The sequence below is a fragment of the Collinsella sp. OM06-18AC genome (assembly GCF_003438785.1).
Taxonomy (GTDB): domain Bacteria; phylum Actinomycetota; class Coriobacteriia; order Coriobacteriales; family Coriobacteriaceae; genus Collinsella.
The window spans coordinates 272,115-329,785 of sequence record NZ_QSTX01000001.1 but is presented as its reverse complement, the minus strand read 5'-3'; the positions used below and the strand labels follow the sequence as shown (position 1 = coordinate 329,785).

41 protein-coding genes and 1 tRNA gene (2 of these 42 cut by a window edge) are annotated in these 57,671 nt (G+C 61.1%); 7 read left to right on the top strand and 35 right to left on the bottom strand.

The genetic code is table 11. The features are described 5' to 3' along the window. The 4 genes from DXB86_RS01430 to DXB86_RS01415 all read right to left on the bottom strand — a co-directional run. Positions 1-934, bottom strand: partial view of an L-fucose/L-arabinose isomerase family protein gene (locus DXB86_RS01430; protein ID WP_117735887.1) — the 5' portion only. The gene continues 467 nt to the left of window position 1, outside the view; the window shows 934 of its 1,401 coding nt (coding positions 1-934); its start codon is at positions 932-934; the stop codon falls past the left edge of the window. A gap of 257 nt (positions 935-1,191) precedes the next feature. After that, the gene (locus DXB86_RS01425) at positions 1,192-2,202 is read right to left on the bottom strand and encodes a LacI family DNA-binding transcriptional regulator (protein WP_117646435.1); all 1,011 of its coding nucleotides are present in this window, start codon (positions 2,200-2,202) and stop codon (positions 1,192-1,194) included. Between the two features lie 203 nt (positions 2,203-2,405). Beyond that, positions 2,406-3,380, bottom strand: a complete 975-nt coding sequence (locus DXB86_RS01420) for a nucleoside hydrolase (RefSeq protein ID WP_117646436.1) — start codon at positions 3,378-3,380, stop codon at positions 2,406-2,408. Between the two features lie 4 nt (positions 3,381-3,384). Beyond that, the gene (locus DXB86_RS01415; protein WP_117735886.1) at positions 3,385-4,380 is read right to left on the bottom strand and encodes a ribokinase; all 996 of its coding nucleotides are present in this window, start codon (positions 4,378-4,380) and stop codon (positions 3,385-3,387) included. Positions 4,381-4,567: 187 nt separating this feature from the next. Between DXB86_RS01415 and DXB86_RS01410 the strand changes: the two genes are divergently transcribed. Continuing rightward, positions 4,568-6,784 carry an acyltransferase family protein gene (locus DXB86_RS01410; RefSeq protein WP_117735885.1) on the top strand — a complete coding sequence of 739 codons (2,217 nt, stop codon included), beginning with the start codon at positions 4,568-4,570 and terminating at the stop codon, positions 6,782-6,784. Positions 6,785-7,331: 547 nt separating this feature from the next. Here the strand turns inward: DXB86_RS01410 and DXB86_RS01405 are convergent. The 8 genes from DXB86_RS01405 to DXB86_RS01370 all read right to left on the bottom strand — a co-directional run bounded on the left by DXB86_RS01405 (position 7,332) and on the right by DXB86_RS01370 (position 16,565). Continuing rightward, positions 7,332-8,528, bottom strand: coding sequence for an Nramp family divalent metal transporter (locus tag DXB86_RS01405; protein WP_117637211.1), 1,197 nt, complete (start codon positions 8,526-8,528; stop codon positions 7,332-7,334). 74 nt (positions 8,529-8,602) lie between these two features. After that, the gene (locus DXB86_RS01400) at positions 8,603-10,447 is read right to left on the bottom strand and encodes a magnesium transporter (protein WP_117735884.1); all 1,845 of its coding nucleotides are present in this window, start codon (positions 10,445-10,447) and stop codon (positions 8,603-8,605) included. Positions 10,448-10,775: 328 nt separating this feature from the next. Beyond that, positions 10,776-12,182: a polysaccharide deacetylase family protein gene (locus tag DXB86_RS01395; RefSeq protein WP_233504107.1), complete on the bottom strand. Its 1,407-nt coding sequence runs from the start codon at positions 12,180-12,182 to the stop codon at positions 10,776-10,778. A gap of 72 nt (positions 12,183-12,254) precedes the next feature. Continuing rightward, positions 12,255-13,010: a PRC-barrel domain containing protein gene (locus tag DXB86_RS01390; protein ID WP_117735883.1), complete on the bottom strand. Its 756-nt coding sequence runs from the start codon at positions 13,008-13,010 to the stop codon at positions 12,255-12,257. Beyond that, the gene (locus DXB86_RS01385) at positions 13,010-13,399 is read right to left on the bottom strand and encodes a YtxH domain-containing protein (protein ID WP_099432470.1); all 390 of its coding nucleotides are present in this window, start codon (positions 13,397-13,399) and stop codon (positions 13,010-13,012) included. The genes DXB86_RS01390 and DXB86_RS01385 overlap by 1 nt, the downstream gene beginning before the upstream one ends. 136 nt (positions 13,400-13,535) lie before the next feature. Next, the gene (locus DXB86_RS10075) at positions 13,536-14,369 is read right to left on the bottom strand and encodes a hypothetical protein (RefSeq protein ID WP_233504106.1); all 834 of its coding nucleotides are present in this window, start codon (positions 14,367-14,369) and stop codon (positions 13,536-13,538) included. A gap of 24 nt (positions 14,370-14,393) precedes the next feature. After that, positions 14,394-15,767 carry a hemolysin family protein gene (locus DXB86_RS01375; RefSeq protein WP_117735882.1) on the bottom strand — a complete coding sequence of 458 codons (1,374 nt, stop codon included), beginning with the start codon at positions 15,765-15,767 and terminating at the stop codon, positions 14,394-14,396. A gap of 114 nt (positions 15,768-15,881) precedes the next feature. After that, entirely contained in the window at positions 15,882-16,565 is a 684-nt protein-coding gene (locus DXB86_RS01370) for a hemolysin III family protein (RefSeq protein WP_199409686.1), read from the bottom strand. Positions 16,566-16,751: 186 nt separating this feature from the next. Between DXB86_RS01370 and DXB86_RS01365 the strand changes: the two genes are divergently transcribed. Next, positions 16,752-17,717 carry an alpha/beta hydrolase gene (locus DXB86_RS01365; protein ID WP_117735881.1) on the top strand — a complete coding sequence of 322 codons (966 nt, stop codon included), beginning with the start codon at positions 16,752-16,754 and terminating at the stop codon, positions 17,715-17,717. Between the two features lie 131 nt (positions 17,718-17,848). Here DXB86_RS01365 and DXB86_RS01360 read toward each other — a convergent pair whose 3' ends face one another. From DXB86_RS01360 to DXB86_RS01335, 6 genes are all read right to left on the bottom strand, one after another. Further along, complete coding sequence (locus tag DXB86_RS01360; RefSeq protein WP_117735880.1) at positions 17,849-19,054, bottom strand: DUF362 domain-containing protein; 1,206 nt, start codon at positions 19,052-19,054, stop codon at positions 17,849-17,851. A 218-nt stretch (positions 19,055-19,272) separates the two neighbouring features. Continuing rightward, on the bottom strand, positions 19,273-21,939 hold the full coding sequence (locus tag DXB86_RS01355) for an ABC transporter permease (protein WP_117735879.1): 2,667 nt from the start codon (positions 21,937-21,939) through the stop codon (positions 19,273-19,275). Positions 21,940-21,947: 8 nt separating this feature from the next. Continuing rightward, on the bottom strand, positions 21,948-22,661 hold the full coding sequence (locus tag DXB86_RS01350; protein WP_117735878.1) for an ABC transporter ATP-binding protein: 714 nt from the start codon (positions 22,659-22,661) through the stop codon (positions 21,948-21,950). Between the two features lie 339 nt (positions 22,662-23,000). Next, positions 23,001-24,206, bottom strand: a complete 1,206-nt coding sequence (locus tag DXB86_RS01345) for an ABC transporter permease (RefSeq protein WP_117735877.1) — start codon at positions 24,204-24,206, stop codon at positions 23,001-23,003. Then, positions 24,193-25,380, bottom strand: coding sequence for an ABC transporter permease (locus tag DXB86_RS01340; protein ID WP_117735876.1), 1,188 nt, complete (start codon positions 25,378-25,380; stop codon positions 24,193-24,195). Before DXB86_RS01340 ends, DXB86_RS01345 begins: the two co-directional genes overlap by 14 nt. A 9-nt stretch (positions 25,381-25,389) precedes the next feature. Continuing rightward, entirely contained in the window at positions 25,390-26,328 is a 939-nt protein-coding gene (locus DXB86_RS01335) for an ABC transporter ATP-binding protein (protein WP_117735875.1), read from the bottom strand. Between the two features lie 198 nt (positions 26,329-26,526). Here DXB86_RS01335 and DXB86_RS01330 point away from each other — a divergent pair, with 198 nt between their 5' ends. Continuing rightward, positions 26,527-27,672 (top strand): sensor histidine kinase, encoded by a 1,146-nt coding sequence (locus DXB86_RS01330; RefSeq protein WP_147330807.1) that lies wholly within the window; start codon positions 26,527-26,529, stop codon positions 27,670-27,672. Further along, positions 27,669-28,298, top strand: a complete 630-nt coding sequence (locus DXB86_RS01325; protein ID WP_117564064.1) for a response regulator transcription factor — start codon at positions 27,669-27,671, stop codon at positions 28,296-28,298. The genes DXB86_RS01330 and DXB86_RS01325 overlap by 4 nt, the downstream gene beginning before the upstream one ends. Positions 28,299-28,905: 607 nt before the next feature. Here DXB86_RS01325 and DXB86_RS01320 read toward each other — a convergent pair. The 9 genes from DXB86_RS01320 to DXB86_RS01280 form a co-directional block, all read right to left on the bottom strand. Next, positions 28,906-35,475, bottom strand: coding sequence for a Spy0128 family protein (locus DXB86_RS01320; protein WP_117735873.1), 6,570 nt, complete (start codon positions 35,473-35,475; stop codon positions 28,906-28,908). Between the two features lie 465 nt (positions 35,476-35,940). After that, positions 35,941-36,282 (bottom strand): 4Fe-4S dicluster domain-containing protein, encoded by a 342-nt coding sequence (locus DXB86_RS01315; RefSeq protein ID WP_117735872.1) that lies wholly within the window; start codon positions 36,280-36,282, stop codon positions 35,941-35,943. Between the two features lie 7 nt (positions 36,283-36,289). Continuing rightward, a complete protein-coding gene (locus DXB86_RS01310) occupies positions 36,290-37,378 on the bottom strand; it encodes a nickel-dependent hydrogenase large subunit (protein WP_117735871.1) in 1,089 nt (362 codons plus the stop codon). A gap of 5 nt (positions 37,379-37,383) precedes the next feature. Beyond that, positions 37,384-38,103, bottom strand: a complete 720-nt coding sequence (locus DXB86_RS09945) for an NADH-quinone oxidoreductase subunit C (RefSeq protein ID WP_158555251.1) — start codon at positions 38,101-38,103, stop codon at positions 37,384-37,386. Then, entirely contained in the window at positions 38,103-38,720 is a 618-nt protein-coding gene (locus tag DXB86_RS01300; protein ID WP_117630032.1) for an NADH-quinone oxidoreductase subunit B family protein, read from the bottom strand. The genes DXB86_RS09945 and DXB86_RS01300 overlap by 1 nt, the downstream gene beginning before the upstream one ends. 12 nt (positions 38,721-38,732) lie before the next feature. Continuing rightward, on the bottom strand, positions 38,733-41,615 hold the full coding sequence (locus DXB86_RS01295; RefSeq protein WP_117735870.1) for a proton-conducting transporter membrane subunit: 2,883 nt from the start codon (positions 41,613-41,615) through the stop codon (positions 38,733-38,735). 287 nt (positions 41,616-41,902) lie between these two features. Then, a complete protein-coding gene (locus DXB86_RS01290; protein WP_089573462.1) occupies positions 41,903-42,298 on the bottom strand; it encodes a helix-turn-helix domain-containing protein in 396 nt (131 codons plus the stop codon). Between the two features lie 449 nt (positions 42,299-42,747). Then, the gene (gene bilR, locus DXB86_RS01285; protein WP_233504105.1) at positions 42,748-44,778 is read right to left on the bottom strand and encodes a bilirubin reductase, long form; all 2,031 of its coding nucleotides are present in this window, start codon (positions 44,776-44,778) and stop codon (positions 42,748-42,750) included. A 446-nt stretch (positions 44,779-45,224) separates the two neighbouring features. Beyond that, a tRNA-Met gene (locus DXB86_RS01280) sits at positions 45,225-45,301 on the bottom strand. A gap of 196 nt (positions 45,302-45,497) precedes the next feature. Between DXB86_RS01280 and DXB86_RS01275 the strand changes: the two genes are divergently transcribed. Beyond that, positions 45,498-46,271, top strand: coding sequence for a type III pantothenate kinase (locus DXB86_RS01275; protein ID WP_158555250.1), 774 nt, complete (start codon positions 45,498-45,500; stop codon positions 46,269-46,271). 283 nt (positions 46,272-46,554) lie between these two features. Here DXB86_RS01275 and DXB86_RS01270 read toward each other — a convergent pair whose 3' ends face one another. From DXB86_RS01270 to DXB86_RS01260, 3 genes are all read right to left on the bottom strand, one after another. Further along, on the bottom strand, positions 46,555-47,256 hold the full coding sequence (locus DXB86_RS01270; protein ID WP_117735867.1) for a hypothetical protein: 702 nt from the start codon (positions 47,254-47,256) through the stop codon (positions 46,555-46,557). Then, on the bottom strand, positions 47,257-48,987 hold the full coding sequence (gene folP, locus DXB86_RS01265) for a dihydropteroate synthase (protein WP_117735866.1): 1,731 nt from the start codon (positions 48,985-48,987) through the stop codon (positions 47,257-47,259). A 94-nt stretch (positions 48,988-49,081) separates the two neighbouring features. Next, a complete protein-coding gene (locus tag DXB86_RS01260; protein WP_117735865.1) occupies positions 49,082-49,834 on the bottom strand; it encodes an NAD-dependent protein deacylase in 753 nt (250 codons plus the stop codon). Positions 49,835-49,947: 113 nt separating this feature from the next. On the opposite strand from DXB86_RS01260, the gene DXB86_RS01255 reads away from it, so the two are divergent. Further along, the gene (locus tag DXB86_RS01255; RefSeq protein ID WP_055251527.1) at positions 49,948-50,766 is read left to right on the top strand and encodes an exodeoxyribonuclease III; all 819 of its coding nucleotides are present in this window, start codon (positions 49,948-49,950) and stop codon (positions 50,764-50,766) included. Between the two features lie 535 nt (positions 50,767-51,301). Here DXB86_RS01255 and DXB86_RS01250 read toward each other — a convergent pair. The 5 genes from DXB86_RS01250 to DXB86_RS01230 form a co-directional block, all read right to left on the bottom strand. Continuing rightward, a complete protein-coding gene (locus DXB86_RS01250) occupies positions 51,302-52,000 on the bottom strand; it encodes a DUF6580 family putative transport protein (protein ID WP_233504104.1) in 699 nt (232 codons plus the stop codon). A 121-nt stretch (positions 52,001-52,121) separates the two neighbouring features. Beyond that, positions 52,122-52,559, bottom strand: a complete 438-nt coding sequence (locus DXB86_RS01245) for a hypothetical protein (protein WP_117735863.1) — start codon at positions 52,557-52,559, stop codon at positions 52,122-52,124. Between the two features lie 78 nt (positions 52,560-52,637). Continuing rightward, positions 52,638-53,828 (bottom strand): MFS transporter, encoded by a 1,191-nt coding sequence (locus DXB86_RS01240; RefSeq protein ID WP_158555249.1) that lies wholly within the window; start codon positions 53,826-53,828, stop codon positions 52,638-52,640. Between the two features lie 14 nt (positions 53,829-53,842). Continuing rightward, entirely contained in the window at positions 53,843-55,489 is a 1,647-nt protein-coding gene (locus DXB86_RS01235; RefSeq protein ID WP_117735861.1) for an amidohydrolase, read from the bottom strand. Positions 55,490-55,491: 2 nt separating this feature from the next. Beyond that, positions 55,492-56,703, bottom strand: coding sequence for a nitrate/nitrite transporter (locus DXB86_RS01230; protein ID WP_055251535.1), 1,212 nt, complete (start codon positions 56,701-56,703; stop codon positions 55,492-55,494). Between the two features lie 201 nt (positions 56,704-56,904). Here DXB86_RS01230 and DXB86_RS01225 point away from each other — a divergent pair, with 201 nt between their 5' ends. Continuing rightward, positions 56,905-57,671: the 5' portion of a helix-turn-helix transcriptional regulator gene (locus DXB86_RS01225; RefSeq protein WP_117735860.1), read on the top strand. Its footprint extends 16 nt past the window's final position; 767 of the gene's 783 nt are visible here — the first part of the coding sequence; the start codon lies at positions 56,905-56,907; its stop codon lies off the right edge, out of view.

The following is a 57,671-nucleotide window of genomic DNA, read 5'->3' as shown; positions in this document are numbered from 1 at the left end:
CCAGGTCGGCGGCCTCGACCATCAGCGCAGTGATGGCGCCGTGGATATCGGTCTCGCATACGATGGGGATACCCATCTCGTTGAGGATGGCGTTGGCGGCGCAGGGCATAATGCCCAGCTCGTCCTGCAGGGCGTTCCAGCACTGGATGGCACCGGCGTTGCAGCCGTACTTCTCGACCAAGCGCTTCATGGCAATGGCAAGACCGGCCACAGCGGGGACCTTATCCTCGGGGATGCAGATCTCAAAGCTGTCGGCAATGTGGGCGAGCATGGCTGCCATGGCCTGCTCGTCGGCCTGGGCGTCGCGCACAGCCTGGACAAGCTCGGTCATGGGGATGGGCGAAAGCTGGATGTTGAACTTCTCGAGCAGCTCGCCCTCGTTGCACATGGTGGACCAGAAGTCGAACGGGCGAGTGGCCATCTGCAGGATGCGGGTGTGCTTGAAAGTCTTGACCACGTTGCACACGGCCAAAAAGTCCCAGACACCGCGCTCGAACTCGGGATCGGTCAGACGGCAGTTGGTCATGTAGGTGAAGGGAACCTGGAAGCGACGCAGGACCTTGCCGGTGGCGAACAGGCCGCACTGGCTATCGCGCAGACGGGTGCCATCGGGCTCGGGGCGCTCGTCGCGCGGACCCCACAGCAGCACGGGCAGGCCGAGCTCGCGGGCAAGGCGGGCACAAACGTACTCGGTACCAAAATTGGCGTGGCACAGCATGATGCCGTCGACGCCCTCGGCGCGGAACTTCTCGACGATAGGCGCGATATGGCTGTCGTCGAACAGCAGGCCCTCGTCGTTGATGTCGTCGATATCCACAATCTCGACGCCGATCTCGCGCAGGCGATCAGCCGTCAGACCGCGATACTTGATCGCGTCCGGCGCGCTAAAGATACTGCGGCGCGTGGGCACAAAGCCGAGCTTGATCTTGTCCATGTACGTCCTCCCCTAGTCACATGTTCAGTAAACAGACGCATGTTTCGTTTTGTTCTGTTTACTAAATGTTTTACTCTTTTATTTAAAAGTTTAGCGCGAAAGTCTCGTAAACGGTAGAGAAATCAGCCTAAACGGTATGTAAACAATCTGAACATACAAGGGCAACAAAAAGAGGGCCCCGAAGGACCCTCTTTTGAATAGCGCTATGTTTACTGCCCTAGCGAGCTTTGGCACGCTGCAGGCGATGCCGTCTCTGCCTAGATTTCGCGCACGCTCTGGCGCTCGACAAAATAGGTCGACACGGCCGTTTTGCAGGTGTAGCTCTTGGGATTGCGGATGTTGCCCACCAGGCGGCGCACCGCGATCTCGCCCACCTCGTGCTTGGGAACGTGAACCGTGGTGAGCGGCGGGTTGGAGAAAGCGCCCAACGATAGGTCGTCAAAGCCGATGATCGAGACATCCTCGGGCACGCGAATGCCGTGCTCGTTGAGCGCGCGCATGGCACCCACGGCGAGCACGTCGTTCTCGGCAAAGAAAGCCGTCGGCAGGTCGTCGCGTGAGACGCTGTCGAGCCATGCACCCATATCGCGATAGGCACCTTCGAGCGTGGTGCCCAGCGTGACGCGCCATGCCGGGTTTGCCTCGAGGTCCGCATCCTCAAGCGCCTGGCGATAGCCGCGCTCGCGATCCTTAAAGTTGCGGATGCGAAGGTCGCCTGCCAGATAGCCGATTTGCTTGTGGCCTTTCTCGATAAGGTAGTCCACGGCACGCAGCACCGAATCGGTGTTGGCAATGACCACGGCATCAAAGTATTGACGATCGCTCCAGCCATCGAGCACAATCAGGTGGGCGGCAGCGTTGGCGAACAGGGCGTAATCTTCCTCACCCAGCTCGGTGCCCATCAGCACGATGGCGGCAGACGGGTCGGCGATCAGGCCCTCGACCTGCGGACGCACGGCGTCTAGGTCGCTAAAGTCGAGCGAGACAAAGCTCGTGCTCATGCCGTGGCGACGCGCCTGGCGCTCCACGCCCTCGATGACCGCGGGGTGGAAGGTGCTCTCGTCCAGGATGGCGCCCGTCTTGCGCGCGAGCACAAACTGGATGCTCTCGAGCTGCGTCGACTGCTGATAGCCGAGCGACTGCGCGCACTCCAGGATGACTTTGGCGGTCTCCTCGCTCACGCTGCGCTTGCGGTTGAGCGCGTTGGACACGGTCGCAGGCGAAAAACCGGTGATGCGGCTGATCTCGCGAACACTTGCTTTGGCCATTGTTCCCCCTAGCAACGGCCGCTGTCGAGCATCGTGGCCTGACCGCCCCGTGACTCGACAACTAAACGACCGCAAATTCAATCTAAACAGAATAGTAAATGTTTAATAGATAGTTTAGCCTGTTGTCAAGCGAAGCGACGCGACTATTCCCCCAACGGGCGTATTTACTCGGTAGCTAATCTGGAACGGGGCACAGAAACCGTTTAGCCAAGGATGCGAGCCATGCGTGCCTTAAACTCCACGAGGAAACGTGGGGCGTCCACGGTGAGCGCCACGAGCGCGCTCTTATCCGGATCGGACAGACGGTGCTCGTCACAGATAGTGCGGCCGCGGTACTCGCCCAGCAGGTCGACACGAAGATTGCAGCCGAGCGCACCCACGAGCGTGGGATCAATCGCCACGGCAACCGCCAGCGGATCGTGCAGCGCGCAGCCGCCCAGGTAGGGCGCGTTCATTTCGTACGAACCGATATAGTGCTCGACCATGCTCGCAAACGCGCAGCCAGCCATAGTGCCCGAGCCCGTCCAGCCGGCAACGTCGCGACGCGTGAGCACCACGCGGTGCGTCACATCCAGGCCCACCATGGTGAGCTTGCGGCCCGAGCGCAACACGGCGTCGGCAGCCTCGGGGTCGCCCGCCATGTTGGCCTCGGCGCCCGCGCTCACGTTGCCGGGCACGGTAAGCGCACCGCCCATCACGACCACGCGGCCGATGGACATCATCGCCGCCGCATCGCGCTCCAGGGCAAGCGCCAGATTGGTGAGCGGGCCGGTCGCAACGTAGACCAGATCGGGACCATAGGTACGCGCGGCATCAATCAGGTAATCGACCGCCGCATTGCCATCGGCCGACGTCGCGCCCACTGGCTCGTACGGCGAGGCGGGCACGCTTGCGCCGCCAATACCGTTCTTGCCGTGGATAAGCGTGGTGGACGCCGGCGGCGTGTAGGGTTCGGTCGCCTTCATGGGACGATCGGCGCCCAGGTACACCGGCACCTCGGGACGACCCAACAGGTCGAGCACCGCCAAGCAGTTGTGCGCCGACTGCTCGACGCGCACGTTACCAAAGCACGTGGTGATGCCGACGAGCTCCACCTCGGGGCTTGCGATGGCATAGGCGAGCGCCATCGCATCATCCACACCCATATCCAGATCAAGGATCAGCTTCTTGGTTGCCATTGTTCTACTCCGCTTCTCCGTCTACATCCAAACCGTCTAAACCAAACTTGTGCTCGACTTCCGTACGCGTGGGAATTGATTGCTGAGCGCCCAGGCGCGACACCGTCACCGCCGAGGCGCGAGCGCCCGCCGCCATGCACTCAAAGAGCGGCAGGCCCTCCAGACGAGCTGCAGCAAGCGCGCCAATAAATGTATCGCCCGCGGCCGTCGTATCGACCACCACGCTCGAAAGCGCCGGCATGCGCAGCGGCTCACCGCCATCGCCGAGCGTAACCGAGCCGGCGCCGCCCAGCGTGATGACCGCAGCCCCGGCGCCCTTATCGAGCAGCGCATTGAGCGCGGCGACGCAGCTCGCATCATCTGTGGGCAGAATGCCCGTCAGCACCTGGCACTCGGTCTCGTTGGGGCAGACCAGGTCGACCGCAGGCCACGCTCCTGCCGGCAGGTCGCAGGCGGGCGCCGGGTTAAAGATCGTATAGAACCCCAGCTCGTGAGCGCAAGAAAGCGCCGCGGCCGTTGCTGCAAGGTCACATTCGCCCTGGGCAATAAAGACGCTTCCGGCAGCCGGGGCAATCTCGCTGGCATCGCCGTCGAGCTCGTCGGCCACCAAGCGCCTCAGTGCGCGGGCAACGTCCTCGCCCGCAAGCGCATGGTTGGCGCCCGGCGACAGCACGATGCGGTTGTCGCTCTCACAGCGAATGATAGTCGCGGTACCGGTCTCCACGTCATCGCGACGCGCCACAAACTCAACGCCCACGCCGGCATCCTGGAGCCCTGCCACAAGCGCATCGCCAAAGGTATCGCGCCCAACAGCGCCAATCATGCACGTGCGCGCACCCATGCGCGCAGCGGCAACGGCCTGATTGGCTCCCTTACCGCCGGCGTTGGTGATAAAACCGCTGCCACCGACGGTCTCGCCCGCGCGCGGCATGCGCTCGCACGCCACCGAAAGGTCCATGTTCATGCTGCCGAACACCGCAACGATGCTGTGATCCGCCATGGAAACCTCCTCGTCTTCAGGCTTTGCGCCCACCGTCGACCAACGATTGTGCACTCTCGCACCCCCTATAACTTTAGTCCACTTTGATGTGGACGCGCGCTTGAGCTTGCGCCAGCAGCAAGCATTCACAGGGGCAGGCAGCTACAATGAATACGTGCTGATTATTCTCGTCATTGGATGATGTTTTATGGAACAATTCTCGCAATCGGGCTCGCGCGGTCGACGCCGCACGGGCAACGAGCCGGCGCCGCACGAACGCGTGAAGGGCGAGCGCCGTGCCAACGAGCCGCGACGCACCGCGAGCCCCCATCGCGCTTCTGCCAACAACGCGGGCCGCGCCAACACTCCCGCCGCGGAGCAGACGCCTGCTCGCCCCAAGTCCCGCTACATCCCTGCGCTCGACGGTCTGCGCACGCTTGCCGTCGTCGCGGTGGTGCTCTATCACCTCAACCTCACGTGGGCTCAGGGCGGCCTGCTTGGCGTCACGATCTTCTTTGTGCTTTCGGGCTATCTGATCACGCGCTTGCTGCTCAACGAAGTCGCTAAGACCGGCCGTATCGACCTTAAGAGCTTCTGGATTCGCCGCATCCGTCGCCTGGTCCCCGCCGTGGTAACGGTAGTGTTCGTGACCTGCGCGCTGTGCACCATCTTTAACCACGTGATGCTCACCAAGATGCGCCCTGACATCCTGCCGTCGCTGCTGTTCTTCAACAACTGGTGGCAGATTGCCCAAAACGTCTCGTACTTCAATGCCCTGGGCGATCCCTCGCCGCTTACGCACTTTTGGTCGCTCGCCATCGAGGAACAGTTCTACCTGGTTTGGCCCCCGCTGCTGCTCGCTATGGTATCCATGCACATGAGCAAGCCCAACACGCGCCGCATGGTTCTGGGACTGGCTGCTGTCTCCGCCATCGCCATGATGGTGCTCTATAACCCCGCCGCCGACCCCAGCCGCGTGTACTACGGCACCGACACCCGCGTCTTCTCGCTGCTGCTGGGCGCCTGGATGGCCTTTATCCCCGATCGCGACCTGGCGCCGGTGCGTCTCGCTCATCGTTTGGGGCTCAATCGCCTGGCTGGCGCCGCCAAGCACGGCAAGAACGCCGAGGGCAAGCCTGGCGAGAAGGCCGACAACGCAGCCGAGACCGTCCCGGCACAGCCGAGCGCCCTCGTGCGCTTTTGGTCCTCGCCCGCATCCATCGATGTGTTGGGCGTCGTGGGTCTGGTTGGCCTTGCCGCCATGGTCGCGCTCACCAACGGCTACACCGCGTTCCAGTATCGCGGCGGCACGCTGCTATGCTCCATCCTCACGCTCATGGTCATCGCGGCCTGCGTGCAGCCCCAGGGAATGGTTGCCCGCGCACTGTCCGCCGAGCCGCTCGTGTGGGTTGGCAAGCGCTCGTACAGCATCTACCTGTGGCACTATCCGCTACTGTTGCTCATGAACCCGGTCGCCAACATCAACGATACGCCGTGGTGGCAGTACATTTTGCAGGTGTTGTTGGTGGTCGCCGTAGCCGAATGTTCATATCGCTTTATCGAGACGCCGTTTAGAAAGGGCGCCTTTGGGCGCACCGTATCCGAGTTCCGCGACGGCACCACCACCCCCGCCAACTGGGTGCGCGCGCATATTCCCGTGTGCGCCACTTGCGGGATCGTGCTTGTTATCGCGCTGGGCGGCCTGATCTTTGTGCCGGAGACCTCCGCACTGAGCGGTGAGGGCGCCGAAGTCCTCAACAAGGAAGCCAAGAACACCGCGCCAACGGACCAACAGGCAGCCGACGACACCGACAAGGACAACGACGGCTTCCCCGATGGCTCCTACGACCTGCTGATGATCGGTGACTCCGTGTCGCTGCGCGCCGTCGATTCCTTTGACGGCGTATTCCCCCACAGTCACATCGATGCCGAAAAGGGCCGCCAGTTTGATGCGGGCCGCGCGACATTTGAGGGCTATCTCCAACAGAACCTTGCCGGCAAGATCGTGGTCTTTGCGCTGGGCACCAACGGCTTGGTAACCGACGACCAGATCGACGCCATCATGGCCGATGCAGGAGATAAGCGTATTGTGGTGTTTGTGAACACGCGCAGCCCGCAGCCATGGGTTGGTTCTACCAACCAGGCCATCGCCAACGCCGCTACGCGCTACAAAAACGTGCGCGTTATCGACTGGTACGGATACAGTGCCAATCGCAACGACCTGTTCGATGGCGATGGCACGCACCTATCGACCACTGGCGTGACTGAGTACCTCAACTTGATCCACGATGCAGTCAAGAAGGACCTGCCCGTGCATCCCGAGGATCACGTCAACGATCCGCAGCCGGCAGCCGTCAAGTCTGCCACCGACGCGCTCGTCAATGCGCTCGCTCTCAAGCCGCACAAGCTGGGCACCGACAAGTAACCTGCAGCGCAAACTTCCCACATCCGGGGGGGGTACCTGCCACGGCAGGCACCCCCCCTCCGACAGTTAGGGACGTTCCTTATGTGCCGGCACCCAGGGACACTCCTGACACAGCCGAGGAACGCCCTCCTTGCGACCAAATTCTGGGCGCCTCGCCACCCCGAACGTTGTTTCCAAGCCCACACCCGCAGCAAACAACCCAAAATCACTCTTTTCGAGCCGGCTCCAAGGGGTCGTGGACAAAAAGGGGCAAATATGAGTACTGTTACCATTTTAGTAGCAGACAAAACCACCCAAAATGACGTCCGAGCGACCCCTACAACCCCCTAAAGCAGCCAACCTGACTGGTTTAAGACATATTGGAGCCAATTTTAATGAACATACTATCGGCTATGTCCATTATCTTCTTGGATGTAAATGCTATTCACTTAGCAACAGTACTCATATTTGGCATTTTTTGTCCACTGCCATATAACTAACGCCCTATAGCGGGCAAAAAACAGGCCGCAACCCATGGCAGCGGCCTGTTTGGAGTCCAAAAGAGACGCTAAGCGCTGTAGCCCATCGCCTGCAGAACAAACATGACGACCGTCAGCACCGTAATCACACCGATAGTCGCCCAAGTGAGCACATTCCACACGCGGCCGTTGCGGTTAGTGCCCATAATGTGACGGTCAGCGGCAATAACTACCTGGAACACCAGAACCACGGGCAGCAGCACGCCATTGATGACCTGCGAGGTCATCATAATCTGGAACAGATCGACGCCGGGCATAAGCACCAGCACGGCAGAGATACCGATGATGGCCGTAATGATGCCGCGATAGACCGGGGCCTCGTCCCAGCTGCGGTCGGCACCGCGCTCCCAGCCAAATGCCTCGCAGATAGCGCTCGACGTAACGCCCGGCAGCACGCAGGCGGCCAAGAAGCTCGCCGCGACCAAGCCCGAGGCAAACAGTACCGTGGACCACTGACCCGCAATAGGCTCCAGCGCGCGGGCAGCATCGGCGGCATCGCTAATCTGAATACCCGCCGGGAACAACACCGTACCGGTCGTGATGATAATAAAGCCGGCAATGACATCGGCAGCAAGCGAGCCGCTCACGGTATCAATACGCTGCAGCACGATGTCGTCCTCGCCCGCGTTCTTATCGACCACGTTGTTCTGCGCCAAAAAGATCATCCACGGTGCGATGGTGGTACCGATCGTTGCGACCACGAGCGACACGTAGCTGGGGTCGTTTTGGATATTGGGGACGACCAAGTCGACCGCGACCTCGCCCCAGTTGGGGCCGGCCATAAACGCGGCGACGATGTAGGTCACGAACACGCAGCTTACCAGCAGCAAAATCTTCTCGATGCGCTGGAAACTACCCGACATGGTAAGCATCCATACCAGCAGCGCCACCAACGGCACCGAGATGCTCGCCGGCACGCCAAAGAGAGCAAGACCGCTGGCGATGCCCGCAAACTCCGAAATGGTCACAGCCGTGTTGGCGATCAACAGCGCCGCCATAGCAAGTACACTCTTGCGCACGCCAAAGCGCTCGCGAATGAGCGATGCCAGGCCCTTGCCCGTCACGCAGCCGCAACGCGCCGCGGTCTCCTGCGTCACGATGAGCAGCACAGTCATGACGGGAAGCATCCAGAGCATCTTGTAGCCATAGCTGGCGCCCGCACTGGAATACGTTGCAATGCCGCCGGCGTCATTGCCCGAAAGCGCCGCCAGCAGACCGGGACCCATAGCGCCAAAGATGGCCGCGATGGTCAGCTTTTGCTTGGTGCCCGACTTTTGCTTGGTATTTTGCACGCGACCACCTAACCCATGACCGACATGGCGAGCAGCACCGCGGCGATGCAATACGCCACACACGAGATCATGACGGCAATGACGTTCATGGCGGTGCCCGACGTGTTGAGGTCATGCTCGTCACGCCAGAACAGCACCATCAGGTAAATCACGGCACTCATGTTGCCAACCAGGCAAATGATGGCAGCGATATTAAAGCACCCGGTAAAGAGTTGCTCCTCAAACATGGGCGCATCGGGGAACGCAGCGGTGCGCACCAGCTGGGCGCACAGGTAGGTCACGAGCGACAGAATCAGGCCCATGCCCGTGCTCTGGAAGAAGAACCCCAGATACGGCTTGGGCTCGTCGTCGTGACCGTCATACTCCAGGAAGTAGTTCTTGACGAACGACACCATGCGCGAGGCCGCCAGCAGCACGAGCGGCATGGCGCACATGGGGAACACCACCAGATGCGCGGAGCCGAGCGCCGTTCCCAGCACGGTCGCCATGATGCACGATGCGATGCCCCATACAACAACCCAGTACTGGCGATGCACGAACCAGCTGAGCACGTTCGTCGAGTCGTCGGACGCGCTGTCACCCGAGCCGACACCGGCGATCTGCAGGTCCTCCTGATGCTCCTCGGCGATAACGTCCATGGCGTCGTCGAAGGTCACGATGCCCAGGATGTGGCGGTTCTCGTCGCAGACGGGGATAGCGACCAGGTCGTACTTGGTCATCTCGTCCGTCACGTCTTCCTGGTCCTCGTCGGGCGACACATAGACCAGGTCGCGATAGGCCAACTGACCCAGCGTGGCGTCGCGGTCGGCTACGATCAGCGTGCGCAGCGAAAGCACGCCGGTCAGCATGCCACTCGGATCCTCGGTATAGACGTAATAGACGCTCTCGAAGTCCTCGTCGAGCTCGCGAATCGCCTCGATGGCGTCACCGACCGTTGCCGTAGCGGGCAGGGAGACAAACTCCGAGGTCATAATGCGGCCGGCGGTGTTGTCCTCATACCCCAGCAGGTTACGAATCGCCTTCTCCTCCTTGACGCCCATCAGGCGCAGGAGCTTCTCGGCCTTCTCGTAATCAAGCTCGTCGATCAGGTCGGCAGCGTCGTCCGGGTCCATCATGGCCAGCATCGACGATGCGTCGGTGTCGGACAGGCCCTCGAGCATCTCGGTCATAAGCTCGTCGTCATCGAACTCCGAGATGGCCTCGGCGGCCTGGGCAGTATCGAGCTGCGCAAACACCTGCGCACGCAGGCGCGGGTCGAGCTGCTCGATAATGTCGGCGATGTCGGCAGGGTGCAGCTCGCCGAGCGTCTTGTGCGACACCGAGAGTTGGATGTTTTTAGTCGAGCGGTCGAGCAGGTCCATGTAGGACCAAGCGATGATGTCCTCGCTGAGCGGCTTGCCCAGGTGCTTCATAAAGCCCTCGACGACGTGCTCGAGTGCGGGGCTGATCGCGCGCAGCAGACCGCGGGCACCGACCTCGGCACCCAACAGGCGCAGCTGGTTTTCGCCCGACATGGAAAACTTGATGTCGTTGACGCGCACGACCTTCATGCCCTGCGTGTCGACGATCTGCTTATTGAGCACGTCGCGCGCCAGCAGGAGCTCGGTCGGCTGCAGGTACGAGAAGCGAATATTGGTGGCAGACGTGTTGAGATACACGCCCGTCTCGTCGATACGGTCGACCCATTTGCGCCAGCTGATCATAAACGGCGTCTTGCCGGGGCCGCGGAACGCGAGCGACGTCACGTGCGGAAAAACTTCGCCGGTTGCAATGCCAAAATCGTTGACCACGCCGAGCTTTTCGCCGTCGACGTCCAAGACCGGCAATTTGAGCATCTCACTCAGATAATTCAATGGTGCTCCCCATCATTATTCCTCCGGACGCGGCCGCGCGTGCGGCGTCCGGGGGCTTCTGGATATGTATACGCATGCGCGGGCGGCACGCCGCTCGACGCTTACACCCCGTGCATGCGCAAAAAGCACCTGCATGGGGTCATCGACTGTATGGTCGAGGTTTGGATTTCACCTGTAACCTTTCTCTTGACCCTCATTAACCGCAGTAACTATAGCATCAGCATCGCCCTGCGGCATCAAATTTATGCGCTGCACATTGCAGGCATACCAAACGCTGACGTATCCGTGACATAGCCATTGGGGACGTTCTTAAACGACTACCCAATGGCTACTCTGTGGTGTCATCGTCCTCGGCAAGTTGGGGGAACACAGCGTTTTTGGGCATGGAAACCTTGGTGAGCGAGGTGAGCTTTTTGCTCAATGCCGTGTCCGTCTTAACCAGGTCGCTGAGCGTCACGATCTTGTAGCCGTCGGCGACAAGGCCATCGATAATCTGCGGCAGCGCCTCGAGCGTCTGCTCGGCGCATTCGTCTCTATCGGTGAGCAGCACGATATTGCCGGGCGTCACCGAATCGAGCACCGTCGAGACCTGCTCGTCGGCACCGTTGAGCAGCCAGTCGCCCGAGTCGATATTCCACGAGACCACGGCGGAGACCAGGTCCATCGCATCAATCCAGTTTTGCTCGTCAAAGGCAGCGTAGGGAGCGCGCAGCAGCATCGTCTTCACGCCGGTTGCCGACTTAATCGCATCGGTGCCTTTCGTGATCTGCTCGCGTACCGCCTCACGGTCCTGACCCTTGAGCGAATCGTCGCTGTAGCTGTTGGATCCGATTTCGCACCCGGCATCGACAATCGCCTTGGCCGTGGCAGGCGAGGCCTCGGCCGCATCGCCCGACAGGAAGAACGTCGCGGTGACGCCCTTTTCCTTGAGTACCTGCAAAATCTGCTTGGTCGCACCGCTCGGACCCTCGTCAAACGTCAGCGCCACGTACTTTTCGTTGCCCTTGGGCGCCACGCTGGCGCACGCAACGACGCAATCGGTGGCGGGCACAACCTCGCCGCGGTCCTGCGTCTTGCCCGACTGCTCACCAACCCACACCTCGGAGCGGCCCTGGACACCCCACGTCTGCACATACTCGATAGCGCCCGTGCCCTCGACCTTGAGCTTGGGCTCGATAACCGTAGCCTGAATCTCGTGCTTCTCGTAGGTGTTACGGCCATCCTTGACCGTCACCTTCTCGCCACCCTCAAGTTCGCGGCTATCCCATTTGCCCTGTTTTATGCGCTTGCCGTCCACCTTAACCGACAGCTTTTCGCCGCCATGGCGCTTGAGCACGCTGTCATCGACGGCCAGCAGGTCGCCTGCGTCGTAGGCGTCAGTCAACTCCTGGTCGTCGATAAGACTCTGCAACGTAGAGCCCACGCGCACCGCGGTCTTTTGCCCGTTGAGTTCCACGTCCACGCTGCGGTTGACGTAGCCCACGACGGCAGCGATAAACAGCACGAGCGCGCAACCCACGGCGATGAGCGCATAGGGCAGACGGGACGGTCGGCGCGGCGAGCGCCCGTTGCCGATGCGCGCACTGCGATCGCTAAACCCGCGGCTATGGTTGAGGTACATCGCGCCGGGCTTACGGCGGCGACGGCGCTGACCGCTGGGCAGCTGCCCCAGGTCGCGGCGCGCCGTCGGACGCGCACCCGAACGCCCGTTTAAGTTGGATCCGTTTTGGCGCATGTGCCCTCCCCCATAAACACAGCAAGCCGGAGCAACAGGTCTCCGGCTTGCCTCCCATCATTTGGTACGTCGCTATTTTGTAGCTTTTGACGAGCCTCCGCTCGCCTTTTGGTATTCGTCCTTAAAGGCCTTGAACATGCCGCGCGTCTTGCCGAGCTGCTTGCCCAGTGCGCGACTGCCTTTGTCCACGGCGACCGATCCCTTGTCGTCGAGCACCTTGGCGCCCTTTTTGACCTTGTCGCCCACCACGACGCTGGCCTCGGCGGCCTTGGCAGCCGCACCACCCGAATACCCGAGCGACTTGACCTCGTCCGAGACAATCATCGCGCCGTTCTCGTAGCCGCGCAGCATCGTCGGCGGCACCTGCGTGTCACCAACCAAAACACTCGAAGCAGCACCGGCGGTCACATAGAATGCCTGCACGATGCCCGAGCGTGGCTTGAACTCAACGTCCGAGCAATAGCCCACGACGTCGCCCGATTCCGTGCGCACGTCCATACCGACCCAGATGATGCAATCGTCCAGGTTGATGTCAAGGCGCTTGGCGGCGGCGGCATCGTACGTGTCCTTGACGTCATCGACCGCAATGGCGCCCTCGTAGACACCAATGGCGTCGAGCGCCACGAATCGGTCGGGACGCTCGATCATGCCCGCGATATCGGACTGGCGGACCATAAAGCCGACCACGCGCGTACCGCCCGGGGTAAAGACCGGAAAGTGAATCTTTCCGAGCTTTTTAGGGCTGCGCGGCGTGCCGTCCTTTTTGGTGCGCTTGTCCTCGGTAGGCTTGCGATAGATCTTGGCGCCGACAAAATCCCCGGCGCGCATTATGCCTCGGTCGAGGGCTCCGCAGCCTCGGTATCAGCCTCGACGGCGTTCTCGACCACGACGTCGGCGGCAGGCGTCACGTTGCCGCCCGAAATGGCGTCGTTGAGCTGCTCGCGCAGCTGGTCCATGCGCTCGCGGGCCAGGTCGACCTTGGCGCGCAGGTCGTCGGTCTTGGCGTCGACCATCGGGCCAAAGTCATTCACCGCGGCACGGGCCTCCTCGGCGCTGTGCTCGTAGGTGTCGCGCATATTGTCCCAGGCGTCGTTGGCGATATCGGCAGCCATGGCGCGGGTCTCGGCGCCCGAGCGCGGGGCCAGAGCAACACCGATAATAGCGCCGGCAGCAGCACCAAAAAGTGCGCCGGAGACAAAGCTGAAAGTCTTACCCATGATCATTCCTCTCCTGCGGGCACGTCGGTGCCCACCGTTTGAATGCTGTCCATTATACCCGCAGCGCATCACTTGCCGCTCCGCTCATCTGCGTACGGCAAAGGCGCAGGTACGTGATGGTGATAAACGCGTAGGCCTACTCCTGAGGCATAGCCGGCATGGCCACCGTGGCACCCGGGTCCTCGCCGGCGCCGTCCACGAGCGGCAGGCCGCCCTCATGCGCAGGTCCTGCCGGAACCGTCGCCGCACCGCCAAAGACGGCAGCGGAGGCCTCGTGGTTCTCGGCAACCGCGCCCTCGGTATCAATCGCCACCTGGGGCTCGTCGTCAAAGTTGGGGACGCCCTGGGGCTCGGTGGGAACGGGCTCGGCGGTCGCATCGGCAACGGGCTCGGCGTCGACCGGCACATCGCCCTCGTCAGCGCCCTCGTCCTCGGCAGCATCTTCGCCGTTCGCAGCAGCGACGGCCTCGTGAGGATCCTTGCCCTCGGCCTCGGCGCGCATGCCCAGCACCAGGTTACGCAGGCCCGCGACCGTGCCTTCCACGTCGGGGGCAGGCTGGTCGGCGTGCAGGTACGCCCAGTCCATCATAAAGGTGGCCGACGACAGCGCACCGATGGCCAGTGCGTCGTCGGGGCACGAAAGCTCAACCTCAAAGACACGCTCGTCATGCTCACTTACGCGCGTGCGGCCGCACGAGATGCTACCGGCAAGACCGGTCTCGTTCATAAGCTCGACCGTCACGTGCTCCAGCAGGTGGCAGAGCTCGGTCTGACCCATGCAGTCCTGGAACTCGCGGCCGGAATCGCCCAGGCACAGGTGCTTGGCAATCGCCGGCACCAGGTAGTACACGCGCGCCGTGGCCTCGATATCCTCCGAGGTCATGAGCGGCATGCCGGGGTTCACCAGCACGTGTGCGCAGATCTTGTCCTCGCTGACGGTGACCTTAAGGATGTTGAACAGGCCTGCCATAACTCTCCCCTACTCTTCCTTGTCCTACTCGTCGCCGTCGTGCGGATTCGCGGAACCCGCACCCGACGTCGTCGGCTCGTCTACCGAAGACTCGGAATCCTTCTTATCGGTTTCGGCCGGAGCGATCACGCGAATGAGCGAGATGCGCTGGCCACGCATCGACTGCACTTTAAACTTGTACCCCGCGACCTCAAACACCTCTCCGATGTCGGGCACCGAGTCACAAAGCTCCAAAATCCAGCCGGCGATGGTCTCATAATCATCGCTTTCCTCGAGCGGCCAACCAAGCTCAATCGCGTCATCGCACGAAAAACGCCCATCAACGAGCCACTCGCGGCGCGAAAGGCGCGTGAGATACTTGTTGTCGGGGTCGAACTCGTCCTCGATCTCGCCGACGATCTCCTCGACGATGTCCTCGATGGTGATGATGCCGGCCGTGCCGCCGTACTCGTCCACGACCACCACGATCTGGTCGTGCGAGGTCTGCATCTCGGACAGCAGCGGCAGGATGTCCTTGGTGTCGGGCACAAAGGTGGCGTCGCGCAAAAAGCCGGCGATGGGCTGGTCGCCCTTGCCGTCGAGCGCGGGCTGAATCAGGTCCTTGATGTGCGCGATGCCCGCGACGTTGTCGGGATCCTCGTGATAGACGGGGATGCGGCTGAAGCCGGTCTGGCGCATGGTGGACAACACGTCGGCGACCGTCTCGTCGTCCTCGCACATGGTGGTGTCCACGCGCGGCACCATGACCTCGCGGGCAACGGTGTCGCCCAGATCGAAGATCTCGTGGATCATACGCTTTTCCTCGTCGAGCAGGTCGTCCTGCTCCGAGACCATGTACTTGATCTCTTCTTCCGAGACGTTCTGACGGTCGTCGGCACTCTTGATGCACAGGATGCGGGCCAGGCCATCGGAGCAAGCGCCAGTCAGCCACACGAGCGGACGGGCGATCTTCTGGAACACGGAAAGCGGGCCCACGACCTGCTTGGACACGCCCTCGGCATTGGCCAGGCCGATGCGCTTGGGGACGAGCTCGCCGATCACGATGGATACGAAGGCGACCGCGACGGTGATGATGACCGGCGCCAGGCCGCGCGCGATGGCGGAGAGCGGCGCGATGCCAAAGCTCATGAGCCACGTGGCGAGCGGGTCGGACAGGCTCGTCGAGGCGACGGCGGACGAGGCGAAGCCCACGAGCGTGATGGCGACCTGGATGGTGGCAAGCAGCTGGTCGGAGTCAGCAGCCAGCTTAATGGCACGCTCGGCGCGCTTGTCGCCCTCCTCGGCATCGTGCTCCAACACGGCGCGCTTGGCCGTGGTGAGCGCCATCTCGGACATAGAGAAGTAGCCGTTGATGAGGGTCAAAACGAGGGTGGTGATAAGGGAGATGGTTATGTCCATCGGGAGTTTCTCGAACCTCCAAGATTCGGGACGTTAGGTAGTAAGCGTAGGTGACGGATAGGGCAGTTGCGCCCGGCGGCCGCTCGGATGGGCCCGCGGGCACAGACGCGATCGCTAGATTACGAAGAGGATCACCGCCATGAACTGGAAGATACTGCCGGCGAGTACCCACAAGTGGAAAACACTGTGCAGATAGCGCACGTTTTTGGCGATATAGAACGGCACGCCCACGGTATAGCACACGCCGCCGACGGCGAGCAGGGCAAGCGCGACGGGGTTCAGCAGTGCCACAAGCGCGGGCAGCTTAAAGACAACGAGCCAGCCCATCAGCAGGTAGACCAGGCCACTTACCCAGTGCGGTTGACGCTCGCGCAAAAAGCACTCGAGGGCAATCCCGACGATGGCGATGGCCCACACAGCAAAGAACAGCATAGGGCCGCCGTCGTTTGCGAGCGTGATGAGGCAAAACGGCGTATAGCTGCCGGCAATAAGCAGGTAGATGCAGCTGTGGTCGATGATACGAAACACGCGCTTGGCGCGCGCGGGCTGAATCGCGTGATAGAGCGTGGAGGCCAAGTATTCGAGGATGATACTGACGCCATAGACAATCGCCGCGGCCATGTGGGCCGGGCCTCCGCCGCGCAGGGCAGCGAATACGATCAGGAGCACCAGGCCCGCGATACCCAGCAGGCAGCCGACACCATGGGTGACGGAGTTCATGATCTCCTCACCCACCGTGTAGTGTGGAACGGCCGCGGTCTTGGGTCGCGGCTTAGAACTGTCGCTCGAATCGGACATGCCGGTTACATCCTCCAACGTAAAGAGTTCTCAACACTATATCAAAGCGTCTGGGTGCGTGCGAAATTTGCACCATACGTGACCCTTTGTTTACCCATTCTTTGCCTGTTGACGCATCAACGGTGAACGTCCATAATGCGCTTGCATTAAATGTTGATGTATTAACATCTTATAGGAAAGCTTCTTATGTCTCAAAACGCACGTTCCCATCGAAAGCTCAAGATAGCCGGCGTCGTTGCGCTGGTGCTCGTTGTCGCGCTGTTGGGGTTTGCCGGCAACTTCTTGTTCGACTTTGCCCTGAATCCCCAAGCGCCCTACACCATGAAGATGATGCAGGACAGCAAAGACAACAAAAAAGATGAGCAGCCGGATGCCGAGGACACCGAGGCGCGGGCATGGTTTAAGGAAAACCGCAAGAGCAGCAGCCTCACCGCAGATGACGGAACCGAGCTCGCCGCTTGGTATTTCGCCGCCTCGGAGAACACCCACGATTACGCCGTCTGCCTGCATGGATATACCAACGAGCCCGTCGGCATGGCCCGATACGTCAAGCGCTTCCACGACCGCGGCATGAACGTGCTCGCACCCGCCGCCCGCGCCCACGAGCGCTCCGGCGGCGACTATATCGGCATGGGCTGGCCCGAGCGGCTCGACGTCGTCGCATGGATCGGGCGAATCGTTCAGGCCGACCCCGAGGCACGCATCCTGGTCTTTGGTGAGTCGATGGGTGCGGCAACCGCTATGAACGTCGCGGGGGAATCTCTGCCCGCAAATGTGAAATGCATTATCGAGGACTGCGGCTACACGAGCGTCTGGGACGAGTTTTCTCTGCAGCTCAAGGACGTGTTCGGCCTGCCCAGCTTTCCCTTGCTCGATGTAGCAAACTTGGTGTGCAACGTGCGCGCGGGCTACGACTTCCATAAGGCAAGCAGCGTGGATCAACTCAAACGTGCAACAGTTCCCATGCTTTTTATCCACGGTGACCAAGACACCTTTGTACCGTACAGCATGCTCGACCAAAACTACGACGCGTGCGCCAGCAAGGTTAAACAGAAGCTCACTATCCACGGCGCCACCCACGCCAAGAGCGCGCAAGTTGACCCCGAGCTCTACTGGAACACGGTCGACGACTTCCTCGACAAGAATTTTTAAGCAAATAGTACGGTTTACTGGTCTATCTGGCCCCTAGCACTTCCAAAAAGCCGCCCGTGGGCGCTGTGCTCACGGGCGGTTTTTACTAACGTTGCGCTACAAAAGCGCTTGATATGTCCAATAGCTAGGCGCTATTTGACCTCGATGAGCTCGTACTCGCTCGTGCCCAGGCCGATCTTCTCGGCATGCGCGATGCACGCGCGCCAGTCGGTGTCGGGATGCGTGATGCAGAAGGGATCCTTGGCCTGCTCGCCCTCCAAATGCTCGTGGTTATGCTCCATCTTGGCCGCGCTGTCGGTGAGCACGGTGTTAGGCAACGGCTCGGATGCCAGGACGGCGTCGGCGCAGGCCTGGTCGATGGCGACCGGATCGAAGCTCGCAAACATGCCAATGTCGTTGACGATGGGCGTGTCGTTCTCGGCATGGCAATCGCAGTTGGGGCTGATGTCCATGGCGAGCGAGATATGAAAGCTCGGGCGGCCGTCGACGATAGCCTTGGTGTACTCGGCGATCTTGCAGTTGAGCACGTCGGCGGCGGCGTCATAGTCGGGATTGATGGCATCCTGGTTGCACACGCCGATGCAGCGGCCGCAGCCCAGGCAGCGGTCGTGGTCGATGGCGGCCACGTGCACCTCGACGGTCTTGCCGCTCGCAAGCTCGCGCTCGCGGGTGCCATCGAACGAGATGGCGTTGTGCGCGCAGATCTTTTCGCAGGCACGGCAGCCAACGCAGTGCTCGGTCGCGACGCTCGGCTTGCCAGCGGCGTGCTGCTCCATCTTGCCGGCACGGCTGCCGCCGCCCATGCCCAGGTTCTTCATGGCGCCGCCAAAACCGGCCTGCTCATGGCCCTTAAAGTGCGTGAGGCTGATCACGATATCGGCATCCATGAGCGCCTGACCGATCTTTGCCTCGCGCACGTACTCACCGCCCTCGACCGGGACGAGCGCCTCGTCGGTACCCTTGAGGCCGTCAGCGATGATGATCTGGCAACCCGTGGCATACGGGGTAAAGCCATTCTGGTAGGCGGTGTCGATGTGCTCGAGCGCATTTTTGCGGCTACCCACATAGAGCGTGTTGCAGTCGGTAAGGAAGGGCTTGCCGCCCAGCTCCTTCACGACATCCGCGACGGCGCGGGCGTAGTTGGGGCGCAAAAAGCTCAGGTTGCCCAGCTCGCCAAAGTGAATCTTGATGGCGACAAACTTGTTCTCGAAGTCGATCTGCTCGATACCGGCGCGGCGAATGAGGCGCTTGAGTTTGTCGAGCTGGCTCTCGCGAGCATGCGTGCGCAGGTTGGTGAAGTACACCTTTGCCGGTGCTGCGGGTGCAGTTGCGGTCATATATCTATCCCCTCGGTCTATATGGCGTTACAGACATAAGAGGATGGTACCCGTTGAAGTAGGGTCGAAGTCAAGCGCAACACCGAGTCGTTAGGCACTCATTGGGGACAGACTTAAATGAGTACCGCCAGAGACAGTCCTTGCCAGCCCGGCCAGCGAGCCGGCGAATCGTCAAAGACTGTCCCCGATGACCAGTCATTTAAGAACGTCCCCGATGACTACTCTTGCACCTTGAGGGCCTCGGCTAGGCTGACGCGCTTGATAGAGCGCGTGTGCAGCAGCGCCACGACCAGGTAGGTCGCAAAGCCAATGCCGACGCATGCAGCCATGGACCAAGCGGGCACGTAGATCTCGATATTGCCGTTGTAGGCGAGCAGCATCGAGCGGAAGATGGCCGTGAGCGAGCCAATAATGACCGGCAGGCTCAGCACGAGTGACACCGCCACGCACAGCGTGATCGAGCGGATGTACAGATGCGAGATCTCGCTATCGCGATAGCCAAAGACTTTCATGTAGCTGATCGAACGGGCGCTGTGGTCGATCACCGCCTTGGTCAGCAGGTACATAAACAGCAGGAAGATAAACACCGCGAGCCCGACCATCATGCCGATCATTTTGCTCATCATGCCGATAAACTGGTCGCCCACGGCGCGCATGTCGTCGGGCGTGGTGTCGCCGGCAAAGTAGCGCGCGTCGAGGTCGAGCTTCTCGTTGCTCACATAGCCGTTGAAGTAGGCGGCATCGTTGTCGAACAGCTCGTTAAAGTCATCGATGCTCATATAGATATTCATGTCCGACTTTGAGCCCCAGGAGCAGCCCTTGCCCGCGTACTCAAGGGAATAATCCCGAGCCTCGTACTTGTCGCGAAGCTCGACCTTCTGGCCCTCGCTCCAGCCAAACTTGTCGAGCAGGCCGCCGCCAAAGACGACGTGTCCGTCGCCGATGTTGAGGCCCTTCCAGTAGCGCGAATCGGGCGAGATGCCGTAGACGGAAATCGTCTCCTCGCCATTACCATCGCCGCGGTCGTATTGCAGCTGGTAGACGGCATATTTCTCGGCCTGCGCGATTGCGCCCGCGCCGTTGTCGGTCGAATTGACCGGGTGGATATCGTCGTTGTCAGTGTCGATCTTAGAGGCCTTGTCGATCAGGTCGATAGCCTCGTCGCGGTTGCAGCCGAGGGCATCGGCAAGGTCATCGAGGCGCGCATAAAGCGCATCTTTCTTGTCCTGGACCTTGGCGAGCGCGTCCTGCGCCGCGGCCAGGGTCTCGGCAGACGGAACGCTGGTCGCGGCATCGGCTGCCGCCTGCGCCGCATCGGCCGCGTCATCGAGCTCGTCGCTGGCATCCTGAGCGGCGGAGAGCAGCGCACCATCCACCGACTGCAAGCGCTCGAGCGCCGCCCACTGCCCGCGCTCCTCGGCAGTACCCTCAAGCTCTAGCGGAGCCTTGAGCGTGTACTGGTGCTCGGCGACCAGGCTTGTCTCGAGGTTGTCGGCGTAATGCGTCATCGTGGGCAGAATCGCCAGGCCAAAGAGCAGCAGCAGCGAGGCAAACGCAATGCCCACGAAGAGCGTGGCGAAGTTGCCCAGGTTGCGCAGGAAGATGCGCAGGCGAAAGCGCGAGACAAAGCCCATGCGCTCCGGCGGCTGCAGGCCGCGCTTGGTGCCCGATTTGCCGCTCGCCTCGTGACGAAGGAACTGCAACGGCGTCTTGCCCATCTTGCGAAGCAGGCCCACCAGCGTGATGAGGATGAGCGCGGCAGCGGGAACCACGGCGCACTTCACAAAAATCTCCCAGCTCCAGTACACCTGGAAGGGAGGCAGGCTGTACGAACCGTAATAGAGGCCGCGCATGGGCTCGGTAAAGAACGCGACGCCGAGCGCGGTGCCCAAAAGCGCCGCGACCACGCCCACGATGGCGGGAAGTGCCAGGTAGTGCAGCACGATCTCGCGGCGGCGATAGCCGCTGGCGAGCAGTGTGCCAATGATGGCGCTCTCCTCCTCGATGGTGGCGTCGGTGAGCACCACAAAGACAAACGCCATGATCACGATGATAATGTCGAGCAACGTCATCCACATCATGGAGTCGCCGTCCACGTCGTCGCGCGCGTAGCCAATACCCTGGTTGGAATCGGCGTCGATAAGATCGTCGACGCGCGCATCGGCATCCACCAGTGCCTCGACCATATCCTGCTCGGCATCGGTGCGCTCGGCGGTGGAGAGGTCGCGGTCGTTAAAGGTAAAGGAGTAGGTGTAGGCGGGCGCGCCACCGGCGTCCTCGAGCGCGGCAAAACCGGCATCGCTGACCTCGGCGACGCCATAGGTAATGGTGTTCACCGTAAAATCCGAATTGTTGAGGAACAGCGCCTGGCTATCGGGCTGCGTCATGATGCCGCAGATGGTGTAGGTGCGCCCCTCGAGCTCGACCTTATCACCCACGGCGAGGTCGTTGTTGGTAGCAAAGACACGGTCGATTGCCACCTCATCGTCCGTCTTGGGCTGCCTGCCTTCGCAGTAGGACGCAATGTCAACCTTGGTGCGATGCGCGTAGGTGCGCATGGTGCGCTTGGTGCCGTCGTCGCCAGCCGCCTTTTTGATGATGGCGTCGATGGAGAAATTCTTGTAGAACGTAGCGCCGCCGACGTCCTCAGCCGCGTCTTCGGCAGCCTTGAGCTGTTCGTCGGTGGCCTCGAAAGAAGTGGTCACGCGGCCGTCCTCGATCGTGTACGCATCGCGCATGTCGTCGATAAGGCAGCCGATGGAATGCGCCGCGAGCAAAAAGCCCGAGGTGAGAGCGATGCTTCCGCACATAAGCAAAAAGATGCCCAGGTACTTGCCGATATTGCGGCGCAGCTCGCGCGGGAGACGTTTTGCGAGAGGTGTCATGGCGCCGCCTACCAATCGAGCTCGGCGGCCGCAACGGGCGACTCGTTGAGCTCATCCTCGACGATGCGCCCGTCGCGCAGGCGCAGCACGCGATTGGCCATGCGCGCGATGGCGGCATTGTGGGTGACAATGATGATGGTGCAGCCGTAGGTGCGGTTGACATCCTCCATGAGCTGCAAGATTTCCTTGGACGTCTTGTAGTCAAGCGCGCCCGTGGGCTCGTCGCACAGCAGCAGGCCCGGATTTTTGACGAGTGCGCGGCCGATGGCGCAGCGCTGCTGCTGGCCGCCCGAGACCTGACGCGGGAACTTGTTGCGATGTTCGTAGAGGCCCAGCGAGCGCAGAAGATCGTCGACATTGAGCGGGTTTTTGGACAGGTGTGCTGTGACCTCGATGTTCTCCTTGATGGTGAGATCGGGCACCAGGTTGTAGAACTGGAAGACAAAGCCCAGCTCACGGCGTCGGTATTCGCCCAAGTCGATAGGCTTGAGCACGGTGAGGTCGCAGCCGTCCACCATGATAGAGCCGCCGTCGGCATCCTCCAGGCCGCCGATCAGGTTGAGAAAGGTCGACTTGCCCGAGCCGGAGGGCCCCAGCATGACGCAGATCTCGCCGCGGTTGATAGACGTGTTGATGCCGTCGAGCACCGTCAGGCGTGCATCTCCATCGCCGTAGTGCTTTTTGAGATCCTTAACCTGGACGTAGGCTTTCTGCGTTGCCATGGTATCCCCCATTGTTAGCCTGTTGCTACTTTTATAGGGTAATAGTAAACCGGGGCGAACTATTTTTGGGCGAGAGTGGGGATTTGTTTCAAGACTAGTCGTTTGGGGACGTACTTAAATGAACACAGCTAGGGACACTCTTTCGCCACCCGACACTTGGGGACTGTCCCTAACTGCCGGCAGGAAAGGAACGTCCCCAAAGGCCGGCATATTGGGACAGTCCTTGCCAGCCCGGTCGGCGAGCCGGCGAATCGGCAAAGACTGTCCCCCATGGCTAGTCGTTTAAGAACGTCCCCAATGACTAGGTGGCAAGGAGCGTCCCGGAGTGCCGGGCCGTGGCTAGGCACGGGATTTGTTGTGGGCGAGGGCTAGGCCTACGGCGGCGATGGCGGCGGCAAAGAGCACGGTGACGCCCAGGTCGCAGGCGATGTCGCCCAGCACGGCAGGCATCAGGTCCGAGGCAAGTGCCTTGCCAATCGCGTCGTTCACCCAATATGTCGGCACAAAATGCGCCGCGGTCTGCACGGCCGAACCCATGAGCGACAGCGGCATCCAGGCGCCGCCCAAAAACGTCATGAGCATGCCGAGTAAGTTGCCCACGCCGTTGAGCAGCTCCTCGCGCGCGCCCAAGCTCGACAGCGTAAAGCCAACGGCCAGCGGCGTGCACGCCAGGGCAAACGTTGCCGCCAGCGCTAGGCACACGCGATCCACGCCAACCTCGGCAACCGCTCCGGCAAAGCCCACGACGCCCATCATGCTCGACACAAACCAGATGCAGACGGTCATCACGGCGGCGGCCGCAAACACGGCAAGCGAGCGCTGACGCCCGGAGACCGGGCTGGCCTCCATGCGGCGCACGCGCTCGGGCTCGTTCATGCCCGAGAACACCAATCCCACCGACACGATGACCGACGAGATGATCGCGTACGCACCAAAGTTAAAGTACGACTCGAGCGTGGCAGCAGCAGTCGAGTCGACCTTGACCTGCTCGATCTGGACCTCGGCGCGCTTTGCGGCCGCGTGCTCGGCGGCCCTTGCGACGTCACCGTTGGAGGCAGCGGGCTCAAGCGCCGCCGCAGCGCCCGCGAGCGAGATCCAGCGCGAGGCCTCGGCAGACGAAAGCGCTGCCGCCATGGTGCCGGCACCGTAGGTCACATCGAGCTTTGGCAGGGCCTCCCCCGCACGGGCGGCTGCAACAAGATCGTCCTCGAACCCCTCCGGGATAAAGAACACGCAATCGGCGCTGCCCTTGGCGCTGTTGCTCTTGGAGAGCGCGTCCGCAAGGTCGTACGTGTCGTCGCCGACGCCCGTGACCAGGTCAAAGCGCGAACCCAGGTGCTTGGTAAGCGCCCGCGAAAGATCGCTGTCGTCGCGGTCGACCACGATCACGTTGGTGTCGTAGGGCTTGTACTCGGTAAGCTGCGACGAGTTCCAGCTCACCGAGGCCGCGATGAACACGCCCATGAGCGAAATGAACACCGTATAGATGAGCAGGTAGAACGGGTGCGCGAGCGCCATGCGAAGCGCAGTCTTAAAGGTGCTCATAGCGGCTCCTTCCAAAGATCAGCGTAGCGGCGGCGACAAACACCAGGGCCATCAGGACGAGCGCGCCGGCGCGAACGGCAAAGGGGCCCAGGTCCTCAAAGAAATACAGGCGGTTGAACATGTCACAGATGAGCTTGACGGGGTTGAACCAGCACTCGGCCGGGCAGGCGCGGGCGACGTCGTCGGCAAGCGCCATCGCCGGCTCGCCGTAGAGGCCGGCGAACAGGGCGCACGTGGTAGCAAAGCCCGTGAGGATGCCCGATTTGGACGCCTTGCCGCCCTTAACGGGGAGCGTCCCCACAAAGAGCCCCAGGCCCGTGGCGGCAAGCGCGGATACGGCGCCGCCCACCAGGCACAGCCCCTCGCGCCCGCCAAAGTCGATGCCGACCACCAGGCGCACGTAGCCGATCGCGATCGCCATCGAGGCAAAGGAAACCAGCCACGAGCCGACAAAGATGCCGGCCAGCGAGGCCGTCTTGGAAAGGCCGCCCACGCAGCGACGTGCACCAAGGCCGGACAGATTGGGCTGCAGGTCGACGACGCTCAACGCGGCAAACTCGGCAGACATCATCGCGACCAGGCCAAAGAGCGCGTAATAGTAGACGGTCGTTCCGTCGGGCGTGGTGCGCGTAAGGCTCACGCGGCGGGTGCCGCCCTTAAGCGACAGGGCGCGCGCAACCGCCTCGGGGTCGGCGAGCGCCGCCGGGTTGTCCTTGGCAATCTGGGACATGAGCTCGGCATTTTGCGTATACGAGCTCGCCACCGTCTCCAGGATGCTGCGATCGGTGAGCACCGACGAGGCGCGCGAGCCGTCATAGCTCGAGAGCAGCGTGAGTTTGGGCGTGCCCGCAGCGTCGACCGTATAGATGCCCGCGACCTCGCCGGACTTGAGCGCTTTGCGCGCGGCAGCCAAGTCTTCGTACTCGCTCACATCGAGCAGTTGATCGTCGCCCTCCTCGGCAAGCGAGGTCGCCACGTCCTTAAAGGACGAAGCGCCCCAGGCTTCGTCAGCGACAACGGCTACCGGCACCGGGTCGATCTTGCCGTCGGAGCTGAGGTTCGCAAACATAAACATGAACATCGTTGAAAGCGCAATGGGAAAGATCGCGCCCCAGACCCATGTACTCGGTCGACGCAATAGCGTCTTGAGCGTGGTGATGATGGTGTTGAACATGGCCGCCCCCTAGTCGCGCAGCTCGCGGCCGGTGATCTCGAGGAACACGTCGTTGAGGGTCGGTGGCTCGCTCCACACGCGGCCGAGTGCCACGTCGGCGGCGCGCAGCGTGTCGAGGATGTCCACCAGGTTGTGCGGGCTCGCCTCGCAGGTGCAGACGAGCTCGCCGCCGGAAAGCTCAACGCTGAGCACGTGCTCGAGGGCGCGCAGCCGCTCGACCGTGGCGGGCTCGACGGCGCCGACCTCGACAGTCACGCGCTCGCCCATCTGGATCATGCGCTTGAGCTCGTCGTTGGTGCCCTGTGCCAGCACGCGCCCGCCGTCCATGATCATGATGCGGCTGCAGATCTGCTCGACTTCCTCCATGTAATGGCTGGTATACACCACCGTGGCGCCCTCGTCGCGCAGGCGGCAGATGCCCTCCAGGATGGCGTTGCGGCTCTGCGGGTCGACCGCCACCGTGGGCTCGTCAAAAAAGATGAGCTCGGGCTTGTGTGCGATGCCGCAGGCAATGTTGAGGCGGCGCGCCAGGCCACCCGAGAGCTTGCCGGGGCGGAACTTGGTAAAGTCGCCCAGGCCGACAAAGTCGATCGCCTCGTCCACGAGCGCGCGGCGGCGCTTGCGGTCGCTGACGTAGAGGCTGCAAAAATAGTCGATGTTCTCGCGCACCGTGAGCTCGTCGAATACCGCCACCTGCTGCGGCACCACGCCTATGCGGCGCTTGAGGTCGTAGCGGGCGGGTGTCATGGGCTCGCCGAACAGCTCGATGGTGCCCTTGTCGTAGGCAAGCAGCTGCAGGATACAGTTGATGGACGTGGTCTTGCCCGAGCCGTTGGGACCCAGCAGGCCAAAGATCTCGCCGGGGGCGATGCTCAGGTTAAAGTGGTCGAGCGCGATAAGATCGTCGTAGCGCTTGACGAGGTTTTCGACGTGGACGATGTCTGTCATGAGGCGGCCCTTCCGTTGATTGCGGCCCGGTACGATTGCATCATCGCAGGAACCGCCGGCGCGCGCCAGTGAGCTTTGTCACGAGTGCGGGGCTTGGGCGCGTGGCCTGCTGACGCGACCGCCCCGCCGCGTGGGAGGAATGTCACGCTTGCTCTGAGTGGCGCCTCCCCCGTGCGCGGCATCGCGTACAATACCCGTATGAACAGGCTATTCGACAAATCGATCGTGCTGGCGTGCTGCATCGCAGCCGCCACGGGCCTTGCTGTGGATGCTCGCCTGGTCGCGGCGTTTTGCCTTGGCGTTATTGCCACCTCGCTGGCTGAGCTCGCGCAGGGGAAAAGCGCCCGGCGCGCGAGCGAGACCGCGAGCTGCGCTTACATCATCGCGGCCGTTTTCGTGCCGCCGTTTGTGCCGTTTGCGCCTCTCGCCCTCTATGACATCGCGCGGCGGGCGCGCCGTGAGCACGCCTGGGCCGCGCTGGGCATTGGCGCCACCTTTGTCTTTGCGCTCGTCGCGGACCTTCGCACCGACGCGCTCACCGCCCGAACGCTCCTGCTGACCGCCATCCTTTCGGTCGCCGCCACGTTGCTGTCGCTGCGCACCGCGCAGCTGGAGCGCGAACAGGAACGCATGCGTCGCACCCGCGACAAGCTGCAAGAACGCGCCCTGGCACTCGAGGCACGCAACCGCGACCTCGCCGACCGCCAGGACTACGAAGTCGAGCTCGCGACGCTCGCCGAACGCGCCCGCATCGCGCGCGAAATCCACGATAACGTGGGCCACCAGCTCACGCGCGCTTCGCTTCAAACCGAAGCCCTGCGCGTGGTCCATGCCAACGAGCCCGGCGTTGCCGCCGATTTCGCCGACGTCAAATACACCGTTGACGAGGCGCTCCAGCTCGTGCGCGCCAGCGTCCACGCGCTCAACGACAATGCAACCAACCTCTCCGTGCAGCTCGAACGCATCGTTGAAGGCGCACGCTCGGACAGCGGTCCGCAGATTGAGCTTGAGGTTTTGACCGAGCATGCGCCCGCCAACGTCGCCAACTGCTTTGCGGCGGTGCTGCGCGAGGCGCTTTCCAACGCCATGCGCCACGCCCATGCCAAAACCATTACCGTGCGGTGCATGGAGCATCCGTCGTTTTACCAGCTCATCGTTACCGATGATGGCGCAGACGCGACCCCGGCGAGCAGCAGCAACGTCGCAGAAGGCATGGGGCTCGTCTCCATGCGCGAGCGCGTCGAGGCGCTTGGCGGAACCTTCACCGCCGGCCTGCGCGCCGGCGCCCCCGGCTGGCGCGTGTTTGCCACCGTCCCCAAACAGCAAGGAGATGACGCCCGATGAGGCTCATAGTTGTCGACGACGACCGCTTGGTAGTCGATTCGCTCAAGATTATCCTGGGCGCCCAGCCGCAGATCGAAGTGGTGGGCACCGGAGCCGACGGCAACGACGCGGTGGCACTCTACGCCGAGCACGCGCCCGATATCGCGCTGCTCGACATTCAGATGCCGGGGCGCGACGGCCTTTCGGCGGCGCGCGAAATCCTTGAGCGCGACCCTTCGGCGCGCGTGGTGTTTCTGACGACATTCTCGGATGACGAGTACATTGTGTCGGCGCTCAAACTGGGCGCCCGCGGCTACCTGATTAAAACCGATGTCGCCGTCATTCCTCCGGCGTTGGCGCAAGTCATGGACGGCAAACGCGTGCTCGAGGGTAAGGCGATCGAAGATATCAACTTTGATGGGACGGGCGTCGATGCCGGCACGACCCGCCGGCCCGCGGCCTTCGCCAGCCTAACCGACCGCGAGTTCGAAGTCGCCGAGCTCATCGCCCGCGGCCTCGACAACAAGGAGATTGCCGCCACCGCCTATATGGGCGAAGGCACCGTACGCAACCACATCAGCTCGATCCTGGCAAAGATGGGCCTGCGCAACCGCACGCAGATCGCCATCGCCTACCTGCGAGGGTAGTTGCCCGACGATCAACCGCTCCGGCATAGCAAAATGGCTGCCACCGATTTAATGCCATTTCAAAACTATGCCGGTTTCCGGGGCTGAGTCACGAGTCCCCAACCATGCCGATATTCGTGAAAATAAAACCGCAGGTAGACGAGCCGTCATTTTGCAGAAAACGCGGGTATGGATGGGAGTCCTGAGTTTAGCCCCGAAAACGGCATAGTTTTGTTTGAACGGTCCTGCGCGAACGCACCCACCAGCCGCGTGGGGCCAAAAATGATCCGTTTTCCTCCGTCCCCGGGGGATCATTTGGCGGCGCCAACCACGAAATCGGCCCATCTACTACGTTTGACTCGATACCCCCGACCATACCCCTGTTTTCCAGAAAACCGCAGGCGTTCTACCTGCGGTTTTGTTTTCGCGTTTTTTGGCATGGTTGGGGGTAAGGGGATAAACGTAGTAGATGGGCCGATTTCGTGGCGGCCCTTCCTCCCCTGCGCACAAAAGTGCCGCCACGGAGAAGGGAGACGTCTCCGTGGCGGCTGGGGGTGGGGGGTGGGGCTATGTTCTGGCTCCCCGCCGGCCGCCCGGGGCCTTTTGGCCCCGGGCGCTGCCAGCGTGCCTAGCGCTTACGGATACCCCAGACCAGGGCTCCGACGCCGGCCATGGCAATAACAAATGCCATGAGCAGTGCAGCGGCCTGCTGGTCACCCGTGGTGGGCAGGAAACCCTTGACCGTCTTGACGATGTTCGTCACGGTCTTGGGCATGCCGGGATCGGGCGTCGGCACGGGCGTCTCGGGCTTCTTGTACGTGTTGTTGAACACGATACCCTCGACGCTCTTGTCGCCCTTGGTAAAGGCGACGTTCGCCTTGAGGTTGCCCTCGCCGTCGTCGACCACGTTGACGGTCGCGGTAAAGACGGACTTGTCATAGGTCATACCGGCCTCGTCGCCTTTGACCTCGCTGATGGTGTAGACGTACGTACCAGGCTCGTCGTACTCGAACTTGTCGAAGTTGATCTTGCCGTCGGCATCGTTGGTGACGGTGGACTCGATGTCCTCGCCAACGAGCTTAAAGCTAAACTCGTCCTTCTTGAGCTCGCGTCCCTCGAGCACCTTGATGGCGCCGATGGAGACCTGCGTGGGCATGGCGTGATACTTGTTGGTAAAGCCAGCCGACTCGGTGGTTCCCTCGAGCTTGTGCGTCGCGGTCAGCGTGCCGTCGCCATTGTCGGAGACGGTGGTCACGACGGTGTAGGTCGTACCGTCATAGGTGACGCCCTTGTACAGGCCGAGCGCGTTGGGGCAAGCCTCGCGCAGCATGTATGTGTGCGTGCCGGGCGCCTCGTAGTGGATCGGGCTCAGTGTAACGTTACCGTTAACGTCGTTGGTGCCACTAGCGACAGTCACGCCGTCCTCGAGCAGCTCAAACGTGAACTCGCCAGCTGCAAGGTCGCGTCCGGTCAGACGCTTGACCGTCTTGACCTGATCGGTCACGGACGAATCGGTAGGCGTCACGCTGTAGGTGTTGGTGAACGTGAAGGCCGCACCGTCGCCGCCGTCGCGCTTGACGATCAGATGTCCAGCACCGTCATCGGTCACGGTGTAGGAAACCTTGCGCGTGGCGTTGGCGTCGTTGATCACGCCAGGGGCGCTACCGGACTCGGTCACCGTGTAGGTAAAGGTGTGCGAGCGCGGGGCGGTGGGGGCTGCGGGCTCGGACTCGTCGCTGGGCTCGTCGGCGTTGGCATCAGCGTCGGCGTCGGCCTCTTCAGCCTCTGCCTCGTCGGCCTCAGCCTCGTCAGCTTCGTCTGCCTCGGCCTTATCGGTCGCATCGTCCGTCACGCCCAGGGCGCGGTTGAGGTCCTCGAGCGTAAAGTGGATCTTGCCAAAGTCCACGTTGCCGGCCGCGTCGTTGGTTGCGGTCGTGCGCTCGGGCATCGGGGCACCCGCCTCATCGGCGGCCACGGTAAAGGTAAACTTACCCGTGATGTCGGCCGGGGTCAGGCCCTCGGCAGCCTGGAGCTTCTTGGTGCCGGCAAGCGCGGCGTCAACGGCATCGGCGCCGTAGACGTTCTCGAACAAGGGCTCGATGCCACCGTAGTCGACCGTTGCCGTCAGGGTACCGTCACCGTTATCGACGACGATAACCTTAAAGCCAAAGTACCACGTTGTAGCAGAAACGCCGTTCGGCAGCCCGTGTATAGCTTCGTAGGCCGTGTAGTTAATGGTCCAAGCAAGCTTACCGTCCTTGTCGGTACGATGGGCAAGCCCGGCAGACTCAAGATCGGCAAGCATCTTGGTGTCGTAGTGCAGCGCATCAAAGCTCACGTGCCCACCGATATTGGGCTTGAGATTTTCATAACCCACAAGCTCACCCTGATAGGCGATACCGAACCAGAACTCGCCGTCAACCATCGGGCGACCGGTCAGGGTCTTGGCGGCAACGACCTGAGCAGCGGTGCCACCAGGCGTGTTGGTCGTAGCGCTATAGCTGTTGACGAACGGGACCACGGCGCTCTCGACCGCGGCCGCGCCGGTCTTGTACTCGGTCACCAGCGTGCCCTCGGAACCGCCGGAGACGGTCGTCGTGGCGGTGAGCGTGCCGGCGGTGTCGTCGGCGATGGCGATCGTCACGGTGCGGACAGCGTCGTCGTAGGTGTAACCCGGCTGGCCGTCATTCTTCTCGGCAACGGTGTATGTAAAGGTCTTGCCGGCATCAGCCTGCGTAAATTTGACCTCATGGCCCGCCAGAATGTCAATCTGGCCGACTGTTCCCTCTATCGTTGCGGGGGACTCATAGTTGTTGGCCCCGGGCAGCAGGCCAAGTGCGCTAGCCGAATCATCGTCGGCGGGCGTCACGGTAAAGGTGAACTGGCCCTCGGTCATGGGGCGTCCGTAGAGGGTCTTGCTGAGCTTGAGGCCGCCGGCCGCGGCGTAATCGAGCTCAGTGCGGTACGTGTTGGTAAAGCGTCCGTTTTCCTTCTTAGTGACGTTGGCGGTCAGGGTGCCATCGCTGTCCTCGGTCACGGTCACTTCGGCGGTTGCGACATGCGCGTCATACGTCATGCCGACCGTGCTGCCCGCGTTCTCGCGAATCTCGTACTTATAGGTTCCGGCAGCGGCGTAGTGGATCTTGCCGAACTTGATGGCGGCGATGCCGTCCTTCGCGTCCCTCTTGCTCACGGTTACGGTTGCGGGATCGGGCAGCGGGGTGCCTTCGGGGGCGGTGATGGTAAAGCTGAACTCGTCCCCATCCGTCCAGTCGCGACCGTCAATAGCCTTGCTCAGGCCAAAGTCGAGCTCGGTCTCGAGCGGGGTCACGCTGTAGGTGTTCTTGAAGATCGCAGCCTCAGCATTCTTCAGAACATGCTGGGCGCTGAGCGTGCCGTCGCCGTTATCGGTGATGGTCGTCTCGATGGCGAACTTGGCGTCACTGTAGGTAATGCCCTTGCTGGTGGTTCCGCCCTTGACCTCGCGCAGCGTGTAAGCGTGCGTTCCGGCCTTGTCGTACTTCACGGCGCTCATCGTGATCTTGCCATCGGCGGCGTTCTTGCCGGTGGCGACGACCTTGGCGTCCTTGTCCCCGCCCTCGACGAGCTCGAAGGAGAACTCGCCCTCAGCCATGTCGCGGCCGGTCAGGACCTTGGTCGCGGCGATCTTGTCGGTGACGCTGAACTCGTCAGGATTCGGCTTGTAGCTGTTGTTGAACTTCGCCTCGTTGGCGCCCTGCAGCTCATGCTTGACCGTGAGCTTACCATTGCCGTCATCGGTAACGGTAGTCACGATGGTGTAGGTCGTGCTGTCGTAGGTAATGCCGTTGCCTTCGGCGCCCTTGGCTTCGCGCAGGATATAGGTGTGCTTGCCGGCGGCGGTGTAGGAGATCTTGCCCATCGTAATCTTGCCATCGGCGTCGTTAGCGCCGGTGGCGACGACCTCGCCGTCCTCGACGAGCTCGAAGGAGAACTCGTCGGCCTTGAGGTTGCGTCCGTCCAGAACCTTGGTCGCGGTGATCTGATCGGTGACACTGGAGTTATTCGGAGTAACGCTGTAAGCATTCTCGAAGATAGCCTTCTCGACGTCCTGCAGCTCATGCTTAACCGTGAGCTTGCCATTGCCATCATCGGTGACGGTGGTCACGATGGTGTAGGCCGCGGTGCTGTAAGTAATGCCGTTTTCGGTGGTGCCGGCCTTGGTCTCGCGCAGCATGTAGGTGTGCTCGCCAGCCGCAGTGTAGGTGATCTTGTCCATCGTGATCTTGCCGTCGGCCGCATTGGTGCCCCTGGCGACGACATCGTTACCCTCGACGAGCTCGAAGGAGAACTCGCCTTTCTTGAGGTCGCGGCCGGTCAGGGTCTTGGTCGCGGTGATCTGGTCGGTGACGCTGGACTTATTCGGGGCAGTGTTGTACTTGTTCTCAAAGCGCGCCGTCTCGGGGCCCTCGAGCGTATGGGTCACCTTAAGCGTGCCGTCGCCGTTGTCGATGACGCTCGTCTTGATGGTGTAGTTCGTCTTATCGTACGTGATCCCGTTGCTCAGCCCCGCCTCGTTGGGGAGCTTCTCGCGCAGCGTGTAGGTGTGGGTGCCGGGCTTGTCGTAAGTGATCTTGTCCATGGCAATCGTGCCGTCGGCAGCGTTAGTGCCCTTGGCGACGACCTTGTTACCCTCGAGGAGCTCGAAGGAGAACTCGCCCTCAGTCATGTCGCGCCCGGTCAGGACCTTGGTCGCGGTGATCTGGTCCTCGACAGGCTTCACGCTATAGGTGTTCTTGAACTCGGTCTCGCCCGAGATCTTTTCAACGTCAGCCTTAAGCCCACCCGTGGCATTAACCGCCACGGTCACCTTGAACGTGGCAACGTTCTTGCTGTAGGTAATGCCACCGGCGTCGCCCTTGACCTCGCGGACCTCATAGGTGTACTCGCCCGGCTCGGCATAAGTAATCTTGCCAAAGTTAATGGCTGCCTTGCCCTTGTCGAGATCGGCATTGGTCACAGTTACGGTCGCGGGGTCGGGCATCGGGGCATTGTTGTCGGACGTCGCGGAGAGCTCAAACTCAAACGCATCCGTATCCGCCCACTTGCGGCCCTCGAGCACCTTGGTCAGACCAAAGTCAGTCTTGGTATCAACCGTTGTCGGCTTGGTTGCAAGGCTAAAGATAATCTTGCCGTTGTTGCCCAGGTGCGAATGCACGTGCGTGGAAGTCGCAACAGAGGAAAGGTCATTCCACCTGGGGTTAAGCACGTCGCGCGCGGTCTCGGTCTTGTTGCCGTTCGCCTCCACATCGTCCTTGGTGGTATGCAGCTGGTCGATATAGGCCAAGCGCGCGGTTCCCTTATTAAAGGACCAATAGCCGTCATCTTTGACCAGAGCGCCGTCGTAGCTGGCGATCTCGTGCCCCTCAAACTCCACAACGGCATAGTCGTCCTTCGGCTTGCCGTTTGCGCCCATCGCCACAAACTCGTCCTTGTAGTAATAGACGTCGTTGCCCTGCGGCTTTACCGTCGCGCGCTGGGTGCATTCCTTGTCCGTGTAGATAGGCGTGATTTTTTGGAAGTAATAGTAGCTGTTGGTATCGGCGGGCTCAAACTCGGCGACAACATCGCCCAGCTCGCCGCCCGACCACTTGTTGGCCAGGAAGTAGACCGTCTGGTTGTCGGCACCCTTATGTTTCTCGATATACTTCTTGAGTCCGTCATCGGGCGTAAACAGGTTGTTACGCGCGGCGTCCTTGACGCTCGAGGTGTATTTAATCTGAATAGGCTTGATGTCATTGAGCGACGTGCGCTCAAAGATCCCGTTTTCCATGTCCACGTGATAGCGGATCAGCGGAATCAGTGATGCGGGAATCTTGACCGTCACGATATCGCCCTGCTGCGCATTGGCAGAGCGCTCGACGGTGATGACCAGGTCCTTGGCCACGCCCGAAAACTCGTACGTGTCCGTATTGCCCTTGGTTGTCTTGGTCACTTCATCAAAGGGGACGCCATTAATCTGAGCGCTGACAAACGTATCGACCTGCATAAAGTCGCCCAGCTCATCACTAAAGGTGATGTAGCCGGACTTGCTCTCGTCGTAACCATCCTCGATCTGAGTGGGAGAGCCCTTGCCCGAGGTGATAGAGCTCGAGATATCATCAAACACCTTCTTGAGCTCATCGGCGTTCGACGCAGCCTTGTAGAAATCGGAATTCTCCGTGCGCTTACCAAGCTCATTGGTTGTGTAGGACGTGGCGTTTGGATAGTTGCTCGACACGGCGTGCATGAACTTGTTTTCGTTGCTCGTCCAGTAGTTCGTAGGATCGGCAGCGGGATTCGCACCATTAAAGATGCCGATCGTATAAATGTCGGCACCTTTATTCTTGAGACTCTTGGCGCTTTTGACGGCGCTATCGGCAACACTTGCTTGGAATCCACTAGAACTCGTAGGTGAACCATCAGCGAAGAAGACAACGATCTTCTTGGCGTCGGCGCGACCAGACGAAAATACCCCATCAGCCAGCTGTAAGCCATAGTCGGCGCGCGTGGCGCCATTAGGACTGATGGAGTTGACCGTACTCTTAAGGCTCGTCGCGTCATCGCCCGTGCAGGGCGTCAGCTTCTTCATGGTCTGCGAGTAGTTGTACCTATACCCCGACTCCCAATACGTGTCGTTGCCGACCCAATCAGCCCTACTTCCCGCAAACTTTACGATGGCAACCTGATGCTGCTTGGAAGCATCGATCTTTGCATTCTGCTCGGCAATGGCGTCGATAAAGGAACTGGCAGCGTTCTTAAGTGCGGTGATGCGTTTGGTCTGATCGTTGCCGCCCATGCTCTCATCCATCGACCCGGAGGCATCAAGCACCATCACGATATCGAGCGGTTTAGTGACCAGCGACGTTGTGTCAGAAGTCGAAGACATCGTGGAGAGCGTTGTCACAAAGTCGGACTTTTCGTCCTCTGCGGGCTCGACCGTCTTGTCCGTCCAGATTCGGCCTACATAACGTGTCGTCTGGTCCTGCTCGCCGCCCGACGCCCAGTATTGCCAGCGGCCGGTAGTGTCGGGGTCGACTATCTTTTTGCTCGCCGTCGGTCCGTCCATTCCGGTGCTGGACCTGGCGTTGGCCTCGGGCAGCATGGCAAATGCTGCAGCCGGCAACACCAACACTACGGCCAGTATCACCGCCAAGAGACCCCTCGTGTACTTACTCATCGCGTCTCCCTTCTCGCGGTCTCAGACCTTGCATCAGCCTAAAGTTACGGAATGAGACACAATTAGGGCAGGTGACACACGTTCCAGATTTGGTTTTGAGCGTGAGACAAATGTCTCACCAAAGTTGAGACACGGCGTTTTCGCAGGAAAACGGGTGCGATTCGGAGCCATCAGGCCAAAATGATCCGTTTTCCTCCGTCCACGGGAGATCAAGGGCTGTTACGGATTGGCGACATTTCAAAACTATGCCGGTTTACTACGATAAAAATGAGATCCCCGACCACGCGTGACGTTTTCGCAAAACTGCAAGTCGTCTACCTGCGGTTTTGATTTTGCCAAATGCGGTGTGGTTGGGGGTAGACGATTCATCGTAGTAAACCGGCATAGTTTTGTTCGCGGCGGCCCAACCGCACGTTCACGCGCGGGGCCGGTGGGGAATTCTTGCCCCACCGGCCCGTCTACGCGTTATTCCAGCTTGGTTTCTACCGTGGGAGTCTTATCCGCCGCAACTGGGGTACGGGCGGTGTCCATAGTCAGGCAGTGCTTGGGGCAGCTTTCGATGCACTCGCCGCACACCACGCAAGCATACGGGTCGATCGTCCACGTTCCGCCCTTGCGATCGACCGCGAGCGCGCCCGCCGGGCAGCGACGCGCGCACATGCCGCAGCAGATGCACACGTCCATGTCGTTGACGATATGCCCGCGCAAGCGCTCGGGCGCCGTCAGCTTCTCCTGCGGATAGCACACCGTTACCGGCTGCTTGACCATAGAACCCAAGGCCGTCTTGGCAAATGTCAGTAAACTCATGCCGCGCCTACCTTTCCGTGCAGCTAATGCAGGGGTCGATGGTCAGGATAATCATGGGCACGTTGGCAAGGAGCACGCCCTGCAGCGCATGTGTCAGACCCGCCAGGTTCTGCGACGTCGGCGTGCGCACGCGAAAACGGTCCAGGTTCTTGGTGCCGTTGCCGCGTACATAGTAGTACGCCTCGCCGCGCGGCTGTTCAATCACAACCTCGCCGCGCGCGCCGTCGGCCGGCGTAAGCTTGGTGCGCCCGCCGATGCCGTCGTGTGGAATCTTACCGACAAGCTCCTTGATGATATCCATGGCCTGCGTGACCTCGGCGCAACGCACCTGGCAGCGGGCATAGCAGTCGCCGTCGGTCGCCACGATGGGTTCAAACGCGGCCAGATCCGCATAGGCGCCGTCGCCAAACATGCGCACGTCGTAGTCCACGCCCGAGGCGCGCCCAAACGGGCCGACCATCGACAGATCCAGCGCGTCCTTCTTGCTGATCACGCCCACGCCATGCAGGCGCTCGCCACAGCTGACGTCGTCCAAAAACGTATGCACCAGGGCCTCGTAGTCGGGACGCATGGCATCGAGCGTCTGGACAATGCCAGCCAGCTCGGAGTCCTCAATGTCGTGCTTTAGGCCGCCGATCTCGTTAATCGAAAGGATCACGCGGCCACCGCACGTGCTCTCGAAGATCTTGAGAATCTGCTCGCGCAGGGTCCACGACCGATAGAACAGCGCCTCGAAGCCAAAGGCATCGGCGAGCAGGCCCAGCCACAGCAGGTGCGAGTGGATGCGCGAAAGCTCGTGCAAAATAGTGCGGATATACTGCACGCGGCCGGGCACCTCGATGTCGAGCATGCGCTCGCAGGCGCTGGCATAGCCGTAGCTGTGGCCCACGGCGCAAATGCCGCAGATGCGCTCGGCGATGTAGCCAAACTGGTGCATGTCGCGCTTTTCGGTGAGCTTCTCGAGTCCGCGGTGCACAAAGCCGATCTGCGGAATTGCCTCGATGACGCGGTCGTCCTCGATCACCAGGTCCAGATGAAGCGGCTCGGGCAGCACCGGGTGCTGCGGGCCAAACGGAATTACGGAGCGATGAGCCATGGACCTTACGCCTCCTTTTTCTGCTTGTCGCGGGCGGCCTTGGCGGCAAGCGCCGCACGGACCTTGGCCGCTTTCTCGGGATCCATGGCGGCGAGCTTTGCCTCCATCTCGGCGGCCTTGAGCGCGGCCTTCGCAGCGGCATCGTCATGCTGGGCATCGGAGCCGGCAGCAGCAGCGGGCTGAGCAGCGGCAGTGCCCGCAGCATCGCCGGCACCCGCGGCACCCTCCCCCGCAGCAGCCGCAGCCGCGGCGGCCTTCTCGGCCGCGGCCTTGCGCGCCTTGGCCTCGGCGGCCGCGCGGACTTTCATGGCCTTCTCGCGCGCAGCCTTCACCTCGGGCGTGATGACGCTCATGGGTTCGGCAGTCGAGACCTGGTAGAAAAAGCCCTTAAAGTCGATCTGCATGTCGGTGATGGCAAGACCAAACAGGTCGTGGACCTCATTTTCAAACGGGAACACCGCGGGGTAATACGAGCTGATGGACGGAATCTCCTGGTACTGGTCGATGCCCTCGACCACCAGGTTCTCGATCGCATAGCTGCCGTCCTGCACAATATGCTCCTGAGCAGCACGGACGTTGATAAACGTATAGACCAAGCGATACGAGCCGTCGTCGACGTTGCGCTCGGCATGCATTTGCACAAAGCGCGCGCCGACGCCCTTGAGCGCCTGGACATGCGACAGGAGCTTGTCGATCCCGACGGTGGTATAGATAGCCTTTTGCATTACTCGGCCTCCTTTGCAGCGGCGGGCGTCTCAGCAGGTGCGTCGCCAGCGGCGGGCGCAGCAGGCTTCCCGGCAGGCGCGTCACCGGCACCGTCAGTCCCGGCCCCCGCAGCCACAAACCCGTCCTCGCCCAGCTCAACGCCACCGTCCCAGGTAGCGGCACCGCCCACGGTGAGCGGATCGCCACCGGCGCGCAACACGGTCTCCTTCTGGTCCAGGATGCCGCACGCCTCCACGATGGCATCGATCACCGTCTCGGGGCGAATGGCGCACCCGGGCGCGTACACGTCCACGGGAATCGCGCGGTCCACGCCGCCGATCACGTTGTAGGCATCGCGGAATACGCCGCCCGAGCATGCGCAGATACCGCAGGCCACCACGCACTTGGGCTCGAGCATCTGGTTGTAAATCTGACGCACGACGGGCAGGTTCTGGGCATTGACCGACCCCGTCACCAAAAAGATATCCGCATGCTTGGGGTTGCCGGTGTTGACCACGCCAAAGCGCTCCGCATCGAACAGCGGCGTGAGCGAGGCCAGCACCTCGATATCGCATCCGTTGCAGCTCGAGCCGTCGTAATGAATAACCCACGGCGAGCGCGACATTTTATGATCCATGGATGCCGCCTCCTAAATAAACACGTCGACGAGGATGGGCATAAGGTTGAGCAGGCCAAACACCAGCGCCACGCCCCAGCCGAGCTTAAAGCAGCTGCGCCAGGTGCTGCGTGCGAAGGTGTTGTCGATCAGCACCTCGACAAAATACGTCGCGGCCATCACGACCAGGGCTACGACCCAGCTCACCGGGTTGTCCCAAACAAAGAACATGCCCACCCACATCAAAAACAGCACGGTCTCACACCAGTGCATAAGGGTCATCTTGGCCAGCGTGCCGCCGCTCATCTCGGTGGCGACGCCCTGGACAATCTCCTGATGCGCGTGATGCGAGTACGAAAGGTCGAACGGCGACTTGCGTAGCTTGATGGTGAGCACCGCAAGCAGCGCCAAGAAAATGGGCGCGCTGTACACGATGATGGGCGCCGACTGTCCGGTCACGGCGATGGAATCAAAGCTATCGGTGGCAAGGTACAGGCCCACGCTCATCAGCAGAACGGCGGGCTCGTAGCTCATGACCTGCAGCAACTCGCGGTCGGCACCGACCTGGGCAAACGGGCTTTGCGTCGAGGCGGACGCCAGCACCACAAAGATCGCGGCGAGCGTAACCATAAAAGCGCACAGCAGCGTGTTGGAGCCCGACACAAAGATGCCGCCGCCCACGACGGTAAAGATGAGCGCGCACGCCATATAGGTATCGTCCATGGTGTTTACGCTGGCAGGGGCCTTGCGCAGCAGCTTGGCAACGTCGTAGAAGGGCTGCAGCAGGCGCGGGCCCACGCGGCCCTGCATGCGAGCGGACAGCTTGCGGTCAAGGCCGTCGATCAAGCCGCCCGCAAGCGGCGCCAGCAAGGCAAACGCCACGGTGCCAATAAAAATGCCCACGACGCCCGAGCCTTCGAAATACTTACCGCGCAGCACCGAGGGCGCGCTCATGGCAAGCCGCTCGGGCCCAATCCACGCGCAACACAGCAGCGCGAACAGAATGATGCCGCAGCACACAACGCTACCCGCGGGGCCAATACGCTTCTCGCCAAGGGCGTCCTCCGAGTACCAATTGCGCTTTTCGGCCTTTACCTCGTGTCCCATCGAGCCGCGGAAATGGCGGTAATTGTCGGTTCCCACACCCGAAAGATATACGTTTACGTGCGGTTTGTTACTCACGCGGAATGAAGTCAGCAGTACCACGGCGATAAAAGCCACGATAACCACCATCAGATACATGGAGTCCTTGCCAATAACGTACGGCACGCGGCCAAACACCATAGCCAAGTAAGGCGACACCAGACCGCTCGAGATAACCGGGAACGCCACGCAGCACAGAATGAGCAGCGCGGCGATGGTGTTGAGGGCCGCCCACTCGGTCTTGTGAACATTGCCCTCCACGTTTTGGGCCGTGGGGTCGACGCCCGAAAGCTTGGCGAGCCACTTGCCCCAGAAGAAAAACGTCGCGGCCGAGCCAAAGGCAAGCACCATGATCATGAGCACGTTGCCGGTCTGCGCAAACGCCACCAGGGCGCCCCACTTGGACACGAGCATGCCAAACGGCGCCACAAACATGCCCATGATACCCAGCATCATCAGGCGCGTCAGGTGCGGCATGCGGCTGAACATACCGTCCATGTCCTCGATATCGCGGCTGCCGATATGATGCTCGGCCGTGCCCACGCACAGGAACAGCAGCGACTTGGCCACCGTGTGGAACAGGATCAGGAAGATGGCGGCCCATACGGCCTCGGGCGCGCCGACACCCAAGCAAGCACTGATGAGGCCCAAGTTGGAGATGGTGGAGTACGCGAGGACGCGTTTGGCGTTGCTCTGCGAGATGGCCATGAGGGCAGCGAGCAAAAACGTGATGGCACCCACGCTCGTGACCATAAAGCCAGTCACGGGATAGATGGCATAGAGCGGGCTGAGCTTGACCATCAGGAACACGCCGGCTTTGACCATGGTTGACGAGTGCAGCAGGGCGCTCGTGGGCGTGGGGGCAACCATGGCACCCAATAGCCAAGTGTGGAACGGCATCTGCGCGGCCTTGGTGAGTGCGGCGAGCGACAGCAGAACGACCGGCATCACCAGCAGCGCGGATTGCGCGGTTCCGGCGCCGGAAAGCTCGATCATGCCCGAGATGGTCAGCGGCATGCCGTTAACGTGCAGGTACATGAGCCCGGCCAAAAACGCGATGCCGCCCAGCATGTTGAGGATGATCTGGGTGAAAGCGTTTTTTATGGCCTCGGGCGTGCGCGTGTAGCCAATCATGAGGAACGAGCACACGGTGGTGATTTCCCAGCCACAGAACAGCCACTCAAGGTTGTCGCTTGTCACGATGACGAACATGGCCGAGAGGAACAGGAACATAAGCGCCAGGAACTGCGGGCGTCGGTCAGGCGCCGTCTGCCCGCGCAGCGCTGCCTCGTGCTCGTCGTGGGCCTGGAAGTCCTTCATGTAGCCCAGGGCGTACACGCAGATAAGGCTGCCGACAATGCCGACGGCAAGCACCATGATCACGCTCATGTAGTCAAGGTAGAGTGGCGTTGCCGTGACGGCTTCGGTCGCGGGCAGCGTCATAGCTGCAAAGGTGAGCGAGCCCACCAGCTGCACCACGCCGAGCACCGTGGTGAGCGTGCTCTTATATTTACGCGCGTTGTACAGGATGACGGCGCACAGGATCACGTCGATGACGGAGCTGATGATCGAGAGCACATGCGAGGTGCCGGGGGCAACCTCGAAGCTCTGCGGGCCCGTGCCAAAAAACATGACGGCGACTACAACCGTCACCGCCATAATAATGCCGGAGCCTACAAGCCCTACCGCATCGCGGGCGCGGTCACCGCGCGCGAGCAGCATGCCCAGCGCCGGTACCAGCGGAAACAGGGTAAGGAAATACAGTAGCGTCATACCATCACTCCCCCATGCAAAAACGCTGCAATTGTTTAACGTTATAGCTCAGTTGAGGAGTAGCGGCGGCGGGTTTTCGGTCAACTGGAGAGTTTTAGGCGTACGGGGTAACGAGTCTGTCCGCTTTGGAGCAGAGAGGCGACGCTCCCCCTATCGCGGCGGCGGGCGCACGGGCCACTGCGCGCGGTTTATTAACCACTTTGGAGGATGTTCCAGTAGGCTCACGACGGTCCAAAAAGTTGGCGCGGCAAGAAAAATGCGCCCCTGTGGGCGCACCATCCCGTTCGCTATTCCGCCTTTTTAACGCGCGGCTTGCGACCGCGCGGCTTATCAACCAGCGCGGACTCACCGCTCTCGCGATACTGGCGGCACCAAGCCTTGACCGAAGACTCGCTGGGAATCTTGTGCTTGATCATGGCCTCGCGAACCGTTAAGCCGTTTTCCAAGCGGTCCTTGACCACGGCGAGCTTAACTTCGTACGAATAGGTGTGATGATGCGAACCGGCGTTGAGAACGGCGTCGGCACCGCCTACGGCATACGCGCGGGCCCACTGACGAGCCGTGGCCTGGGGAATGCCAAGCTCCGCGGCGAGGGCGCGATGACCGACCCCCTCTTGGAGGATCTCGACGGCGCGCTGCCTAACCTCGGGCGCATGCGTGCGAGTCCTAGTTGCTTCCGACATACCTGCCACTTCTTAGCCTTAACCGTTAATCTGCTTTCTTACGTGCAAGTTAGATAGTAGCATTTTACTGTTTGCTCAAAGCAGTTAATTAAAATAGACGCGGCGTTATCTGGGCATTTGGCACCAATTTACGACATTTCTTTATCGATTATTTACGCTGGTAGCTGACTCGCAGCCAATCGTCATTCGCCTGTCAACAAAATTGACACCTCTTTATGTCCTTTGCTATAGCGGATATGATTATTAACCCCTCCCCCAATTATTTTGAGTAATCGGCAAGGCAGTAGACGTCCTTACTCCTCATGATTACCGCGCATTGCCATCCACCGGAGCAAAACAAAAAGGGCGGGGCCTGCTGCGCTTGCAGGCCCCGCACCGGTTGACACCCGACGGGACACAGCCGGGCGAGACGGATCCGTGCTACCGTCCCGCCTGGCCGCGATGTTCAGCTACAGCTCGTTGGCCGCGTGATACGCCGTGCGAATGGCGCTCGCAATGTCGGCGGTGCGCTCGCCCGAGCAGTCGCCCACGCAGGTCACGGGCACCGTTACGCCGTCCAGGTCAAACCCGTTGGCCTTGGAGCCCACGGCCATCACCACGTAATCGCAGGCGATCTTCACCGGCTCCTCGGCGCCGTCCTCGGTGGTGTGCACGGCCTCCACGCCCTCGTCGGTAATGGCGGTCAGGCGGGTCTTAACATGCTGCTCAACGTTGTGGGCGGCAAAGTCGTTCATAATCAGCGGCAGAATGGTCTCGGACTCGCCTGCGGCAATCTTGTCGAGCATCTCGACAATCGCCACCTCGCAGCCGTTCTGCAGCAGGTACTCGGCAGTCTCGGTGCCCACCAGGCCGCCGCCGATAACGGCGACGCAGCCCGCGAGCTCCGCCTTGCCGGCCAGCACGTCCCAGCTCGAGACGACCTTGTCCGAATCGGCGCCCGGAACGGGGATGACCACGTCGTGCGCGCCCACAGCCACAATCGCGGCGTCGGCGGCGTTGAGGTCCGCGGGGCGAGCGGCATGGTTGAGCTCAACCTTTACGCCCAGGCCGGGCAGAATCTTCTCGTAATACTCCACCGAGCGCATGATCTCGTCCTTGCGCGGAGGCGCGGCCGCCAGCACAATCTGGCCGCCCAGATGATCGCTCGCCTCATAGACGGTCACGTCGTAGCCGCGCTTGGCCGCCACGCGCGCGGCCTCCAGGCCGGCAATACCGCCGCCCACCACGGCGATCTTCTTGTCGCCCTCGCCCGGCTTAATGGCGATGGTCGCCTCGTCGCCGTTCTCGGCATTGAGCACGCACGAGATGTATTTGCGGTTTTGAATCGCGTCGACGCAGCCCTTGTTGCAGTTGAGGCACTCGCGGATGGGCTCACCCGTGGCGGCCTTCAGCGCAATGTCGGGGTCGCACATGAGCGAGCGGCCGTAGGCGATGATGTCGGCCGCGCCGTCTTCCAGAATCTTCTCACCGGCCTCGACCGAGACAACGCGGCCGACGGTTGCCACCGGCACGGAGACCAGGGCCTTGACGCGCTCGGCCACCGGCAGCGTCCAGTTGTAGGGCATGGCGCCCATGGGCGGAATGGTGTCTCCCATGTTGCCGGTGTGGTTGGCCTGCGCGACCTGGATCATGTCGATGCCCGCGCCCTCGAGCAGCTTGGCAAACTCGCAGGCCTCATCGGGCTGCAGGCCGCCCTTGCCGCGCGGCGTGCCGTCGGGGTTCTCCATGATCACGGGGAGCTTGTACTCCACCATCAGCTCCGGTGCGGCTTCCTTAATGGCGGCGACGACCTCCAGCGCGTAGCGAACGCGGTTCTCGAACGAGCCGCCGTACTCGTCGGTGCGCTTGTTGAGGATGGCCGAGCACAGCGAACCCACCAGGCGGTCGCCGTGGACCTCGATGGCGTCGATCCCGGCCTGCTGTGCGCGAGCGGCCGAGGCAGCGATGGCCTCCTTGATCTGGGTGAGTTGCTCCACGGTGGCCTCGTTCACAAAGTGCTGCATGTCGTGGTGCAGCTTGGCGTAGGCCTGCTTGCGAATCTCGTTGGACTCGGCCATCTTGGCGGCAAAGGCCTCCTCGTCGCCGGCGGCCTTGGCCTCCTGCGCAGCTTTCGCAGCGGCCATGGAACCCATGACCATGCGGCCGACACCGGGCACGTCGTACTCGGGATGGAACAGCTGCAGCGCGACCTTGGCACCGTGCTTGTGGACGGCGTCGGCCAGCGCCTTAAACGTGGGGATCTGGGCATCGGTCGCCAGCTTGGGCGTGGGGCTCGCGGTCATAACGGGAGCGACGTCGCCGATGACGATGTAGCTCACGCCGCCACGGGCCAGGCGCTCGTAAAAAGCCAGGCTGCGCTCGCCAATGGAACCGTCGCGCTCCTCGTAGCCGGTGGTGAGCGGCGGGAACATAATGCGGTTCTTGAGCTCAAGGGGGCCAACCGTAATGGGCTGGAGCAGCTTAGTGGCAGGTGCGGTCATGGACATTCCTCTCTTGTAGGCGCGGCGGCGATGTTGCCGCGTAGTTGTCTAGAGGATATGGCATGGAGGTACAGCGGCACAACGAAAATCGGCGAATATCAGGTGGCGGCAGGTGGATGGAGCGGACGGCCCGTCGGTTTGTCTCAATCTGTAACAGTTAGGCCCTATTTTGCCGAGCAACTGTTACAGATTGAGACGAACCAATCTAGCCTGCCGAAAGATCTAGATCTGTAACAGTTACTCAGTAAAAACCGTCCCTCGTGTTACAGATTTAGACAAACGAAGACCGTCCTGCCGAAACATCTCAATCTGTAACACCTAGCCGCCCAAATCGGGTCTAGATGTTACAGATCGAGATTTTGTTTGAGAGGCCGAGAATTGGACCGAAAACACGGTCCCGAAATAACAAAAAAGCTCGCCGGCTAGGCCGACGAGCTGCAAGTTCTTGGTCGCGGGGGCAGGATTTGAACCTACGACCTCCGGGTTATGAGCCCGGCGAGCTACCAGACTGCTCCACCCCGCAATGTCTGGGCGCCTCATGTGCGCAAGAAAGAATATTACGCGGGAGTTCGGTAAACGGCAAGGAAAATCTCGTAGAGCATAATTCCTTCATATTTAAACCCCTCAGCCCCTATCACCGTAAACGAATCGCAGCCGAGCGCCGTCGACGGCACGTATACAATGGTGCGCGTCCTTTTATGCCGACACCGGGAGTAGACATGCTGCTCGCTATCGATATGGGAAACACGCAGACGGCCATGGGCCTGTTTGACGGAGACGAGCTGGTGCAGTCGTGGCGCATGCCCACCGACCGCTCCTATACCGCCGACGAGATCCATGTGCGCCTGATGGGTTTCTTTAAGATGTACGGCCTTTCGCTCGATGCGGTCGACGCGATCGCCTTTGCGGGCGTGGTGCCGCAGCTCTCGCGCGAGTGGCACGCCGTGGCCGACCGCATTGCCGCGGACGCCATCGTCATCGGGCCGCAGACGGCCGCCGTAACCAAGCTGCGGGCGGCGCGCCCCCAGGCCGTTGGTGCCGACCGCATCGCCAACGCCGTCGCTGCCGAGACCTTCTATGGCGCGCCGGCGATCGTGGTGGACTTTGGCACCGCGACCAATATCGACGTCATCGATGAGGACGGTTATTACATTGGCGGAGCGATCGCGCCGGGCATTCGCATCTCCATGGACGCGCTTGCCGCCCGTGCCGCCAAGCTCGCCAGCGTGCCGCTCGAGGCGCCCGAGCACGCCATCGGCCGCGATACCGAGGAGTGCATCAAGGTCGGCGCCGTGATGGGCGCCGCCGCCATGGCTGAGGGCCTGGTCGCGCGCATGAAGCGCGAGCTGGGCCGCGAGGATGCCACCGTTATCGCCACGGGCGGTCTCGCCAGCATCGTCGCCGATTCGACCGATGCCTTCGACGTGGTCGACGGACAGCTCACCATCAAGGGTATCTGCGAAATCTACCGCCGCATGCAGGAGCTGGGGTAGGACAGGGGCTTAAGTCGAGCATGCCCGATGCCACAGCCCCCGCAAACGTTCGCCAAGCCTATTCCTCAAAACTGAATTATTTTCAATTATGAGGAATAGCGGCTCCTCGAATACACCCAGCACAGCGATATCGTGCATGTTTCCTATTCCTCAAAAACGAAAATTTTTCAGTTTTGAGGAATAGGGCGCTGGCAACCCATTCCCCAGATAGGCGAAACCCTCCCCGGCACAGGCCGAAGAGGGCTTCGTTGTCATCGCTATCTTTGAGCGCGGGCACCTCGCGTTACAGTCCGCGAATCCGTACGGCCTCGGGCGGAAACTCCTGCTCGCCGGCATCGGTCTTGATGGTCGCGCGACCCCAGATGTCCAGGCCCGCAAACACACCGACCGCAAGCGGCAAGCCGCTGGGCGACACCGCCGCGACCTGACGACCCAGCAGTGGCACCATGTCAAAGTACTCGCCCAGCACCGGAGCCAGCGGGCCGGCAGCGCCCTGTGGTGTGTTGGCGGCAACCTTCCAGGTGTCCACGCGGGTCAGCACGGCGGTGGCCAATGCCTCGACCAGCGCCTCATCTGCCATATCCACGCCAAGCTCGCCCAGCGCCGCACGTTCAATATCAACCGTCACCGCGGCAAACATGCCCGCAGCACCGGCACCGCCGTTGACGGCGACGCGCGCGAGCGACGTCTCAAACGCAGGCGCACCGCACACGATATCGCTCGGCCACTGGATACCCACCTTACCGGCAAGGCCCAGGCCCGGCGTCGATGCCGTGCCCACGAGCGCGTCCATCATGCCCATCGCGGCCACAAACGGCAGGCCGTGGAAGGCGTGCATATTCACATCCGGACGCACGACCAGCGAAAACGTCAGCGAAGCATCGCCCGCGTTCCATGCGCACCAGCCCGCGGACACGCCCTCGCGGCCCGCGTCACGCGCCGCGTCGAGCTCGGTACCGGCGACAACAGCATTCATCTCGATCATCTACATACGCCCCAATTCGCCCACGATATGGCCCACGCGATCCTCGGGTTCCTTGACCTCGACGCCATTGTAGCGGAAGAACCGCGCCGGGTCGTGCATCAGATCCTCGAGCGGCACCAGCACAAAGTCACGCTCGCCGATCAGCGGATGCGGCAGGCGCAGCTTTTTGCCGCCGTGGGTCTCGCCGTCCATCCACAGCAGGTCCAAGTCGATGGTGCGCGGACCGTTGGCCTTGGCCTTTTTGGAGCGGTCGCGACCCAGCTCGGCCTCGATCTTCATGAGCTCGTCGAGCAGCACCAACGGCGCCAGCTCGGTCTTAATCTCGATGACGGCGTTGGCAAACGCGTCCTGGCGCGTCTCGTAGGCCGGCTCGCTCTCGTAGATCTTGGAGGAGTTGGACACGCAGGTGAGTGGAATCTCGGCGATCATATCGCGTGCGGCGCGGATGTTGTCACAGCGATGCCCCAGGTTGGAGCCCACGGCCACAAACGCGCGGCGCGGCTGCGGCTTGGCAACCGCCCAGTAGCCGTTCAGGAACTGCGCAAAGCCCGCGGCGTCGTGCACACGCACGATGTTGGCACCGGCCTGGATGGCGCCCAGGCACACGCCAAACGTAGCGGCATCGCGCTCGGCGGCCTCGGTCACGCCCGAGACGGCGCCCACAAAGCGCTTGCGCGATACGGCGCACATGAGCGGATAGCCCAGTGACGCCATCTTGGCAGTCTCGCGCTGGATGACGATGTCCTCGTTGGCCGTCTTGCCAAAGCCCGGACCGGGATCGATGCAGATGCGGTCGCGCGACACGCCGGCGTGGATGAGCGCGCGGGCCTGGTCGGACAGAAAGCCCATGACGCGGCGCATGATGGGCGCCGAATCGGGCAGGGTGAAGCGGCGGAGCTGCGAGGTGGGCACGTAGGCTTCCTCGCGGCGGGCGCTGCGGCGCATCATGGCGGCCAGGCGGTCATTGGGCTCCGATGCGGCCTCGGTGGCCTCGGGCGCGGGCGCGACGGTCTCGGCGGCAGCAGCCTGCTCGGCGGCCGGCGTCTCCTGCTCGCTTGCAGGCTCGGTCGCGGGCTCAGGTTCGCCAAACGGCAACGAGGGCTGCACCACGCCACCCGGAAGCTTGGCCTCCGGCTTAGGCTCACCCAGCAACTTGCCGCGACGGCGGCGAGCCGGCTTCTCGGCCTCGCGCGCGGCCTCAGCAGCCGCCTCGCGCGCCTTCTCGGCAACAAACGCCGCGGCCGAGGTATCGAGCTGCACCGTCGCGTGCGTGCGAGCGGACGCGGCGACCTCGCCAGCGTGCATCACGATAACGCCGCAGGTGCTCGTCTTAACAAACTCGACCATCTTGGGGTCGGTGAATCCCGTCACGTCGTTGACGATAGAGGCGCCGCAGCGCACGGCCGCCTTAGCAACTGCCACGTGGCGCGTGTCGATCGAGACGATGGCCCCCTCTTTGGCGAGCGCGCGCACGACGGGCAGCACGCGACGCGCCTCCTCGTCGGGGTTGACCGGGGTAAAACCGGGGCGCGTGGACTCGCCGCCTACGTCGATGATGTCGGCGCCGGCGTCGAGCATCGCCAGGCCGTACTCGATGGCGGCATCCGGGTCGAAGTGTTCCCCGCCGTCGCTAAACGAATCGGGCGTCACGTTGAGGACGCCCATGATGCGCGGACGGTCAAAGCTGAGCTCGTACTTTCCGCACCGCCATGTCTTGCTATCGTTCGCCATGAACATCCTCCTCAAATGCCCACGCCGCCGCGCTCGGGCGCTGGCGGCGGGGTCGCTTTGCAATCAGTCTTTCTATTGTATCCGCGCGCGCGGGCTAGAACGCAAACGCGGCCGCGATGTCGCAAGAAATCAGCAGGTCGGCATTTGCATCCTGGTCGGTGGGCGCCAAATTGCAAATGGCCAGCGTATCGCCAGTAAAGTAACGCGTGAGGCCCGCCGCCGGATACACTACGAGCGAGGTTCCACCCACAATAAGGGCATCGGCCGCGGCGATAGCGGCAACGGCACCGGTGAGCACGCGCTCGTCGAGTGGCTCCTCGTAGAGCACCACATCGGGCTTGATGCGCCCGCCGCACGCGGGGCACACGGGTACGCCCGCGGCGTCCTCGTGCTCGCGCGAGCAAATCCACTCGGCGCTATAGACCGCGCCGCACGACTGGCAAATGTTGCGATGGACCGATCCGTGCAGCTCGAACACGCGCTGCGAGCCCGCCATCTGATGCAAGCCGTCGATGTTTTGCGTCACCACGGCATCGAGCTTGCCAGCTCGCTCCAGCTCGGCCAGCTTGGTGTGGCAGCGGTTGGGCTTAGCGTTAAGCGCGATCATCTTGGTTCGGTAAAAGTCGAAGAACTCCGCCGGATGTGTCTCGTAAAAGCTGTGCGAGAGCATGGTCTCGGGCGGATAGGCAAACTGCTGGTGATACAGGCCGTCCACGCTGCGAAAATCGGGAATGCCGCTCGCCGTGGAAACACCAGCGCCGCCAAAGAACACCACACGCCCGTGGGTATTGAACAGCTCCGCCAGCGCGGTGGAGGCCTGCTTGGAATCTGTTATCGCTTGCGTCATGTTTGTCCTCCGTCCGTGTCTCCGGGACGGCGGCGTTCGCACTATCACTCGCGGACTCCACCCCGCCCCTGTTGCGCTAATCTTAAGCCTGCCAACCCCGTCGAAAGGACACCATGCCTCAGACTTACACTTTCGCCTCGTGGAACGTCAACGGCCTGCGCGCCGTGCTCAAAAAGGACCCGAGCTTTATCCAGATCGCGCAAGAACTCGACGTCGGTATCCTGGCGCTGCAAGAGACCAAGCTGCAAGAGGGCCAGGTCGATATTGACCTGCCCGGCTATCACCAAACCTGGAGCTACGCCGAGCGTAAAGGCTATTCGGGCACCGCAGTCTTTAGCCGCCAGGAACCGCTGCGCGTGCTACGCGCCAACGCACTGCTGCCCTACGCCGGCGAAGGCGAGGCTGCCGAGCTCGTCGCCCAAGCCGCGACCGAGGGCCGCGTCTGCGCGCTCGAGTTCGACAAGTTTTGGTTTGTCGACGTCTATACGCCCAACGCCCAAAATGAGCTCGCGCGCATCGATGTACGCATGGCCTGGGACGATGCCTATCGTGGCTTTTTGAGCGCACTAGAGCGCGAGACCGGCAAGCCCGTGGTGACCTGCGGCGACTTTAACGTGGCACACGAGGAGATCGATCTTAAGAACCCCAAGTCCAACCGCGGCAACGCAGGCTTTTCGGACGAGGAGCGCGGCAAGTTTACCGAGCTGCTCGACGCCGGTTTTACCGACACCTGGCGCGCGGCCAATCCGGACGTCGAGGGCGTCTACAGCTGGTGGAGCTACCGCTTTAATGCCCGCAAGAACAACGCAGGCTGGCGCATCGACTACTTCCTGGTAAGCAACGCAATCGCCGGCAATGTGCGCGACGCCGGCATCCGCGGCGACATCTTTGGCAGCGACCACTGCCCCGTCACCCTCACCCTAGAGCTCTAGCCCCAACTGATCTCCTGGGGACGGAGGAAAAGGAATCATTTTCACTTCGCGAGATCATCCACGCAGCTCGCTTGCCACGAAACTGGCCCATCTACTACGTTTAAGCCACTACCCTCAACCACAGTGAACAACGCAAAAAGAAAACCGCAGGTAGAAAGCCTGCGGTTTTTCATAAAACGCGGTCATGGTCGGGAGTATCAAGCTAAACGTAGTAGATGGGCCAGTTTCGTGGCAAGCGCCGTCAACTGATTCCCTGGGGACATCTGGGGACGGAAGAAAATGGATCAATTTGGCTCTCCGAGGGCCACGATGCCCGTCGTATCAGCCGGCTATTTCAAAACTATGCCGGTTTACGGGGCTGAATCGCGAACCCCTAACCATACGCAATTCCGAGATAATAAACCCGCAGGTAGACGGTGTGCCCTATTTCGAAAAATGCTGGTATGGTCGGCCCGCGCTAATCTAACCCCGTAAACCGGCATAGTTTTGAAATGGCACTTCGGCAGTATTGATTCCCGCCCCGGCGCAACCAGCCCTACAGCCCGTATTTCACGACGACACGGTTAATGCGACGGCACCAAGGCTTGTACAAGGCGGCCAAAAACACGCAGGTCGCAAGGCCGTGCGTAATATCGAACGGCACTGCCGTGGCAAGACGCGCCACGGCACCCGCCCAAGTAAGCGGCTGTACAAAACCAATGATGTCATACGCGTTGATCACGACGCCATAGAGCAGGCCCGACGCAAAGCCGTACGCCAGCAGTGCTGGCATGCGCACGGTGCCGTCGACGCGGTCGAACGCACCCGCATACGCTAGCGCGCCGCCAACATAGCCAACCAGCCCCCAGGCATACATCTGCCACGGCGTCCACATGCCCTGCCCAAAAAAGAAATTGCTGGTCAGCGCTGCCAACGCGCCAACCATAAAACCATTGCGGCGACCAAGCGTCGCCCCCGCGATAATGGCGATGGCACTCACCGGTTTAAAGTCGGGAATGGGACCGAACAAGATGCGCCCCGCCGCGGCCAACGCCGCCAACACCAGCGTGGGCATAATCTGGCGCAGGCCCGGGCGCGACGCCTCGTAACCCGCAAAGAACAGCGCAAGCACCAGCGCCACCACGACAAGCATGGCAAGCGCCGCCTGCTCAATACCTGCCAGCAACGCTGCAGCCATCACCGCAGGAACCGCCAGCAGCAGCGGGATTTCCATATGTTGCAAGACGCGCGACAACGGCAGCCCCCATCAAACGAATGTCCGTTTATGGTAGCACGGGCAAAATGAGGCCGACCAATCCCCCGGCCGGCCTTGGCTGCCAGTCGATCAGGCTTTCGCCACGCGACCGGTCTTGGCGCTATTCGCCCGTAACTTTAGCGGCAATGGCCGCGACAAAGGGATCAAACAGCAAGCCGCCCACAACGACAAAGGCCCATCCGCCCACCACGAGGCGAACCCAACGCGAGAAAAACGGCACACCGTCGATAACGCCAACGCCTGACTGAAACGCGACTTCAAATAGCCCGATAATGCAGAAGAGCAGAGTAGCGCCCACAACGGTTCCGCAAATCCGTGCGCCCGGAGTGTTCCGATCAAAACAAAAAAACTCAACGCACGTCTCAATTGCTTTGCCAAAGAGCGGCAAAAAACCCACGAACTGTGCAATACCGATGGCCAGAATAAGCTGCCCCCAGAAACCAGTAAGTCCCTGAAAATCTAAGCCAGGCTTTCCCTCAACAATCGGCAGAAATGAACACATGAATAGAGGATTAACGATGCCGTTGAGAATGGTCACGGCGGTACTCTTTTTTAGTGTCAAGTAGACCAACTCCTTTTGCCCTTGTCGGCCAGGCCCAAAGGGCGAAAACAGGTGTTACATAAGTGAATCGGGAGACGGCAGGAATGGAGACGCCAGCGCCGTCGCGCCAAACAAAACAGCGCACCCAAATAGAAGCGTTTCATAGCTCTCGCCAATGCAGAAGGAGAGGGCCACGGGAATCAAAAACGTAAGCCCCAGCGAAACGGTGCTCACCACGCCACCGGCGCTTCCTGCAAGCCCCTCGCGCACCTCGGGCAACATGTAGGGTAGCGACTGAACGACCGGACCGGCGACGGCAGTCGAAGCGCCAATCGCAAACATGAGCCCGACAGAAGGCTGAGAGACAAAAGCCTCTCCGGCCCACATAAGGGCACTCCCCGCCATTGCGGCGATGGCCATAAACACGCGATAGTCGCCAAATTGCGCTCGCGCGTAGGGACCGGCCACGCTGCCGACAATCGACCCAAGCGTCACGAAAGAGGCAAGAAGCCCGGCGACCTGGGGTTCGGTTGAAACCTCAAGTGCCGAGACAAGATAACCAGAGTACGCCGTAGCCGATGCAAGGGCGACTCCAAGCAGTATCGCCACGAGCCAAACCATCGGCATCTTGATTACCGTCGCAAACGCACTTGCCGACGACGAAGCAGGCTCCGCACCCTGAACGCCAAGGCCATCTGCAGCCTGCAGAACATCTGCCGATGGCGCAACCAGCAGCCACAGCAATCCAAACACGGCAAATAAAACGGCAGCAAGGGCATATGCTCGTCCGGGCGTTGCAAAGAGAGGAGAGGTTGCAAGCGAGCAGGCGATTCCGCCCGACCCCGCAGCGTAGAACCATCCCATGGCCCTATCGGTTTCTCCGCCAAAAGCAGAACCAAGCACTTTTAGAACGATGGCATTCACGACGCATGGTGCCGCGCCCAGAAGCATGGTCGCCGTGAACAGCGTCGCAAACGATGCGCACTCCGCGCGAGCAGCCGCTGCAATTGCAGAAATCGCCGATGCGATGAATACGAGCACCTTCACGCCATATCGATCGGCGCAAACGCCGACAGGCATGCCGAATACAACGGCAGGAACAAACGGGGCAAACAGGACGGCTGAAAACTCGGCCGAGGTCAGATGCAGGTCCGACACAACCAGATGTGCCAATCCCGACACCTGATACTGCGCGTAGTTCGCAGCAAACACGATGCCGCACACCACAAACAGCAGGGCATATTTTTCGACCGTCCCTTTGCTCACGTTCATCACCCTATCTATGCTTCATCCTTGCGATAGACGACGCGTCCGTTAAAGATCGTCGTCTCGACTTCGAGATCGCGAAGCGCCATCGGGTTCATTTCAAACGGATTGCCCGACAGGATGACGATATCGGCAAGCTTGCCGGCGGCAAGGCTGCCCAAACGGCGCTCAAAGCCCTCGACATATGCTGAGCCGAGCGTGTGCGCTTGCAGCGTCTCGCCGAGCGTCAGGGCATTCTCGCGGAAGTATCCCTCCGCCGGGTGCCCGTCAAACTCGCTACGCGTCACCGCAGCATACACGGTATCGATAGGATCGATTGACATCACCGCAGGCCAGTCAGTACCAAGCCCTAAGTGGATTCCGCCATCGGCCTCTTCCCTATAGCGCCACATGTGGCTCATGCGCTCTTCGCCAAGAGACTCCTCGTACACGCCCTGCCCAAGGCCTCCGATGGGATGCTGCGGCTGAATCGCAGCATTAATGCCCAGGCGCTTCATGCGAGCAATATCCTCGAGCTTCAGGTTATCTGTATGCTCGATAGCAAAACGCGCCCCCTTGTTGCCGCACACCTCCTCGGCACGCTCGACGGCATCGATAATCATCGTGGCCGATGCGTCGCCGATGGCATGAATACGAACATCGAAGCCATTCATGCTGGCCTCGAGCATCATGCGGTCAAGCGTCTCCTGGTTGCATGCTGGTTCGCCGCGAAAGTCCTTCCCCGTAGGAGCGTTAAGATACGGCTCATGCATGTAGGCCGTGTACGCCTCGGGACAGCCGTCCAAAATGTACTTGAGACCCGCCATTCGGACGCGCTCGCCGTGATGACGCACACGCAGGGCCTGCGACTCTGCCATCGGAGCGTCGAGCGCAGAATAGTAGCTAATACGCAGCGTACTCAGGTCCTCGCTCGCCAGACGGTCATAGATGTCGTACACGCCGGGCGTAGTCACGCCCAAAGGATACATATCACCAATCGAAGTTATGCCGAGCTTGTTGAACTTGCGCATCGACTTGAGCAACGACGCATCAAGGTCCGGCTTATTGAGCACAACATCGAGCAAGATGTTCGTCGCCTGGGGCTCGGATAAAAAGCCATTCGGCTCGCCGTTGTCAAAGTGGCGAATAAGACCACCTTCAGGCGTCGGTGTATTGCGATCAATACCAACCGCCCTAAGCGCGGCGGTATTGCACCACACCACGTGCATCGAAAAATCCGAAAGCACGATTGGGCGGTCGATATCGAGTGCATCGAGGCTGCGGCAATCAGGGTCAATCGGGTTTTCCCATGCAGGCGAATACCAACCCTGGCCGTAAATCCACGGATTGTCAGGGTGTTCGGCAGCAAACTTTGCCACAGCATCCACGCAAGCCTGCTCACTCGGCAGGAACATCAGATCGCAACAGAAGTCTTCATCCTTCTGGATTGAACCAAGCGCAAAATGCATGTGTGAATCGTTGAATCCGGGCATGACCAGTTTGTTGCCGGCGTCAATAACCTCAGTATCGGGACCGATAAACGGCTGCACCTTGTCGGGAGAGCCCACGGCCACAATCTCGCTGCCGCGAACTGCAACGCACCCAGCGCGAGGCTCAAGTTCCTCGGCCGTAAACAGCGCCGTCGTCTTAAGGACGACATCGGAAGGGACTACCGCCTCCATGGCTACTCACTGTCCTTAGCGACGGCGGCCTGCATGGCCTTGCGACCGAGCTCGGGCAGGAAGAAAACCGGAACCACGGAAAGCAGGAAGCAGAGGCTCTCGAGACCCATGTTCATAGTGTAATCGGCACCGGCAATGGCGGAGATACCGATAGGCAGGAAATAGCTCATGAGCAGGGAGATGGTACCCACGATACCGCCAGCGGAACCAGCATACTTATCACCAATCTCGGGAAGGAGAACAGGCATGGACTGCATAATCGGGCCGTTGATGGCGGTAAAGAAGCCATTGATGACCAAAATCGTCCACAGAAGGAAGCCGACCGGGGTGTACCACGTCACGAACATCGATATGGCACCGATGAGAGTAGTGACGATGAGAAAACCCTTGAACTTCCCAAGCTTATCGCAGAACGCAGGCCCAACGATGCAGCCGAAAAAGCTGCCGACGGTAACAATTGCGGCCATGAAACCAGCAGTGGCGACGTCTATGCCCTTGCCAAGCTGAAGCGCCTGAGGCAGGAAACCGGCATAGGCAGTGGTAGAGGCAAGTCCAAAACCGACGCCGATGGAGATTAGCCACACGCCAGGACTCTTGATAGCAACCTTGAGGTAGTCGAGCACGGGCTCGGGCTCGGGGAGCGATTGCCCCTCGGGCACATCTCGGTCAAGCACGATCCAAAGAACCCAGGAGATGGTCATGACGACAGCAGCGACCATATAAGAGTTAAAGACGCTGCCGAACAAGCCAGCACAGATCTGAGCGACAACGATGGCAACGCACGAAGCCGCGTAGAACAAGCCCATGGCGAAACCAGTCTGTTCACGGAACCAGGTGCCGAGCACCTTGATGAGGTTGGCGTTGAGTGCCGAGATTCCCATGCCAATCAGGAACATCGATGCCATCTGCATCGTGAACGAATCGAGCGTAAAGCAACGGAGAAAACCGCCGGCAACCGAAATTGCGGTGCAAACCGTGACAACTTTCTTAGAACCGATACGGTCACCAAGGGCACCCAGCGGAATTGAGAAGAAAACGGCGGTAAGCATAGGAACGAGGAACAGCATCGAAAAGCCGACGGTATCGATATTGAGCATAGGCATGACCTCGACGGCGAGTGCTGAGACCTGGTACTGCATGTAGTTAGCCATAAAGCACAGCAAGCAAACGACTGAAACAATCGCCCAACGCCATGAAGGAAGCTTCTCTTCCATGATGACTCCTTTAATAAGTCGGAATAATCAAACAGCTTGGAGAACCGGGCCCTGGCTCTTAGGTATTCATATTTTGCGATTGGCCCCTCACCGAAACCATTCGGCTAACGGCTTATCATCATTCGAAAAAAGGAGTAGTATCTCTACGCAAATTAACTAAAATGCCAGCTAAACCACTACGCAATCTCATCGGAGGTCATCTTGAGCTTTTTGTCCGATTCTGAATGGCTCTGCTTAAACGATCTCGTGCTTTCGATTAATTCCATCGACAGCGACCGCGAGTTTCGCTCGACCGTCCTCAAAAAGCTGCGTTTTCTCATCCCCTACGAGTCGGCTGCATTTTTCCTGAGCGACCTTTCCAGGGATCTCGTATCCACCCCGCAAGAATGGAAAACGCGCGTCTTTCTTGACCCTCTTGGCATCGATGTCCCCGCTGGGATGCTCGAGCTCTACACCGAAAAGTACTGGCAGCAGGACATGATCGTCGCCCACCGCAATCTTACGCGCTCGACGGTGCTGCGCGAGTCCGACCAGCTCAGCCCTGGCGATATCGACAGCAGTTATATGAAGGATTATCTTGGCGGCCGCCACGTCGTCAACGTCAGTTTCTTTAATGACGAGGGCTTTTTGGGATCGCTCAATCTTAATCGCAAGAAAGAAGAAGGCGACTTTAGCGATCGTGAAGTTCAAATCCTTGAGCTCATCGAACCGCACCTCACAAACCGACTATCAAAATGGCGTGTACGCGCCGACCGCAGTTCGTCTGAAATCGTATTTGCTCACGACTACGACGTCTCAGCGCGCGAAATCGATGTGTGTCGTTGCGTGTTATCGGGCATGGACAATGCGGCCATCGCCGAAGAGCTATCCATCAGCACCGGCACCGTTAAAAAGCATCTGGAGAACATCTTTCGAAAAACACAGGTCAACAGCCGCGTTGGGCTCATGGCGCTCCTTCAGCAGTACAC

Excerpts from the sequence above, each read along its gene's own strand:
- DXB86_RS01425 (WP_117646435.1), bottom strand. The coding sequence starts at position 2,202 with ATGGCCAAAGCAAGTGTTCGCGAGATCAGCCGCATCACCGGTTTTTCG.
- DXB86_RS01420 (WP_117646436.1), bottom strand. The coding sequence starts at position 3,380 with ATGGCAACCAAGAAGCTGATCCTTGATCTGGATATGGGTGTGGATGAT.
- DXB86_RS01415 (WP_117735886.1), bottom strand. The coding sequence starts at position 4,380 with ATGGCGGATCACAGCATCGTTGCGGTGTTCGGCAGCATGAACATGGAC.
- DXB86_RS01410 (WP_117735885.1), top strand. The coding sequence starts at position 4,568 with ATGGAACAATTCTCGCAATCGGGCTCGCGCGGTCGACGCCGCACGGGC.
- DXB86_RS01405 (WP_117637211.1), bottom strand. The coding sequence starts at position 8,528 with ATGGGTCCCGGTCTGCTGGCGGCGCTTTCGGGCAATGACGCCGGCGGC.
- DXB86_RS01395 (WP_233504107.1), bottom strand. The coding sequence starts at position 12,182 with ATGCGCCAAAACGGATCCAACTTAAACGGGCGTTCGGGTGCGCGTCCG.
- DXB86_RS01390 (WP_117735883.1), bottom strand. The coding sequence starts at position 13,010 with ATGCGCGCCGGGGATTTTGTCGGCGCCAAGATCTATCGCAAGCCTACC.
- DXB86_RS01385 (WP_099432470.1), bottom strand. The coding sequence starts at position 13,399 with ATGGGTAAGACTTTCAGCTTTGTCTCCGGCGCACTTTTTGGTGCTGCT.
- DXB86_RS10075 (WP_233504106.1), bottom strand. The coding sequence starts at position 14,369 with ATGGCAGGCCTGTTCAACATCCTTAAGGTCACCGTCAGCGAGGACAAG.
- DXB86_RS01375 (WP_117735882.1), bottom strand. The coding sequence starts at position 15,767 with ATGGACATAACCATCTCCCTTATCACCACCCTCGTTTTGACCCTCATC.
- DXB86_RS01370 (WP_199409686.1), bottom strand. The coding sequence starts at position 16,565 with ATGTCCGATTCGAGCGACAGTTCTAAGCCGCGACCCAAGACCGCGGCC.
- DXB86_RS01365 (WP_117735881.1), top strand. The coding sequence starts at position 16,752 with ATGTCTCAAAACGCACGTTCCCATCGAAAGCTCAAGATAGCCGGCGTC.
- DXB86_RS01360 (WP_117735880.1), bottom strand. The coding sequence starts at position 19,054 with ATGACCGCAACTGCACCCGCAGCACCGGCAAAGGTGTACTTCACCAAC.
- DXB86_RS01355 (WP_117735879.1), bottom strand. The coding sequence starts at position 21,939 with ATGACACCTCTCGCAAAACGTCTCCCGCGCGAGCTGCGCCGCAATATC.
- DXB86_RS01350 (WP_117735878.1), bottom strand. The coding sequence starts at position 22,661 with ATGGCAACGCAGAAAGCCTACGTCCAGGTTAAGGATCTCAAAAAGCAC.
- DXB86_RS01345 (WP_117735877.1), bottom strand. The coding sequence starts at position 24,206 with ATGAGCACCTTTAAGACTGCGCTTCGCATGGCGCTCGCGCACCCGTTC.
- DXB86_RS01340 (WP_117735876.1), bottom strand. The coding sequence starts at position 25,380 with ATGTTCAACACCATCATCACCACGCTCAAGACGCTATTGCGTCGACCG.
- DXB86_RS01335 (WP_117735875.1), bottom strand. The coding sequence starts at position 26,328 with ATGACAGACATCGTCCACGTCGAAAACCTCGTCAAGCGCTACGACGAT.
- DXB86_RS01330 (WP_147330807.1), top strand. The coding sequence starts at position 26,527 with ATGAACAGGCTATTCGACAAATCGATCGTGCTGGCGTGCTGCATCGCA.
- DXB86_RS01325 (WP_117564064.1), top strand. The coding sequence starts at position 27,669 with ATGAGGCTCATAGTTGTCGACGACGACCGCTTGGTAGTCGATTCGCTC.
- DXB86_RS01320 (WP_117735873.1), bottom strand. The coding sequence starts at position 35,475 with ATGAGTAAGTACACGAGGGGTCTCTTGGCGGTGATACTGGCCGTAGTG.
- DXB86_RS01315 (WP_117735872.1), bottom strand. The coding sequence starts at position 36,282 with ATGAGTTTACTGACATTTGCCAAGACGGCCTTGGGTTCTATGGTCAAG.
- DXB86_RS01310 (WP_117735871.1), bottom strand. The coding sequence starts at position 37,378 with ATGGCTCATCGCTCCGTAATTCCGTTTGGCCCGCAGCACCCGGTGCTG.
- DXB86_RS09945 (WP_158555251.1), bottom strand. The coding sequence starts at position 38,103 with ATGCAAAAGGCTATCTATACCACCGTCGGGATCGACAAGCTCCTGTCG.
- DXB86_RS01300 (WP_117630032.1), bottom strand. The coding sequence starts at position 38,720 with ATGGATCATAAAATGTCGCGCTCGCCGTGGGTTATTCATTACGACGGC.
- DXB86_RS01295 (WP_117735870.1), bottom strand. The coding sequence starts at position 41,615 with ATGACGCTACTGTATTTCCTTACCCTGTTTCCGCTGGTACCGGCGCTG.
- DXB86_RS01290 (WP_089573462.1), bottom strand. The coding sequence starts at position 42,298 with ATGTCGGAAGCAACTAGGACTCGCACGCATGCGCCCGAGGTTAGGCAG.
- bilR (WP_233504105.1), bottom strand. The coding sequence starts at position 44,778 with ATGACCGCACCTGCCACTAAGCTGCTCCAGCCCATTACGGTTGGCCCC.
- DXB86_RS01275 (WP_158555250.1), top strand. The coding sequence starts at position 45,498 with ATGCTGCTCGCTATCGATATGGGAAACACGCAGACGGCCATGGGCCTG.
- DXB86_RS01270 (WP_117735867.1), bottom strand. The coding sequence starts at position 47,256 with ATGATCGAGATGAATGCTGTTGTCGCCGGTACCGAGCTCGACGCGGCG.
- folP (WP_117735866.1), bottom strand. The coding sequence starts at position 48,987 with ATGGCGAACGATAGCAAGACATGGCGGTGCGGAAAGTACGAGCTCAGC.
- DXB86_RS01260 (WP_117735865.1), bottom strand. The coding sequence starts at position 49,834 with ATGACGCAAGCGATAACAGATTCCAAGCAGGCCTCCACCGCGCTGGCG.
- DXB86_RS01255 (WP_055251527.1), top strand. The coding sequence starts at position 49,948 with ATGCCTCAGACTTACACTTTCGCCTCGTGGAACGTCAACGGCCTGCGC.
- DXB86_RS01235 (WP_117735861.1), bottom strand. The coding sequence starts at position 55,489 with ATGGAGGCGGTAGTCCCTTCCGATGTCGTCCTTAAGACGACGGCGCTG.
- DXB86_RS01230 (WP_055251535.1), bottom strand. The coding sequence starts at position 56,703 with ATGGAAGAGAAGCTTCCTTCATGGCGTTGGGCGATTGTTTCAGTCGTT.